The following is a 54,938-nucleotide window of genomic DNA, read 5'->3' as shown; positions in this document are numbered from 1 at the left end:
CCGGCATGGCGTGGTCGTGCTCCAGGGCCAGGCCATGCTGCCGGGCCAGCGCCTCGATGTCTTCGAAGTGGCGTATGCCGCTGCGCGCATCGCGCTCGCGCAGCCACAGGTCGAAGGCGCGGTTGCTCTCGCTGGTGTAGCCGCCGCCATAGTTGAACGGGCCGTAGAGCGCAAGGCGGCCGCCCGCGGGCAGGTGCCAGCCCGCCAGCACGAACATGCGCTGCACCAGTGGCCAGGCCACGATGTGGGCGGTGTTGCTGGAGAAGACCGCGTCGTAGGTGCCTTCGCCCTCGGCCTGCTCTTGCGGCCAGACGCTGGCCTGCAGGTCGAAGCACAGCGGCGGCCGCAGATTGGGTGCCGGGTGGGCCGCATGCCAGGCGGCGATGCCGGCATGGTTCTCCGGCAGGTCGCTGGTCTGCCAGACGAGATGCGGCAGGCGCGGCGCGAAGTACACGCTGTGCTGGCCGGTGCCCGAGCCGATCTCCAGCACATGGCGGCGGTCGGCGAAGGCGGCCTGCAGCACGGCCAGGATGGGCGCACGGTTGTTTTCGCAGGCCTGAGAGAAAGGCAGGGCCGGGGAGGTGGTTGGGCTCATCGCTTGGGTTGGTGGCCGCGTCAATTGCCTGGGGCGTACTGGTCGAAGACCTGCTGGCCCGTGAGCTTGCGGGTGTCGTTCTTGAGTTCATAGAACGCCGGCTTTTCATCGATGAAGATTTCCGTGGCGAGCTGGAACGGCTCGCCCTGGAAGATTCCCAGCGACAACACATACTCGTTGGCCGGCAGCAGATGGTAGAACAGGTGCGTGCCGCACTGGCCGCAAAAGCCGCGCTCGGCCCAGTCGGACGAGCGGTAGACGGCGGGTGCATTGCCCTTGAACTGCACGTCAGGGCCGCAGTGGACCGAAAACATCGGGCCGCCCGTCCATCGGCGGCAGGTGCTGCAGTGGCACAGGCTGGCTTGGTGCTGATCGGGCGCGGTGACTTCGATGGCGCCGCACAGGCAGATGCCTTTCATGCTGGTTTCCTCCAGGGTAGTGGCTGCATCCTACGCGCTCTGTCGGCTTTTGGGGGCTTGCGGCCAGCAGCACATGCTGAGCTGGGTGCGGAAAAAAGCAAACCGCCCGAAGGCGGCTGCTGCTTTTCAAGCCCCGGGGCTTCAGGCCGAGGCGACCTCGATCACCTTGAATTCGCCGCTGGCAATGCGCTTTTGCCATTCGGCCGGGCCGGTGATGTGGGCGCTGGTGCCGCCGGCGTCCACGGCCACGGTCACGGGCATGTCCACCACGTCGAATTCATAGATGGCTTCCATGCCCAGGTCTTCGAAGCCCACCACCTTGGCCGACTTGATGGCCTTGGAGACCAGGTAGGCGGCGCCGCCCACGGCCATCAGGTAGGCGCTCTTGTGGTTCTTGATGCTCTCGATGGCCACCGGGCCGCGCTCGGCCTTGCCGATCATGGCGATCAGGCCGGTCTGCTCCAGCATCATGTCGGTGAACTTGTCCATGCGGGTGGCGGTCGTGGGGCCTGCGGGGCCGACGGCCTCGTCCTTGACCGGGTCCACCGGGCCGACGTAGTAGATCACGCGGTTGGTGAAGTCCACCGGCAGCTGCTCGCCCTTGGCCAGCATGTCCTGGATGCGCTTGTGGGCGGCGTCGCGGCCGGTGAGCATCTTGCCATTGAGCAGCAGGGTGTCGCCGGGCTTCCAGCTGGCGACCTCTTCTTTGGTCAAGGTGTTGAGATCGACCTTCTTGGACTTGTTGTAGTCCGGCTCCCAGTCGATCTTGGGCCACAGGTCAAGCGAGGGGGCGTCCAGGTACACCGGGCCCGAGCCATCCATCACAAAGTGCGCATGGCGCGTGGCGGCGCAGTTGGGGATCATGGCCACGGGCTTGGAGGCCGCGTGCGTGGGGTACATCTTGATCTTGATGTCGAGCACGGTGGCCAGGCCGCCCAGGCCTTGCGCGCCGATGCCCAGGGCGTTGACCTTCTCGTACAGCTCCAGGCGCAACTCTTCCACCTGGTCGAGCTTTTCACCGCGCGCGGCCTTGGCCTGCAGCTCGTACATGTCCAGGTCTTCCATCAGGCTTTCCTTGGCCAGCAGCACGGCCTTCTCGGCCGTGCCGCCGATGCCGATGCCCAGCATGCCCGGCGGGCACCAGCCCGCGCCCATGGTCGGGACGGTCTTGAGCACCCAGTCCATCAGGTTGTCGCTGGGGTTCATCATGATCATCTTGGACTTGTTCTCGGAGCCGCCGCCCTTGGCGGCCACGGTCACGTCGAGCTTGTCGCCGGGCACGATCTGCACGCTGATGACGGCAGGCGTGTTGTCCTTGGTGTTCTTGCGCGCGAACTGCGGGTCGGCCACCACCGATGCGCGCAGCGTATTGTCGGGGTGGTTGTAGCCGCGGCGCACGCCTTCGTTGATCGCGTCTTCCAGGCCGCCCGTAAAGCCTTCCCACTTCACGTCCATGCCCACCTTGAGGAAGACGTTGACGATGCCGGTGTCCTGGCAGATCGGGCGGTGGCCGGTGGCGGCCATCTTGGAGTTGGTCAGGATCTGGGCCATCGCATCCTTGGCCGCCGGGCTTTGCTCGCGCTCGTAGGCGCGCGCCAGGTGCTGGATGTAGTCGGCGGGGTGGTAGTAGCTGATGTACTGCAGGGCGCCTGCGATCGAGTCGATCAGGTCCTGCTGGCGGATCGTGGTGGTCATCGTGGGTGTTGTGATAGTTGGGTTGCTAGCCCGCGGATTATCGGCGCAAGCGCCTTGGGGCGGGGGCAATAGCCGATAAGTCTTCTAGGGCCTGTTCACACAAAGCACGGGGATCGCGTTGAGTCCTCAACCCTTCGGGCAAGTGCGGCAGGGCCGCCACTGCGTCGTTGCGCTCCTTGTGCGGGTGGGCACACGCACGGCGTCGCGTGCCTAGCATTGACAGCCCTGTCGGGCTTGCGCGACCCCGTATTTGTGTGAACAGGCCCTAGAGGACTCGGGTCCTCGCGCGCGCCGAGCGCTCGCAAGGCGAACGTGGCTTTTTCCGGCAGGGTAGGATTTCGGGTTTTCATCCTGCGGCCTTGGGTAGCCAGAGCTCTTCCAGCCAACTGCGCCGCGTTGCAACCTTGAGGAGTTTCTTCCCTATGACCGCCACACGCCAGGAAAAAGACACGTTCGGCTTCATCGACGTACCCGCCGACCAGCTCTGGGGCGCGCAGACGCAGCGCTCGCTGCAAAACTTCGACATCAGCGGCGAGCAGCAGCCGCGCGAGATCATCCATGCGCTGGCGCAGGTGAAGAAGGCTTCGGCCACGGTCAACCATGCGCTGGGCCTGCTGGTCGAGACCAAGGCCCAGGCCATCGTTGCCGCCGCCGACGAGGTGATCGCCGGCAAGCATCCGAATGAGTTTCCGCTGGTGGTGTGGCAGACCGGCTCGGGCACGCAGACCAATATGAACGTCAACGAGGTGCTGGCCAACCGCGCCAGCGAAATCCTCGGCGGCGAGCGCGGCGAGGCGCGGCTGGTGCATCCGAACGACGACGTCAACAAGAGCCAGTCCAGCAACGATGTCTATCCCACCGCCATGCATGTGGCGGCGGTCAGCGCCATCGAGCAAAAGCTGCTGCCCGCGATCGCCAGGCTGCGCCAGACGCTGGAGGCCAAGAGCCAGGCCTTCGCCGATATCGTCAAGATCGGCCGCACCCATCTGCAGGACGCCACGCCGCTGACGCTGGGCCAGGAGATCTCGGGCTGGGTGGCGCAGCTCGCGCACGGCGAAGCGCATGTGCGCGCCGCGCTGGCGCATCTGTACGAGCTGGCGCTGGGCGGCACCGCCGTGGGCACGGGGCTGAATGCGCCCAAGGGCTATGCCGAGGGCGTGGCCAAGGAGCTCGCCGCGATCACCGGCTATCCCTTCGTCACCTCGCCGAACAAGTTTGAATCGCTGGCCTCCTGCGATGCGCTGGTGTTCGCGCACGGTGCGCTCAAGACCCTGGCGGCCAGCATGATGAAGATCGCCAACGACGTGCGCTGGCTGGCCAGCGGCCCGCGCAGCGGCCTGGGCGAGATCGCTATCCCCGAGAACGAGCCGGGCTCGTCCATCATGCCGGGCAAGGTCAACCCCACCCAGTCCGAGGCGGTGACCATGCTGTGCGCACAGGTGTTCGGCAATGACGTGGCGATCAATATCGGCGGCGCCTCGGGCAACTTCGAGCTCAATGTATTCCGCCCGCTGGTGGCGCACAACTTCCTGCAGAGCGTGCGCCTGCTGGCCGATGGCATGGTCAGCTTCAACGACCATTGCGCCGTGGGCATCGAGCCCAACCGCGAGCGCATCGCCGAGCTGGTCGGCCGCTCGCTGATGCTGGTGACCGCGCTGAACACCCACATCGGCTACGACAAGGCGGCCTTCATCGCCAAGAAGGCGCACAAGGAAGGCTCCAGCCTGCGCGAGGCAGCGATTGCCAGCGGCCATGTGACGGCCGAGCAGTTCGACCAGTGGGTGGTGCCAGAGCAGATGGTGGGTAATCTGTAAGTCGCGGCGACGATAATGGGCGCGCCCGCCATGGCTTTGCGGCCTGGCGGGCGCGTTCTTATAACGACAGGAAGCAAACACGATGACCGCAACAAATTGCCAGCCGGGGATTCTGGCAGGGCTGCCCACTGTCAGCCGCTATCTGTTTTGGGATGTACGGGGGGATGCCGCCGCGGTGCGCGCCGCGCTGCAGCGCCTGCGCGACTGGTGCAGCGGCGCGCAGGCCGTGGTCGCGGTGGGCGAGCCGCTCACCCGGCTGCTGGGCGCATCGGTGCCGGGGCTGCGCAGCTTTCCCGCGCTTAAGGGCCCGCAGGGCGAGCTACCGCTGACGCCGCACGCGCTGTGCCTGTGGCTGCGCGGCGGCGAGCAGGGCGATCTGCTCAAGCTGTCGCGGCAGGTGGCCGCCGTGCTGGCGCCGGCGTTTGCCAGCGCGCAGGTGGTGGACTGCTTTCGCCACGGCTGGAACGGCAAGGATGCGGTGCGCGACCTGACCGGCTTCGAGGACGGCACCGAGAACCCCCACGACGAAGCCGCGGTGCAGGCCGCGGTGGCCCGGGGGCTGGGCGAGGGCCTGGACGGCGGCAGCTACTTCGCGGTGCAGCAGTGGGTGCACGACATGGCCGCGTTCGAGCGCATGAGCACCCAGCAAAAGGACGACATGATCGGCCGGCGCCTGTCCGACAACGAAGAGCTGGAAGACGCGCCCGCCTCGGCCCACGCCAAGCGCACCGACCAGGATAGCTTCTCGTTCGACGCCCATATCCTGCGCCGCAACATGCCGTGGTGGCAGGTGCAGCCCGACGGCAGCGATGCGGTCGGCACCATGTTCGCCGGCTATGGCCATACGCTGCAAGCCTTCGAGGCCCAGATGCGGCGCATGGCGGGCGAGGAAGACGGCATCTTCGACGGCCTGTTCCAGATCTCGCGCCCGGTGACCAATGCCTACTACTGGTGCCCGCCGCTGCAAGGCGGCCGGCTCGATCTGCGCGCGCTGGGTTTTCAGTAAAAAAGAGAGCTGCTAGCGCTTGATTGCTAAGGTTTTCAGTATGAAACATATTTGAAAACGTTGTATATCAAACGCCAGTAGCTATGTTTTTTGCTATTCAACCCCACAGCGCCGGCTTGTTCACCATCAGGTAGTACACCGCCAGCATGGCGATGAAGGCCGGATAGCCCAGCCATTCCCAGTGGCGCGAGAGCCGGCGGTATTCGGCCGGCAGCGGCGCATCCTGCCCGGCCGCCGCCTGGGCCAGCCGGGCCATGCGGATCTGCAGCGCCACCACCGGCAGCCAGCACGCGCCTGCCAGCAGGTACAGGCCCACCGACAGCAGCAGCCAGGGCGTGTGCCAGGGCCAGCCGGCCAGCTGCATCATCGCCAGGCCCGACAGGGGCTGCACGATGACCGCCGGCGTGGTGAACCACCAGTCCGCGCGCACCACCAGGCGGCTGACCACGGCCTGTGCCTGCACGCTGGCGCTGCGGTTGGCAAAGAACATGTAGAAGGCCGAGCCAAAGCCGGTGCCCACCAGCAGCACGCTGCTGAGGATGTGCAGGGTCTTGATGAGCAGGTAGGCGTTCATGGTCTGGAATTTCTCATCAGCAGGAGCAGCGCGGCTGCGATCGGCAGGTTCTTGCTCAGCGGCCCCAGCGGGTGCAGCCACAGCCCGGGCAGCAGCGCGGTGGCGGCGATGGTCATGAGCGCCATGCCGGCCAGCGCCGCGCCATAGGCCAGGCGCGACGGGCGCAGCCACAGCCACAGGCCCAGCAGCAGGTCGGCGGCCGCGCCGCCGCTGATCAGCCCGCCATGCCAGGCGGGCGCCAGGCCCGCCGCCTGCAGCAGCGCGCTGCTCTGGCCATGCCACTGCTGCAGGCTGACGGCGGCGGTGGCCAGCCAGACGGCCACGAGGCTCAGCCGCAGCCAGCGCAGCTGCTCTGGCGCGGGGCGGGCGGCGGTCGCTGCGGCCGGCTTCATGCAGCCTGCATGCTGCGCAGCAGCTGGGCCGGCGCGATCGGCTCGCGCTGCAGCCAGTGGCGCAGCGCTGCCGGGTCGCAGCAGTTGTCGTGCGAGGCCAGCTCCAGCGCCGCGCTGCACCAGGGCGAGGCAGGCAGCGCATCGCCCAGCCGTGCGGTGCTGCGGCTCACCCAGTCGGGCAGGGCGCGCAGCAGCGGCGCCGGGCGCAGGCCACGCTGCTGGCGCAGGCTGACGACCAGGCCGGCCATGCTCAGGCGCTCGGGCCCGCCCAGCTCCACCAGGCCGGTGTGGCCGCACTCCAGCAGGCGCAGCATCGCATCGGCCAGGTCGGCCACCGCCAGCGGCTGGATCTGCTGGCGCAGCATGGGGCTGGGCATGAGCAGCACCGGCAGCAGCGCCAGCTGCATGAAAAGCCGGGTACTGGCGCCGCCCGTGCCCATCACCACGCTGGGGCGCACGATCACGCCGTCCAGCCGCCCCGCGGCCATCAGCGCCTGCAGGTGCTGGTCGGCCGCGCGCTTGGTGCGGGCGTAGTCGGTGCCGTTGCCATCCACCCCCAGGGCCGACAGCTGCATCACCCGCCGTATACCCTGCTCGGCGCAGGCCTCGAACAAGGCGATCGGCGCCTGGGCGTGAATGGCCGACAGCGGCGCCCGGGCGCTGCCGCGCAGGCTGCCGACGGCATTGATGACCATGTCCACGCCCTGCAGCAGCGGCCGCCAGTCGGCGGGGTCAAGCATGCGGGCGAAGTCCGCCGGCGGCTGGCTGCGGCGGCTGGCGGCGCGCACCTGGTAGCCGCGCTCGTGCAGGCGCCGCGCCAGGGCCTGGCCGACGAAGCCTTGCGCGCCGCACAGCAGCACGGTGCGGCCGGCTGAGGTGCGGCCGGCCGAGGTGTGGCTGGTGGAAGTCTGGGTGGTATCTGGCATGGTGCTCTCCTCTCCTTAGGTATGGCTGTCGTTCACATCGCAGCGCCCCTGGGCGCAGCGTTCGGCGCGGCGGGCGGCCTGCTCGGCGGCGCGGCGGGCCGCCACTTCGAAGATCCAGGCGATGGGCCACTGCGGCAGCCGGTAGCGGTTGCGCGCAACGATCGGGTACAGCCGGTGCAGCGCGGGCCGCAGCAGCGGCAGCTGGGCCAGGCGGTGCACCCAGGGCAGGCCGACGCCCTGGTAGGCGCGCGACAGGCAATCCACGCCCATGAAGACCTGCCCCTGGGCATCCACGCCGTGGATGGCGCGCATCAGCGCCTCCCGCGGCGCCGGGCCGCCGGCAAAGCCGGGCGCGGCGCAATCGACGAAGCGCAGCCGGCCCTGCGTGTTGCGCAGCATCAGGTTGCGCATCTCGGCATTGCAGAAGCGGCAGCTGGCGTCGTAGTACACGGTCAGCGGGAAATCGGTGGCAGGCATTGCTCTTCCTTTTGTTTTGTTATTTCTGTCAAAACAGAAATAACTGATTAAAAAAAGGGGCAGATTCATCCTGCCCTTGCGCTCTTCGGCTATGGGCCATGCAGCTCGGCCGGGGCTGCCACCGTGGCTGCCGCCGGCGCGCCGCGCACGAAGCGCTGCACGCTGGCGCCCAGGCTGAGGATCTTGTCCAGCGTGCCGGGCGACAGGCGCAGCATTTCGTCGGCCCAGCTGCCCAGCTTTTGCATCAGCTCCAGCGTGGAGCGGATGCGGTCCTGCGCATCGGCGCTTTCCAGCGCGAACTCGGGGCTGTGCATCAGCGCGGCCAGCATGCGGGTGGTGGGGTCGAATTCACGCTCCTTGCGCTCGCGCACGATGGTGCGAAACAGCTCCCACACATCGACGCTGGTCTCGAAGAAGTCGCGCCGGTCGCCCAGCATGTGCGTGACCCGCACCAGATTCCAGGCCTGCAGCTCCTTCAGGCTGTTGCTCACATTGGAGCGGGCCACGCCCAGGGTCTCGCTCAGCTGCTCGGCATTGAGCGGCTGGCCGTGCACGAACAGCAGCGCATGGATTTGCGCCACCGTGCGGTTCACGCCCCACAGCGAGCCCATCTCACCCCAGTGCAGAACGAATTGGCGTTGGATCGTGCTCAGTTCCATGCTGCGGATTCTATGCTGTCATTAATTTCTGTCAATACAGAAATCAATGCGGCAGATCGTTGCCCGGGGCTTGCGGCGCCACGCGGAAGAAGCCGGTGCCGCAGGTGCCGGCGCCGATCTCGGCCTCGGTGGCTTCGCGCACGCCCTCCACCCGCAGCGCCAGGCGCAGGCCGATGCCGGCCAGCGGGTGGTTGCCGTCCAGTACCACATGCTCGGGGTAGAGCTCGGTCACGGTGAACAGCGCATCGCGCGGCGCCTCGGGGTTGGTGCCCGCCGGCAGCGCATGGCCCTCGATGGTCATGCCTTCTTCCAGCTCGGCCGGGAACAGGGCGCGCGACTCGAGGAAGACCAGTTCCTCATCGTAGTCGCCGAAAGCATCTTCGGGCTCCAGGTTCAGTTGCAGGCGGTCGCCCACCGCATGGCCCTGCAGCGCTTGTTCCACGCGGGCCAGCAGGTCGTTGCCGCCCACCAGGAACTCGACCGGCTCGTCCAGCACGTCCAGTTCCTCGCCCAGGCTGTCTTTGAGCGTCCAGGTCAGCGCGACCACGCATTGTTCAGTTATTTCCATAGGAGAATTGTCGCAGTTCGGCCGTGGTTGGCCGTGGTTGACGAAAGATTTCCATGGATATTGAACAAGCTCTGCCCCTGCTTGGCGGCATCAGCCCCGCGCAATTCATGCGCAAGTACTGGCAGAAAAAGCCCTTGCTGGTGCGCGGCGCGGTCACCGACTGGAAGGCGCTGGGCCTGCCGCTGCCGCGTGCCGAGCTGTTCGCGCTGGCCGGCGAGGAGGGCGTGGAGTCGCGCCTGATCCAGAATCGGGGCGGCGAGTGGAGCGTGAAGCACGGTCCCTTCGGCCGCAAGGCGCTGCCCGCGCTCAAGACCCGTGAATGGACGCTGCTGGTGCAAGGCGTGGACCTGCACCGTGCGGCGCTGCACCAGCTGCTGCAGCGCTTTGCCTTCGTGCCCGCCGCGCGGCTCGACGACCTGATGATCAGCTACGCCGCGGACGGCGGCGGCGTGGGCCCGCATTTCGACAGCTACGATGTCTTTTTGCTGCAGGCGCATGGCCGGCGGCGCTGGCGCATCGGCAAGCAAAGGCAGCTGGCGCTGAAGGAGGGCATCGCGCTCAAGATCCTGGCCGATTTCGAGCCCGAGGAGGAATACCTGCTGGAGCCCGGCGACATGCTCTACCTGCCGCCGCGCTATGCGCACGACGGTGTGGCCGAGGGCGAGTGCATGACGTATTCGATCGGCTTTCGCGCGCCCGCGCAGCACGAGCTGGCCTGCGACCTGCTGGCGCGCCTGTCGGACGACGATGGCGCGGGCGAGCCCGGCACGCTGTACAAGGACCCGAAGCAGCCGGCGGCCGAACATGCGGGCGAAATACCCGCGGCGCTGCTGGATTTTGCGCGCCAGGCGCTGGAGAAAAAACTGGCCGAGCCGCTGGCGCTGGCCCGCGCGCTGGGCGAATCGCTGACCGAGCCCAAGTTCAACGTCTGGTTCGAGCCCGAGGATTCGCCCCGCATGCTGGAGGCGGTGGCGCTGGACCGGCGCACCCGCATGATGTACGACCAGCACCATGTGTTCATCAATGGCGAGAGCTACCGCGCGGCCGGCAGGGATTTCGCGCTGATGCGCCGCCTGGCCGACCAGCGCCGGCTGTCGCGCAGCGATGTCTCAGGTGCCAGCGACGATGCGCTGTCGCTGCTGTCGCAATGGTGCGAAGACGGCTGGGCCCATGCCGTGGTGGCGTGACAATCGCGTTGCCGCCGGCTGCGCCGCCTTGTAGGCCCAGGGCTTGCCTTGCCGCTTCTGTTGGCTTATGGCAACAATTTTTCAAACATGGTGATACTCGGAATTGACGTGCCGTCCCTATAATTTGCAGCGAGCCATATGCGGGCCTCCGGATAAAGCGAATTCACCCGGGGCCGGCACTTCGGAATCTCACCGTCACTAGGAAAAATGCAATGAAAAAGTCCCTCGTTCTCGCATCGTTGATCACCGCTGTGGCCCTGGCTGCCTGCGGCAAGAAGGAAGAAGCTGCTCCGGCACCGGCTCCCGCACCCGCAGAAGCTCCTGCGCCGGCACCGGCCGCAGATGCTGCCAAGGACGCCGCGAGCGCCGCAGCCGATGCCGCCAAGGACGCAGCCAAGGATGCAGCCGCCGCTGCTTCGAACGCCGCTGAAGCCACCAAGGACGCCGCCACCGCCGCTGTGGACGCAACCAAGGATGCCGCCAAGGACGCAGGCGCTGCCGCTGCCGACGCTGCCAAGGCCGCTGCCGATGCAGCCGCCAACGCCGCTACCGCTGCCAAGGAAGCCGCAGAGAAGAAGTAATCGAACGAGGCCGGGGCTCCCCAGCGGGGCTCCTGCATTGATCGCACAGGCCCGCGCGTTGCGCGGGCTTTTCTTTTGGGTGCGCCTGCCAGCAAGCCAGGTTCTGTCCGATCAGCGGCGCAGGTGGCCGGCGGCCGGAAAAATAGCTGCATGCTAAGATCGTGCCGCCATGCAATATCCGACACTGTTCAATGAGAAGCGCACGGCTCAGGCTGCAGCGTTCTTGCTGCATCGTGCGGGTGGCCGCTTGCCTTTGCTGAAGCTGATGAAGCTGATGTACTTGGCCGAGCGCGAATCGTTGCGGCAGTACGGGGAGCCCATAACCGGCGACAAGCTGGTGTCCATGCCGCATGGCCCGGTTCTTTCCATGACCTATGACCATATGAATGGCGCTCTGCAGAGCGTCGAGGGGGGCTGGGCGACATGGGTGGATGACCGGGCTGGCCATGATCTTGGGCTGCGCGACCCCAGTATGATCAGAACCCCTGAGGATGACCTCTTGGAGTTGAGCGATGGCGATCTCGCTGTGCTGCAGGCCATCTGGGAGCAGTTCGGGCACATGAGCAAATTTGCGCTGGTCGAGTACACGCATGGCGATGCCTGTCCCGAATGGATTGATCCGCAGGGCTCCAGTGCGCCCATCCCTTTGGACCGCCTTTTTTCTGCGCTGGGGTTTTCCAAGGACGGGATTGATTCTGCGATACGTCACTTGGCCGAGCAGGCCCAGCTGAAGGCCGCATTTTCTTGAGATGGCCTGGAGTTGCGAGCAGGGCGCTTGCTTGCTGGTTCCTTCCGGTCCGGCAGAGCACAGGCACTTGTTCACGATAGCGGTTGGCCCTGTCTGCTTGGATGGTTATGGTGGCCAGCCACACGTCATCATGGTGAGCGTGACCTCGGTGAAACCCGATTTCCCCCACGATCCAGCGTGTGTGATCAAGGCGGGAGAGCATCCGTTCATCGTGCACGACAGCTTTGTGTACTACCGCGATCCTCGGATTGAGCCGATGGCGCATGTCCAGGCCATGGTAGATCAAGCCGTCTGGCAGGCCAAAGAGCCTTGCAGTCCGGAGTTGCTGGCGCGAATCCGCGCGGGTCTGGCGACTTCCGTCCGGGTGCCCAGGTATATCAAGAAGCTGCTCGCATAGCGCTACGGGCGAGTCCCCGTGGGGGCATTCTCCTGAAAACAAAAACGCCACGCACCGGGGTGCGTGGCGCCATGGCGGGCAAGGGCTTGCCGCGGCTTACTTCATGTCATCCGCCAGCACCTTGACGATGCGCTGGGCATTCGCCGAGGTTTCGGGCTGGCCTGTTGCATTGAGCACCGACACCGTGCTGCTGTTGCCGGCGCCCTTGACCACGATGCGGTACTTGAGCGGATCCGGCGCATCGGAGCTGCGCTTGAACAGCTTGGAGAAGAAGCCCGCTTCCTTGTTGGCGGTGGTCGGGTCCACGTAGCGCACGTAGTACACGCCCTGGCTGCGGTCGCGGTCCTCGACGGTGAAGCCGGTGCGGTCCAGCGCCAGGCCCACGCGGCGCCAGGCGCGGTCGAAGGATTCGCTGATCTGCAGCACCGAGGCGCCGTTGGCCTCGCCGATGGTGGCGGTGGATACCGGCGCGATCGGTGCGGCGGCGATGGCGCGCGACTGCTCTTCGCTCACGCCGAGCTTGACCATCAGGCGGCGCAGGAATTCGGTTTCCAGCTCGGGATCGGTGGGGCGGTTCTGCCAGACCGTGCTGTCCTTTTGCTGGTTGGTGTAGACCTCCTGCATGCCGCGGTGGCTGATGTAGATCTCGGTCTTGCCGTCGGCGCGGCGCTCCAGGCGGGTGCGGAACTTGTCCTGCTCGCCGGTGGAGTAGACCGAGTCGAAGATCTTGCCGATCGAGCGACGAATGAAGTCCTGCGGCAGCTTGGCACGGTTCTCGGCCCAGTCGGTTTCCATGATGCCGACGTCGGGCTTGTCGACCACCAGGTTGAAGCCGCTTTCCTGCCAGAAATCCTTGACCGGCGTCCACAGCTCGTCCGCGGGGCGACTCACCACCAGCCAGCGCTGGTTGCCGTCGCGCTCGATGCTCACGTCGCCCAGCTTGCTGACCGCGGTATTGCTCACGCCCTTGGGCCGGTTGTCCTGCTGCACCTGGTAGGCGGCGGCCGAAACCGTGCCGCCGGGCACCACGTAGCGCGTGTCCTTGGACAGCTGGGTCAGGTCGGGCGGCACCTCCAGCGAGGGCGCCTTGCTCGCGCTCTTGTAGTCGATCTTGTCGCCTTCGAGCACGGTGCTGCTGCACGCGGCCAGGCCCAGGGTCAGGCCGAGCAGGCCCAGTTTCGCAATCGGTTTCACTTCTCTCATCCTTGTGAGGGGGATCGGTAGGCGGCGGCGCCGGCTTACAGCAGGCCCGTCTCGCGCATGGCGGCCTCGACCGCGGGGCGCAGCGCGGCGCTCAACTCGGTCATGGGCAGGCGCAGCGCCGGACCGCACAGGCCCATGCGGGCCGCAGCCCACTTGACCGGGATCGGGTTGGCCTCGAGGAACAAGGCCTTGTGCAGCGGCAGCAGCCGGTTCTGGATTTCCATCGCGCGGCGCGCGTCGCGGGCGATGGCGGCCTTGCACAGCTCGCTCATCAGGCGCGGCGCCACGTTGGCGGTGACGCTGACATTGCCATGGCCGCCGCACAGCATCAGCGCGACCGCGGTCGGGTCGTCGCCCGAGTACACGCCGAAGCCCGCGGGCACGTCGCGGATCAGCCATTGCGCGCGCTCGATGTTGCCGGTGGCCTCCTTGATGCCGACGATGCCCGGCACCTCGGCCAGGCGCAGCACGGTGTCGTGCTGCATATCGGCCACCGAGCGGCCGGGCACGTTGTACAGGTAGATGGGCAGGTCGCCCACCGCCTCGGCGATGGCCTTGAAATGCTGGTACTGCCCCTCCTGCGTGGGCTTGTTGTAGTAGGGCACCACCTGCAGCTGGCTGTCCGCGCCCACGTTCCTGGCGTACTTGGCGAGTGCAATTGCCTCGTGGGTGGAGTTGGCACCGCAGCCGGCCATGATGGGCACGCGCCTGGCCGCCTGCTCCACCGACACGCGGATGATCTCCATGTGCTCTTCCACCGTCACGGACGGCGACTCGCCGGTCGTTCCCACCACGCCGATGCAGTCGGTGCCCTCGGCGATGTGCCAGTCGATCAGTTTTCGCAGGCTGGGGTAGTCAACGCTGCCATCTGCATGGAAGGGTGTGACGAGCGCGACGATGCTGCCGGTGAGAGGAACGCTGGAAGATGTCATGTCCACGGTGGTTCTACAGAAAAGCGCATTCTAACGAGTGGCGCGCACCATGCTGCTGTTTCAAACCATGGTTGGAGTAACGGTAGGCTGCTGCATGGCAAAGTAGTGCAAGATTTCTGTCATCTTCGCCTGCTATGGTTTCCGGTTCGGTCTTCAACACGCGGGCAATGGCTTGAACACGATACTGGCGCTGAACAATGTGCATCTGGCCGGTATGGCCAATACCTTCATCAGCCTGGTCAGCGCTTTTGCGCTGGGCGGACTGATCGGGCTGGAGCGGCAGTACCGCCAGCGCACCGCCGGGCTGCGCACTAATGTGATCGTGGCGGTGGGCGCGGCGATCTTCGTGGACACCGCGCATACGCTGGCCGGGGCGGATGGCGCGGTGCGCGTGATGGCCTATGTGGTCTCGGGCATCGGCTTTCTGGGCGCCGGCGTGATCATGCGCGAGGAGGGCAATGTGCGCGGGCTGAACACCGCCGCCACGCTCTGGGGTTCGGCGGCCGTGGGGGCCACGGCCGGCGCGGACCTGATCGCCGAGGCCTTTCTGGGCGCCTTGTTCGTGCTGGCGGCGAACACGCTGCTGCGCCCGGTGGTGAATGCGCTCAACCGCCGGCCGCTCGACGTGGCCTCGGCCGAAGTCACCAACACCGTCTTCGTGGTGGCCGAAAAGCGCCACCAGAAGATGGCGCTGGCGCTGCTGGACGAGGCGCTGGAGCGCGGCGGCTACCCGCCGGGCGACATCGACATCGAGGAGTTCGGCGAGGACGAGATCAGGATCGAGGCCACGCTGGCCTCGACCTCGGTGGACGGCGCCGAGCTGGACCGGCTGGTGCGGCAGCTCTCGGCCATCGCGGCGATCCGGCATGCGTTCTGGAGCCCCAGCACCCGGGATTGAAGAGTGCGAGCGCCTACTGCTTGCCCGGCTGCGCGTGGCCGCGGCGAAACAGCTCCCATTCGTCGACCGCCGTGCCATCGGGCAAATGGCAGATGCCGCGCTCGCCGGCGGCTTCCTTCACGATCACCAGCTTGCCGCCCATTTCCTGGCAGTACACCGATGCGGGGTTGGCCATGCCTACCCCGGGAGCCGGGGGCGGGTCCGAGGGCTGCAGCGCGCAGGCGGCGAGGGGAAGGGATGCCATGGCAATCACGAATTTGCAGAGGCTCATGGGCGGCTATTTTGCAACAAGCTGTGCAGCAATCCTTTGCACCATGCGCTGCGGCGACGGCAGCTGGCCATGCTCGTAGGCCGCCACCTGCCAGCCGGCCGCCGCCGGGCAGTGCTCCAGCAGCTCGCCGGGGCGCAGCAGGAAGTCGGCGCGCGATGGCTTGCCAAAGCGCTCGTTGCCCTGGGCGAAGGTCTCGTACAGCAGCCAGCCTCCCGGCGCCACCGCCGCGAGCACCTGGGGCAGCAGCGGGCGCCACAGGTAGTTGGTGACCACGACCGCATCGAAGCGCTCGCCGGCAAAGGGCCAGGGGCCGTTTTCGATGTCGGCGCAGATGAAGCGGCCCGGCAGGCGCGCCTGCAGCGCGGCTATCGCGGCCGCATCGCGGTCCACCGCGCTGATGCGGTGGCCCAGGCCGTGCAGGTAGGCCGCATGGCGGCCGCTGCCGCAGGCCAGGTCCAGCACCTGGCAGCCGGGTGCCAGCCGGCCTGCAAAGCGGGTGATCCAGGGCGAGGCTGGCGCGAGGGCTAGGGAGTGCATGGGGACAGGGCTGCGCGGCCGATCAGAAACAGGCCCAGACATGGTCGGCCATGCGCAGCATGAATTCGGGCCGGGTATAGAGCATGAAGACGCCTGCCAGCACCAGCGCGACGAGCGCGACGAGCGCGACGAGCGTGCCGGTGGCGGCGCGGCGCCAGCGTCTGCGCGGGGCGGGAGTCGTGTTCATGGTCGCATCATGCCGCTGCCGGCAGGCGTTGTACAGGCGCCTCCTTGACCGGCAGGTTCACCAGGCCGGCGAACACGCCCAGCGCGATCGCCACATACCAGACCGACTGGTAGCTGCCGCTGTGGTCGTACAGGTAGCCGCCGAGCCAGATGCCCAGGAAGCTGCCGATCTGGTGGCTGAAGAACACCATGCCGCTGAGCATGGACAGGTGCTGGATGCCGAAGACCTGGGCGATGATGCCGTTGGTCAGCGGCACGGTGGACAGCCACAGGAAGCCCATCACCGCCGCGAACACGTAGACCGACCAGGGCGACAGCGGCGCCAGCAGGAACAGCACGATGGCCACGGCGCGTATGAAATAGATGGCCGACAGCAGATAGCGCTTGGCCAGGCGCTGGCCCAGCGAGCCGGCCAGGTAGGTGCCGAAGATGTTGAACAGCCCGATCAGCGCCAGCGAGTAGCTGGCCACTTGCGGCGGCAGGCCGCAGTCCTTGAGGTAGCTGGGCATGTGCACGCCGATGAACATCACCTGGAAGCCGCAGACGAAGTAGCCCGCGGTCAGCAGCAGAAAGCTCGGCGTGCGCAGGGCCTCGGCAAAGGCATGGCCGATCGACTGGCGCGGGCCGGATGCGGCGGCCCGGCGCGCGCTGGCCAGCCCGGGCTCGCGCAGCGCGAGCGCCAGGGGCACGATGGCCAGCACGATCACCGCGCAGACCAGCAGTGCGTTGTGCCAGCCCAGGCCGGCGATCAGCTGCCCCTCCACCGGCACCATGAAGAACTGGCCGAAGGAGCCGGCCGCCGCGGTCACCCCCATGGCCCAGGAGCGCCGGTCGGCCGGAATCTGCCGCCCGATCACGCCGTAGATCACCGCGTAGGTGGTGCCCGTTTGCGCGATACCGATCAACAGCCCCGCGGTGAGCGAGAACACCAGCGTGTTGGGCGACCAGGCCATGCCCGCCAGCCCCAGCGCATAGCACAGCGCGCCGGCCAGCAGGATGCGGGTGGCGCCGAAGCGGTCGGCCAGCATGCCGGTGAAGATGCCGATCAGGCCCCAGGACAGGTTCTGGATGGCCAGCGCCAGCGCAAAGGATTCGCGCGTCCAGCCCATCTCCTGGGTGATGGGCTGCAGCCATAGCCCGAAGCCGTGGCGTATGCCCATCGAGAGCGTGACCACCGCGCCGCCGCACAGCAGTACGCGGGCCAGGGAGAGTTGTTGTGCTTGCTTGTGCATGTCCATCGGGCGGGAAGCGAATCCGCCGATTGTTGCGGGTTCCGGGCGGCTGTGCTGTCGCCGGGGCATTCGCTTGGAAATTGTTAACTGGTTTTTCATACAGCTTTTTGCCAAGGAAGCCACTACAATGCCGCCCCATGGCAACCAAGACAACGCAGACCAGTGACTACGCGGAAGCCTCGATCCGCGTGCTGAAGGGGCTGGAGCCCGTCAAGCAGCGGCCGGGCATGTACACCCGCACCGACAACCCGCTGCACATCATCCAGGAGGTGATAGACAACGCCGCCGACGAGGCGCTGGCCGGCTTCGGCAAGAAGATCCGCGTCTGCCTGCACACGGACGGCTCGGTGAGCGTGGAGGATGACGGCCGGGGCATTCCCTTCGGCCTGCATCCCGAGGAAAAGGCGCCGGTGGTGGAGCTGGTGTTCACCCGGCTGCACGCGGGCGGCAAGTTCGACAAGGGGCAGGGCGGCGCCTACAGCTTCTCGGGCGGCCTGCACGGTGTGGGCGTGTCGGTCACCAACGCGCTGGCCACGCGGCTCGAAGTGGCCAGCTACCGCGAGGGGCAGGCGGCTGCTCTCGCGTTCTCGGGCGGTGACGTAATCGAGCCGCTCAAGAAGCGCGCCCAGGCCGCGGGAGACCGCAAGCAGGGCACGACGGTGCGCGTCTGGCCCGATGCGAAGTATTTCGAATCCGCCCACCTGCCCATGGGCGAGCTGGTGCACCTGCTGCGCAGCAAGGCGGTGCTGATGCCCGGCGTGAGCGTCTCGCTCACCAATGAGAAGACGCGTGATACCCAGACCTGGCAGTACAAGGGCGGCCTCAAGGACTATCTGCTGCAAACCTTGCCCGCCGATCCGGTGATCCCGCTGTTCGAGGGCGAGGAGTTTGCCGGCAAGAACGACGACAACTTCGCCGAGGGCGAGGGCGCGGCGTGGTGCGTGGCCTTCACCGAGGAAGGCCAGCCGGTGCGTGAGAGCTACGTCAACCTGATCCCGACCAGCGCCGGCGGCACGCACGAGAGCGGGCTGCGCGACGGGCTGTTCCAGGCGGTCAAGAGCTTCATCGAGCTGCATTCGCTGCTGCCCAAGGGCGTCAAGCTCATGCCCGAGGACGTGTTCGCCCGCGCCAGCTACGTGCTGTCGGCCAAGGTGCTGGATCCGCAGTTCCAGGGCCAGATCAAGGAGCGGCTGAACTCGCGCGACGCGGTGCGCCTGGTCAGCGGCTTCGTGCGCCCGGCGCTGGAGCTGTGGCTGAACCAGCATGTGGACTATGGCAAGAAGCTCGCCGAGATCGCCATCAAGGCCGCGCAGACACGCCAGAAGGCCGGCCAGAAGGTGGAAAAGCGCAAAGGCAGCGGCGTGGCCGTGCTTCCCGGCAAGCTCACCGACTGCGAGAGCCGCGACACCGCCTACAACGAGGTCTTCCTGGTGGAGGGCGACTCGGCCGGCGGCAGCGCCAAGATGGGCCGCGACAAGGAAACCCAGGCCGTGCTGCCGTTGCGCGGCAAGGTGCTCAACACCTGGGAGGTGGATCGCGACCGCCTGTTCGCCAACAACGAAATCCACGACATCTCGGTGGCCATAGGCGTCGATCCGCACGGCCCGCAGGACGAGCCTGATTTTTCGGGCCTGCGCTACGGCAAGATCTGCATCCTGTCGGATGCCGACGTGGATGGCTCGCACATCCAGGTGCTGCTGCTGACGCTGTTCTTCAGGCATTTCCCCAAGCTCATCGATGCCGGCAATGTCTACGTGGCGCGGCCGCCGCTGTTTCGCGTGGACCTGCCCGCGCGCGGCAAGAAACCCGCCGCCAAGTTCTACGCGCTCGATGACGGCGAGCTGGTCGCCATCCTCGACAAGGCCGAGAAGGACGGCGTGGCGCGCGAGAAATGCCAGATCAGCCGCTTCAAGGGGCTGGGCGAGATGAACGCCGAGCAGCTGTGGGAGACCACGCTGAACCCCGACACGCGGCGCCTGCTGCCGATCACGCTCGGCGCCACCGACCTGGTGCAGACCCAGCTCGTCATGACCCAGCTCATGGGCAAGGGCGAGGCCGCGGCACGCCGGGAGCTGATGGAGCTGCATGGCGACGATGTGGAAATCGACGTCTGAGCCCCATTCGGCGGAATTTGAATAAAAAACCACGCTGGCGCAAGCACAGTCAGTACAGCAAGCGCAATCAGCTATCAAATTATGAGTGATCAAAACACCTTGGACCTGGCCGCGCCGGCGGCGCCCGACGACGGCGACCGCCTGGACCTGGGGCAATACGCCCAGCGCGCCTACCTCGAATACGCCCTGTCCGTCGTCAAGGGCCGGGCGCTGCCCGACGTCTGCGATGGCTTGAAGCCCGTGCAGCGCCGCATCCTGTTCGCGATGAACCAGATGGGCCTGGGCTACAGCGGCCCCAACCGCAACACCGCGGCCAAGCCGGTCAAGAGCGCGCGCGTGGTGGGTGACGTGCTCGGCCGCTTTCACCCGCATGGCGACCAGTCGGCCTACGACGCGCTGGTGCGCATGGCGCAGGACTTCAACCAGCGCTATCCGCTGATCGACGGCCAGGGCAACTTCGGCAGCCGCGACGGCGACGGCGCCGCCGCGATGCGCTACACCGAGGCCCGGCTGTCGCGCATCACCAGCCTGCTGCTCGACGAGATCGGCATGGGCACGGTGGATTTCGTGCCCAACTACGACGGCTCCACCGACGAGCCGCGCCAGCTGCCGGCGCGGCTGCCGTTCGCGCTGCTCAACGGCGCCAGCGGCATCGCGGTGGGCCTGGCCACCGAAATCCCCAGCCACAACCTGCGCGAGGTGGCCGATGCCTGCGTGGCGCTGATCAAGCGGCCCCAGCTCGGCGACGAAGAGCTGCTGGCCATCATGCCCGGCCCGGACTACCCGGGCGGCGGCCAGATCATCTCGGCTGCCGGCGACATCGCCGACGCATACCGCAGCGGCCGTGGCTCGATCAAGGTGCGCGCGCGCTGGAGCATCGAGGAGCTGGCGCGCGGCCAGTGGCAGATGGTGGTCGACGAGCTGCCGCCGGGCGTGTCGGCGCAAAAGGTGCTCGAAGAGATCGAGGACCTGACCAACCCCAAGGTCAAGACCGGCAAGAAGGCGCTGACGCAGGAGCAGAACCAGCTCAAGGCCACGCTGCTGTCGGTGCTGGACGGCGTGCGCGACGAGTCCAGCAAGGACGCGCCGGTGCGCATCGTGTTCGAGCCCAAGACCGGCAAGACGCCGCAATCCGAGCTCATCACCTGCCTGCTGGCCCACACCAGCCTGGAGACCTCGTCGCCGATCAACCTGACCATGGTCGGCCTGGACGGCAAGCCCACGCAGAAGTCGCTGCGCCAGATGCTGGAGGAATGGATCGCCTTCCGCCAGGCCACGGTCACGCGGCGCTCGCAGCACCGCCTGGCCAAGGTGCTGGACCGCATCCACATCCTCGAAGGGCGCCAGCTCATCCTGCTGAACATCGACGAGGTGATCGCCATCATCCGCGCCAGCGACGAGCCGGGGCCCGCGCTGATGGCGCGCTTTGACCTGAGCGAGCGCCAGGCCGAGGACATTCTTGAAATCCGCCTGCGCCAGCTGGCGCGGCTCGAGGCCATCAAGATCGAGCAGGAGCTCTCGGAGTTGCGCAAGGAGCAAGGCCAGCTCGAGGATATCCTGGGCAACCCGAGCTCGCTCAAGCGCCTGATGGTCAAGGAGATCGAGGCCGACGCCAAGACCTTTGCCGACGCGCGCCGCACGCTGATCCAGGAGGAGAAGAAGGCGGTCGCCGAAGTCAAGGTGGTGGACGAGCCCGTCACCGTCGTCGTCTCGCAAAAGGGCTGGGTGCGCGCGCGCACCGGCCACGGCCATGCGCCCGACAGCTTCGGCTTCAAGTCGGGCGACGCGCTGTACGGCACCTTCGAGTGCCGCACGGTCGACCAGCTGCTGGTGTTCGGCAGCAACGGCCGCGTGTACTCCATCGCGGTGGCGCAGCTGCCCGGCGGGCGCGGCGACGGCCAGCCCGTCACCACGCTGCTGGAGCTGGAAGCCGGCACGCGCATCCTCTACTACTTTGCCGGGCCGCTGTCGGCCAGCCTGCTGCTGTCGTCCAGCGGCGGCTACGGCTTCATCGCGCTGGTGGAGAACATGGTCTCGCGCCAGAAGGGCGGCAAGGCCTTCGTCACGCTGGCCGACGGCGACGAGCTGTGCCGGCCCTCGCACGTGGGCGGCACCAACGGCAGCGTGGAGCTGCCCGATGCCACCCATGTGGCCTGCGCCTCGGTGGGTGGCCGCATCCTGACCTTCGACATCGCCGAGCTCAACCACATGGCCAACGGCGGCAAGGGCCTGAAGCTGATCGACCTGGAGGACAAGGACCGCCTCGCCGGTGCCGCCGCCTACACGCGCAGCATCCGCATCGAAGGCCTGGGCCGGGGCGGCAAGGAGCGCGAGGAGACGCTGGAGATCCGCAGCCTGAACAATGCCAAGACCAGCCGCGCCAAGAAGGGCAAGGCGGCTGATCTGGGCTTCAAGCCGAACGGGGTGTTCCGGGTGGAGTGAGGGCGGCTGGCCCGTGCGTCAATCCTGGCTGGATGCGGGGCTGACGAAGGCAATGGCGTGCTCCACCGTATCCCAGATGAAGCGGCCGGACGGATCGCTTTGCTCCTCGACGATGTGCGCTACCAGCCCCGCTGCGCGGGAGATCACGGCAAAGCCGCGCATGACCTGGGTTGGCACGCCGATCTCACCCAGCAGCGCGGCGACCGCGCCCGTGGCATTGAGGGTGATGGGCCGGTCGGCCACCTGGTCGACCGCCCGCGAGAGGGTTTGCAGCGCGCGGATGTGATCGCCCTTGAGCTCCGGCTCGGCCTGGCCCAGCTCCAGCAGCTTGTAGGCGCGTGGATCGACCGGCTTGTGCAGATGGTGGCCGAAGCCCGGTACCGGCGAGCGCAATTCCTTGTAGTGCCGGGCGATCTGGAGCGCCTCGGCGGCGGGGTCCTCGGCGGCCAGGATGCGGTCCAGCAATCCTGAGCAATTCTCCATGGTTCCCACGAACGAGCTGCCCACGGCCAGCAGCCCGGCCGCGACCGCGCCCTGCAGGTTCTCTGGCGCGCTCATGTAGATGAGCCGGGTGGCGATGGCGCTGGGGGTGAGGCCATGCTCCATCAGAACGATCAGCACCACGTCGGTGACGCGCAGATCCACCGGGCGTGGCGGGCGCCCCAGGATCTGCATCAGCATCACCTCGGTGAAGGTTTTCTTGCCCATCAGGTCTTCCACCAGGTTGGCATTGCCGTAGTGCAGGCTGGTGAGGGTGTGGGTGCACAGGCTGGTGGTGGGGGCGGGCTTGGAAGGGCTTGGCTTGCTCATGTTCAGTACTCCAGGGAAGGTTTCAGGCGGCGGCGGCCAGGGCCTGCTCGCGCACCCTGGTTTTCAGGACCTTGCCCACGGGGGAGCGGGGCAGGTTGGCGTGGAAGAAGATGCGCTTGGGCGTTTGCACCGGGCCCAGGCGCTGGCGCACGAAGGCGATCAGTTCCGCCTCGGTGGCGTGGAGGCCGGCACGCAATTGAACGGCAGCCTGTACAGCCTCTCCCCATTTGTCGTCGGGCACGCCGAATACGGCGCACTCATGCACGGCCGGGTGCTGGCCCAGGGTGTTTTCCACATCCACCGGGTAGACGTTGAAGCCGCCGGTGATCACCATGTCCTTGAGGCGATCCTTCAGGTACAGGAAGCCGCGCTCGTCGAAGAGGCCCCGGTCGCCGGTATGCAGCCAGCCGTCCACCAGCGTTTCGGCGGTCTGCTCCGGAAGCTGCCAGTAGCCGCTCATCAGCAGGTCGCCGCGGGCCACGACCTCGCCCACCTCTCCCGTGGGCAGCAGCTGCCCCTGGGGCCCCATGATGGCGACATCGCTGAACCACGCGGCTCGGCCGACGGAAGCCAGGTTGCGTTCGTCCTCGAAGTCCTCGGGGCGCAGCACCGTCAGGATCTGCGGGGCTTCGGTCTGGCCGTAGGTGGTGCCCAGCACCGGGCCGAAGAAGCTGCGTACTTCCTTTATTTTCTCTACCGGCATGGGCGCGCCGCCATAGATCAGCCGGCGCAGCTGGGGGTAGTCGGCGCGGCTGGCGCCCGGCAGGGCCATCAGCATGTAGACCAGGGTGGGCGGCATGAAGCAGATGGTGCCGGCCCGGTCGCGGAACGTGGCGCGCACGGCCTCGGCACCCGAGCCGGCCATGATCACCAGGCAGCCGCCCTGGGCGAGCACGGGCAGCAGGTAGGTCGAGGTGCCGTGGGTGATCGGGGCCGCAACCACGTAGCGGTCGTGCGCATCCAGCTCCCAGGCATGGATCTGGTTGGCGATATTGGCCATCCAGGCGCGGTAGGGCTGCTGCACGCCCTTGGGCAGGCCGGTGGTGCCGCCAGTGAATTTGATGGCCTGGGTGGCGGTCTCGGGTAGCGTGAACACCGCGGGCGTGGCGCCCTGGTGCCGGGCGGTGAGCGTTGCCAGCAGCATCCCCGGGCTGCCGGCTGGCGCTGCCTGGCCGGTGTAGACCAGGGTGGTTGCGGCGCAGCCATGCAGGTGCTCCAGCAACGGGGCGCAGGCCGCATCCACGATCACGATCGAGGGCGTGGTTGCGTCGGTGATGCGGCGGATTTCGGGCGCGGTGCTCTTGGGATTGAGCGGCACCCATATCTTGCCGCAGGCCAGCGTGGCCAGCAGCGCCACGATGTGCTCCACGCTGTTGCCGGCGCAGATGCCCACGCGGCTTTGCGGCTGCGGGTCTATGGCTTGCAGGGCCGCGGCCAGCGCCGTCACCTGCGATGCGAGGGCGCCATAGGTCCAGGATGCCTGCGGCGCGTCTATCGCCATGCGCTCGGGCCAGCGCTGCGCGGCCCGCCAGAAGAAATCAATGGGGTACATGCGGAGAACTCCTTATCGAAAGCCGCTTATTCCACGCGGGCTCCGGATTGCTGGATCACCTGCTGCCAGCGCTTGACCTCTTCGGCGATAAAGGCCTTCTGCTGCGCGGGCGTGTTGGTCTCCGGGCTCGCGCCCAGTTCGCTGAAGCGCTGGCGCACGTCGGGCAGGGCCATGGTTTTGGCCAGCTCGGTGTTCAGCTTGGCGATCACCGCTGCCGGGGTGCCTGCCGGCGCGGCCAGCGAGAACCACGCGGACACCACCAGCCCGGGGTAGCCCGATTCCTTGAAGGTGGGAACGTCGGGCAACTGCGGAATGCGCTGCGCGGTGGTCACGGCCAGCGGGCGCAGCGAGCCGGCCTTGATGTGCGGGGCGACCGAGGGCAGGTTGTCGAACATCGACTGCACCTGGCCGCCGAGCAGGTCGTTCACGGCCGGTGCGCTGCCTTTGTAGGGCACGTGGATCATGTTGGCCTTGGCGTACATCTTGAACATTTCGCCGGACAGGTGGATCGACGAGCCGCTGCCCGACGACGCAAAGGTGACGCCGTCCTTTGCGTCGTTGGCGAACTTCACGTACTCCGCCACGGTATGCACCGGCACCTTCGGGTTGACGACCAGGACGTTGGGAATGCGGGCGTAGATGCCGATGGGGGCGAAGTCCTTCGTGACGTCGTAGCCTGGCTTGGCGTAGAGCGTCATGTTGGTGGCGTTGGCATTGGTCAGCACGTACAGCGTGTAGCCGTCCGGCGCCGCGCGCACGACCTGTTCCGCCCCCACATTGCTGTTGGCGCCGGCGCGGTTGTCCACCACGACGGACTGGCCCAATTGCTGGCCGAGCTTGCTGGCCACGAGGCGCGCCAGCACATCGGTGGCGCCACCGGCGGCATAGCCGACCACGAGGCGGATGGGCTTGCCGGGCCACGGGGGCTCGTCTGCGTGGGCTGCCGCCGCCAGCACGGCGCTGGCCAGCAAGGCGCCTGTGCGGGCGAGCCAATGCCGGCGGTTCAACGGGTGGTGTTGCATGGCTGGTGTCTCCTTGGGTAGGTGTTGTGATGACCGATTCATTATTGGGATGGAGGCGAGCCGGGCGCGAATTAAAACGTCCGTACAGCGGACGTTTTAAAATCGCCTGCACGGTGGCCGGTACGCAACGGCAGGCCATCGACCAGGAGGCAAAGCCATGGCCGGGCGAACGAAAACCAAGGTGCAAGACATAACAGCGGACATGCAGCCGGGAACGGATGCGGGTGCGCGCACGCTGCGCCGGGGCCTGCAATTGCTGGACGCATTGCGGGCAGCCGGGTGGGAGGGGTTGCGGGTGATCGACATGTGCCAGGCCACCGGGCTGGAGCGGGCTCCGGTCTATCGCTTGCTGCACACCCTGGTCGATATGGGCTATGTGCAAAAGCTCGGGCGCTTTCAATACGCGCTAAGCACCCGGGTCAGCCTGCCTGCCAGCAAGCTGGGCAGCCATGTGATCGGCATGCGCTTGCAGCCGGTGCTGGAGCAGGTGAGCGCGCAGCTGGGAGATGCGGCATTCGCCGTGGTGCGCGAGGCGCATATCTCGCATTGCATTGCACGCCAGCTGGGGGCGCATCCGGTGCAGGTGCTGCCCATAGAAATCGGCAACCGGCAGCCGTTGGGCGTGGGCGCCGCAGGTCTGGCGCTGCTGGCGGCGCTACCCGATGACGAGGTTGGCCGCGTGATCGAGCAAAGCCAGCCCGAGCTGTACCGCTATGGCGGCATGACCACCGAGCGGCTGCGCATTCTGGTGCGCACTACCCGCGAGCGGGGCTGGTCGGTGGTGGCCAACCATGCCACTTACGGCGTGCTTGGCGTGGGCGTGGCCGTGCGCTCCAGGCGCGGCCTGCCGCTGGCGGCAGTGAGTGTCGCCACCATGCTGGAGCGCATGCCGAAAGCGCGGCAAAAGCTGGTCGCCGATACCGTGCACAAGGTGCTGGACACGGTGTTGCCGCAGGGCTTGTGAAGACGGCGCCCGAACCTGCGCCATGGCCTTGCGGCCGTGCGCAAGATGCGGCAATCCCACCCCAGGCCTATGGCCTGATCAAGGCCTCGTCGGTCATGATCGGCGTGGACGATTGATTCAGGTCTTATGAAAAAAGGAGCATTTCTCGATTGTGTGGCAATGTTTTCAATATGAAATATATTCGAAACGTATATGAAACAAGCGCGAGATGCTCTTCTTTTTGAACTCACCGCATGCGATCGCCCGAGACCGCAGAGGGCAGGCGCTGCAGGCCCTGGCCGAACCAGCCTATGCGCTCGGTGGCGCGTACGTCCAGCCGGGGCACATAGGGCTTGATGTCGAGCACCGGCGTGCCGTCGAGCATGTCGTTGCCCTGAAAACGTAGCACCCGGCCTTGCACCTGCAGCAGTCGCACGATGGACAGGCCAATTCGGTTGGGCCGCGCCGGCGCGCGCGTGGCGAACACGCCGTGGCTCACCGTGTCCATGAACGGCACCACTTCCAGCTTTTCCGTGGCTTGGTGCAGGTGGGTGAGCACGATCAGGTACTCGAAGCCCTCGATGTCGCGCAGCCCCGCGGCAAATTCCTCAAACACTTCCAGCTCGCCTTCCACGTCGGCTGCGGCCACGGTCTGGATCGGCATGCCCTGCGTGCTGTGGAAAGGGCTGCGGATGGCGCCGATGGGGCGCAGGGTGATGGTGTCGTGCATGTCGGTCAGGGGCGTGCCGCCTTGGCGGCAAAGGGATCGGAGAACTGCGGATGGTTCACGAAGGTGTGGTCGGTCAGCGTTTTCAGGAAAGCCACCAGATCGGCCTTGTCCTGCGCATCGAGGCGGATCTGCGAGATCAGCGGATCCTTGTAGGGATTGAGCCGGCCGTCGCCCGCATACAGGCCGTTGCCCACGTTGCGGCCGCCGTCGGCGTAGAAGTCGAGCACGGCCTCCAGTGTGCCGATGCTGCCGTCGTGCATATAGGGCGCGGTCAGCTCGACATTGCGCAGGCTTGCCGCGCGAAAACGCCCCATGTCGCCGATCTGCCGGGTGAGTTCGTAGACGCCGCGGTTGGGCTCGGGGTAGGCGCCGCTGCCGCCGATGTTGAACAGGCCGGTGTTGTGGAAGCTGGCCGTGCCGGCCGCCGCGGCGGTGCTGAACTGGTCGTTGAAGTCGGGGCTGCCGTGGCAGCGCGAGCATAGCGCCCGCTCGCCGAAGAACAGGCGCATGCCGCGGGTTTCGGCATCCGTCAGCGTCTCCTGCCCGGCCTGGTGGCGGTCGTAGCGGCTGCCGGCCGAGATCAGCGTGCGCTCGAAGGCCGCGATGGCCTTGATGGTGTGGTCCCAGCTCAAGGGCTCGGCCGCGCCGGCAAACGCAGCGGCAAAGCGCGGCGGATAGTCCGGGTCCTGGCGCAGCCGCTGCAGCACCTCGGCGCGGTTGCCGTCGTTGACGCCCAGCTCCACCGGACTGGCGTTGAACAGCGGCGCCTGCATCTGCTGCTCCAGCGTGGTGACGCTGGGGTCGGCCCAGTTGAGCGTGGTGTGGTAGGCCACGTTGGCCAGCGGCTGGGCATTGCGCGGGTGTACCTCGCCGGTGGAGCCGCGCGCCAGCGCCCGGTTGTCGGTGAAGGCGCTGGCCTGCGCATGGCAGCTGGCGCAGGACTGGGTGCCGTTGCCCGACAGCCGCACGTCGTAGAACAGGCGCCGGCCCAGCTCCACCTTGGCGGCGTTCATGGGGTTGTCGGCCGGCACCGGCGGCGGGCTCCAGCCGGGCGGCAGATTCCAGCTCCAGGGGGCGGCGGTCGGCGGCTCCACGGGCGTGGGCGCCTCGGCGCCATCGCCTCCGCCACAGCCCGCGATGGCCGCCGCCAGCGTTGGCAGGCACGCCTGCCAGAGCCATCGCAGGCGGGATGGGCGCGACGCGCGCCGGTGTTTGGGATGGACGGTATCATGGGGCAACATCGCTATTCCAAAATATAATAACGATGGGATTTTATTAACCTGATTCAGATTCGTGAGGAGACTATGACATTCATTTCCACATGGCGTTCCCCATCCGCGCTGCGCCGCTGGCTGCTGGCCGGCATGGCTTCAAGCTTCGTGGCGCTGTCGGCCTGCGGTGGCGGGGGCAGCAGCGTGGACCGGGGCCCCACCACGCTGGCGGTGGCGGCCAAGCTCAACGGCCTGTACTGGGACCAGTCCGAATCGAAGCTGTACCTGACCGACGACAGCTCCAACAGCATCCGCATGTGGGATGGCGACAAGTCCTTCCCGTCCTATGCGGCCCTGCCTGCCGCGCCCGCCAGCGGCGCCACCCTGGGGCAGCTGACGCGCAGCTCCGACGGCACCTTCTACGTGACGCGCTTTGGCTTCGGCACCGATGGCGCGGTGGTGGCGGTGCCCAAGAGCGGCAATGCCTTCAACCTCTCGGGCACCGACCCGCTGCGCCGCCGCATCGGCATCACCACCGCGCCCGATGGCGCCTTGCTCGATGGCTGGTTCATCAAGGGCGGCAGCGGCGCGGTGAGCCAGCTGAGCCTGAACGGCACGCAGGCGAGCGAGCGCGAGCTGGTCACCGGCCTGGGCAAGCCCGTGGGCCTGGCGGCGGTGGGCGATACGCTCTTCGTCAGCGACCAGAACAGCGGCAATGTGCTGTCCTACGCCTTGAGCAAGGTGCGCGCCCAGCCCGCCGGCCTGGCCGATGGCAAGCTCGTGGCCACCTTCACCACGCTGGACGGGATCGATTTGATGACCGCCGCTTCGGACGGCACGCTGTTCTTCGGCGGCTCGGGCGGCAAGCTGTTCCAGGTCAGCCCCAAGGGCGAGACCAGCGTGCTGGTGAGCGGCTGGCCCAAGATCATCGGCGTGGCCTACGACGAGATCCACCGCCGGCTGTTCGCGGCCGTGGCGGCGCCGGATGCGAGCGGCTCGGCCAGCGTGAGGATCGTGCCGGTTCCATAGCCGCCGGCTCTGGAAAGCCAGCCTTCACCTGGCTGGCAGCAGCGCCCGCAGATGTTCCAGGAACGCCCGCACGCCCTGCGGCAGCGTGCGGCCGGTGAGGGTCTGCAGCTCGATCGCGCGGCCGTGCACGCTGCGCGCGCGGATGGCGGCCGCGTGCAGCTGCCCGCGGCGCACGTATTCGCGCACCGTCACCTCGCCGCCCAGCGAGAGGCCGCCGCCCTGCAGCACGAAATGGATCAGCGCCTCGAACTGGCTGCTCTCCAGCGCCGGCTCGAAGCCCAGGCCGCATTGCCCGCTGGCGATATCGAAGAGCTGGCGCGCGGTGTTGTCGCCATCGGGCAGCGCAATCGGGAAGGGATGCATCTGCGCCAGCGTCAGGCTGGCAAAGCGCGCCAGCGGGTGGTCCGGGCGCATGATGGCCATCACCGGCGAGACCTGGCGGTGCTGTACCTCGATATCGCGTTCGGCCGCGCGGCTGTAGGTCAGGCCGATGTCGGCATCGCCGTTTTGCACCGCCAGCGTCACCCCGGCTGGCGTGGCGACCTTGAGGTGGAACTGCATGCCCGGATGATCCGCGCGAAACAGCGCGATGGCGCGCGGCAGGAACTCGATGGCAAAGCCGGCCGAGCTGCAGATGCGGATATGCCCGCGGCGCAGGCCCTGCAGCGCCTGGATGTCGGAGACCACCCGCTCGGCCTCGAGCGCGCCGCGCCTGGCGTGCGCCGCCAGCAGCTCGCCGGCCGCGCTGGGCAGCATGCCGCGCGGGCGGCGCTCGAACAGCGGCACCTGCAGCAGCTCTTCCAGCGCCGCCACCTGGCGGCTCACGGCCGAGGCCGAAACGTTCAGCCGCACGGCGGCTTCGCTGACCGAGCCGCTGCGCACCACTTCCAGAAAGTAGCGCAGCGCGGTGTCCTGCAGGCGGTAGGGAATCATGGGCGGTCTGTGCTTTGCGAAAAACGCAAAGATAAATCAAGAAAAAGTCGATTGCCGAAAACCGGCCGTCTGCGTATTCTGGCTGCCTTGCATCTTTTCGGACGGGGAATCTCCATGGATCTGGGCTCCACTGACGCAGCGCCGGCTGCGGCCAAGCAGGCATCGGGCGGCATTGTCGAATTGTCGGCGACCGAGCTGTCGCGCGCCATCCACGCGCGCCAGCTGTCCTGCGCCGAGGTGTTGGAGGCCTACTGGGCGCAGATCGACCGGCTCAACCCGCGCGTCAACGCGCTGGTCGCGCCCATGGAGCGCGAGCCGCTGCGCGCCCAGGCACGCCAGCTCGACGGCGAGCTGGCGTGCGGCGCCAGCCGGGGCCCCATGCATGGCTTTCCGCAGGCACCCAAGGATATTTCGCCGGCAGCCGGCATGGTCACCACCAGGGGCTCGCCGATTTTCCAGGGCCAGGTGACACAGGCCGACGCGGTGATCTTCGAGCGCATGCGCGCCGGCGGCGCGCTGTTCGTGGCGCGCAGCAACTCGCCCGAGTTCGGGCTTGGCGGCCATACTTACAACCCGGTCTATGGCACCACGCGCAACGCCTTCGATCCTGCGCGCTCGGCCGGCGGCAGCAGCGGCGGCGCGGGCGTGGCGGTGGCGCTGCACATGCTGCCGGTGGCCGATGGCTCGGACATGATGGGCTCGCTGCGCACGCCTGCGGCCTTCAACAACGTCTATGGCCTGCGCACCTCGGTGGGCTGCGTGCCGCATGGGCCGGGCGACGAGGTGTTCTTCCAACAGTTCAGCGTGGCGGGGCCGATGGCGCGCAATATCCCCGACCTGGCGCTGCTGCTGTCGGTGCAGGCCGGCTTCGATGCGCGCCTGCCGCTCACCCGGCGCGGCGAGGCCCCCCGCGACTGGAGCCAGGGCCTGGAGCGCGATTTCCGCGGCGCGCGCATTGGCTGGCTGGGCGACCTGGGCGGGCACTTGCCGACCGAGCCCGGCCTGCTGGACACCTGCCGCGCGGCGCTCAAGGCATTCACCGACATCGGCTGCACGGTGCACGAAGTGCTGCCGCCGTTCGATCTGGAGCAGCTGTGGCGGGCCTGGCTCGATCTGCGCAGCTTCAGCGTGGCCGGCGCCAATACGGCGCTGTACGACGATCCGGCCAGGCGCGCCATGCTCAAGCCCGAGGCGGTCTGGGAGATGGAACGCGGCCGCGCGCTGTCGGCCATGGATATCTATGCCGCCGCGCGCGTGCGCACCGCCTGGTACGAGGCGCTGCGCAAGCTGTTCGAAACCCATGACTTCCTGGTGCTGCCGGCTGCCCAGGTGTTTCCCTTCGAGGCGGAGCTGGATTGGCCCAAGACCGTGGGCGGGCGCGCCATGGACACCTACCACCGCTGGATGCAGGCGGTGGTGCCGGCCACCATGGCCGGCCTGCCGGCGCTGGCCGCGCCCGCGGGCTTTGGCGCGCAGGGCCTGCCGGCGGGGCTGCAGATCATCGGCCCGGCGCAGGCCGATCTGGCGGTGCTGCAGATCGGCCATGCCTACGACCAGGCCAGCGGCCATGCGCGCGTGGCCAGCCCGCTGCTGGGCTGAAGGAAAAATATCCCCCACGCTGGCTCACGGCGTGTAGCCGCTGCCCCGAGAGGGCCGCTTTTTGTTAGGAGAGTTTCACCATGGCCCTGTCCCGTGCCCGATTCCTTGCCTGCCTGGCAGCCGGCGCCGCCGCGCTGGCGCTGCCGCCGGCGTTCGCGCAGAGCTATCCCGAGCATGCGATCAAGCTGGTCGTGCCGTTCGCACCGGGCGGCGCCACCGACATCCTGGGGCGGCTGCTGGCCACGGCGCTGGGCGACAAGCTGGGCCAGCCGGTGATCGTGGACAACCGCCCCGGCGCCGGCACCGCGGTGGCGGGCGGCCTGGTGGCCAAGGCGCCGCCCGATGGCTATACGCTGTTTCTCGGCGCCAGCTCTACGCTGGCGATGAACCCGGTGATCCGCAAGTCGCTGCCCTACGATCCGCTGCGCAGCTTCACCATGCTGGGGCTGGTGGCCGACATGGGCCTGGTGCTGGTGGCCAACAACGAGGTGAAGGCGAACACGCTGCAGGAGCTGGTCGCCCAGGCCAAGGCCGCGCCGGACAAGTTCTCGTACGGTTCCTTCGGCACGGCGTCGTCAGTGCATTTTGCGGGCGAGATGCTCAAGGCTGCCACAGGCCTGAGCATGCTGCACGTGCCCTTCAATGGCAGCTCGCCCAGCCTGACCGCGCTGATGGGAGGGCAGGTGCAACTGGCGGTGGATACGGTGGTGGCGACCACGCCGCTGGTCAAGTCTGGCAAGATCCGCCCGATCGCGGCGCTGGGCGCCAAGCGCCTGGCCTTGCTGCCGCAGGTGGCGACGGTGGCCGAGAGCGGCTACCCGGGCTTCGACATGAGCACCTGGTTCGCATTTCTGGCACCAGCCGGCCTGCCGGCGCCGGTGCACAAGAAGCTGGAACAGGCCCTGGCCGATGTGATGGCTGCGCCCGAGATGCAGCGCAAGCTGGTGGACATCGGCCTGACGCCCGCCTGGGGCCCGGGCAGCGCGCTGCGCGAGCGCGTGGAGCGCGAGCTGCCGCTGATGCGCGAGGTGGCGCAGCGCGCGCACATCCAGGCGGAGTGAGCGCCCGGGGCCGGGTGGGATCGGTGTGATTGGCGGTGGGGCTCAGGCCACCTGGGCGTGGAAGGCCTTGTTGGCGATCTTCCAGCCTTGCTCGGTCTTGAGCAGCACGAAGTAGTCGGTGAAGGTGATGTTGCCGTGCACCAGCGTGATCTTGGCGCTGGCGGCGGTGCCGGCGATGTCCAGCGCATCGATGGTGCGCAGCCGGGTGGCCTCGTCGGCCGCCGGGGTGTTCTTGAAGCGCTGGCAGTAGGTGTCCAGGTCCCACGAGGTCAGCGGGCCTTCGCGCACACTCTCCAGCCGCGCGCTGGGCATGAAGGCGGCGCGCATGTGCTCGGCGCTGTCTTCGGCATGGCCGCGCATGTACAGCTCCAGCGGCACGCGCACGGCGGCTTCTTCGGGGTGGCTGGTGAGGCGCTCGGGGGTGTTGCTCATGGCGGTATCTCCTGGATGGATCGCAATTGACGGATATCGGCCGATGTTAGCCAGCGATGGCGCGGCGATTAGCGCCATCGAGGTCATGATTGCTTAACGCAGCTACTTAGTGCAGCTACTTAGTGCAGCTACTTAGTGCAGGTCTTTCCACCACAGCGCATTGCTGCGTGGCTGGCCCACGGTCATCAGCTCGCCGATCTCCGGCGTGGCGAGGGCGATGCCGCGCTGCCGCGCCAGGTCGGCCAGGCGGTCCAGCGGCTCGCGCCAGGCGTGGAAGGCCAGCGCGAAGGTGCTGTTGTGCACGCTGTACAGCACCTGGCCGCGCAGGTCCTCGAAGGCGCGCACGGTCTCCTCGGGCGTCATGTGCACCGAGGGCCACCAGGCATCGTAGGCGCCGTTTTCCATCAAGGCCAGATCGAAGGGGCCGAGGCGCCGGCCGATCTCGGCAAAGCCCTGGAAGTAGCCCGAGTCGCCGCTGTAGAAGATGCGCTGGCCGCCGGCCTGCAGGGCACACGAGGCCCAGAGCGTGCTGTCGCGGTCGTTCAGGCTGCGGCCCGAGAAGTGCTGCGACGGCGTGGCGGTGAGCCGCACGCCGGCATGCTCGGCCTCCTGCCACCAGTCGAGCTCGGTGATGCGCGCGGGCTCCACGCCCATCTCGCGCAGGCGCGCGCCCACGGCCAGCGGCACGAAGTAGCGCTCCACCTTGCCGCGCAGGTACTCGATGGTGGGGCGGTCCAGGTGGTCGTAGTGGTCGTGCGACAGCACCAGGCCGGTGATCGGCGGCAGCTCGGCCAGCGCGATCGGCGGCGCGTGGAAGCGCTTGGGGCCCATGAAGCTGAACGGCGACACGCGCTCGCCGAACACCGGGTCGATCAGCCAGTAGCCGCCCTGCAGCTTGAGGATGTGCGAGGAGTGGCCCAGCCGCGCGATGTGGTTGGCGCCGGCGGGCAGGGCATCGAGCTGCGCCCGGGCCAGCGGGCGCACCGTGATCGCGTCGATGGGCACGGTGCCGCTCTTGTCGCCGAACAGAAAGCGCCACCAGATGCGCGCGCCGCCCTGGGTGGGGCGGGCATCCGGATTGGGCAGGTTGTGAAAGCGCTGGTCCTGCGCGGAGTACTGGGCCGAGGCCTGGTAGCGGGCCTGGTCGTCCTCGCCGGCGGGGGCGGCGCAGCTGGCGATGGCGCAGGTGGAGGCAACCATCCAGCCGCTGCGCAGGCGTTTGAAAGAGGGTGGCATAGCCGGGCAGTATAGGGTTTGCTGGCAGACCCCAACCCCCGGCCAATGCCATTCCCGCGTCAGGCTCTTGGCTGCCGCCCCACGCTGCGGATCAGCTCGGCGATGCGCTTGTGCTGCAGCTCGTAGTTCTGGTCGGCTTGCTGCTGCGTGGCGATCGGGCTGGCCACGTTGCGGCCTTCGAGCTCGAGCTTGGCGCGGATCTCGGGGTTGGCCAGGGCTTCGCCGATGGCCTGGCGCAGCACCGCGATGCGCTCGGGTGGCGTGCCCTTCTTCACGAAGTAGCCGCCGCCGATGCTGTACTCGAAATCGGGCACGAGCCTGCTCTGCGAGATCAGCGGAATATGCTTGATCGGCGCGGGCAGGGTCTTGGCGAAGCTGCTCAGCACGCGCAGCCGGCCCTGCTGCTGCATGGCGTCGAAGCTGGCCTGGTAGGGGAGGATGGCGAAATCGACCTGGCCGCCCGCCAGGTCCTGCAGCGCCGGCGCCGCGCCCTTGTAGGGCACATGCAGGAAGGGCAGCTTCAGCCGCTGGGCCAGCGAGTCGCCCATCAGGTGGTAGAACGAGTCTATGCCCACGGTGGCGTAGGTCAGCGGCTCGCCCTTGCGCGTCTTGGCGAATTCGAGGAACTCGTCCAGGGTCTTGGCCTCGATGCCGCTGCGCACCAGCAGCACGATGTTGGCCTCGCTGATCGGTGCGGCTTGCACGAAGTCCTGCGGCTTGTAGCGCGCCGCGGGATTGAGCATGGGCGTGAGCAGCACGTCGCCGGCGCCGGCATGAAAGAAGGTGTAGCCGTCGGCCGGCGCGCTCAGCACCTTGCCGGCACCGATCAGGCCGGTGCCGCCGCCGTAGTTCTCGACGATGACCTGCTGGCGCAGGCTCTTGCCTATGGACTCGGCGAAGATGCGCGCCGACACATCGCTGGCGCCGCCAGCGGGGTAGGGCACGACCAGCGCCAGCGGCTTGGTGGGAAAGGCATCGGCGGCGCGTGCGGGTCGGCTCGCAACAGTGGCGGCGGCTGCGGCGCAGCCGAATTGCAGCAGGTGGCGGCGGTTCAGGGTAGGCATCACAAGGAAAGGCAATGGAAGGAAATCAGGCGCTCAGGTAGCTCTGCGCCAGGTGCACCCAGAATGCGGCGCCAAGGGGCAGGGCCTTGTCGTTGAAGTCGTACAGCGGGTTGTGCACCATGCAGCCGCCGTCCTCGCCCACGCCGTTGCCCAGGCGGATATAGGCGCCGGGGCGGTGCTCCAGCATGTAGGCGAAATCCTCGCTGCCCATGGTGGGCTGGCGCTCCAGCACATGCGCCTCGCCCACCAGGCGGATCGCTGCCTGGCGCGCATATTCGGTCTGCGCCGGGTGGTTGACCAGCACCGGGTACTTGCGCTCGTAGGCGATCTCGGCCTGCAGCTGGTAGCTCTGGGCCTGCGCCGCGACGAAGTCGCGGATGCGCTTTTCCACCTGGGTGCGGGTCTGCGGGTCGAGCGTGCGCACGCCGATCTTGAGCACCGCGCTTTCGGGCACGATGTTGTAGACCTCGCCCGCCTGCACCGAGCCCACGGTGATGACCGCGCTCTTGAGCGCATCGATCTCGCGGCTGACGATGGACTGCAGGCCCAGCACGATGCTGGCCGCGCACTGCATGGAGTCGACGCCATGGTGCGGCATGGCGCCATGGGCGCTCCTGCCGCGCAGCGTGACGGTCACCTTGTCGAACGAGGCCATCGCGGGGCCGGGGCTGATGGCCAGCTTGCCCACCGGCAGGCCGGGCGCATTGTGCAGCGCATAGACCTCGTCGCAGGGGAACTGCTCGAACAGGCCTTCGTCGACCATGCGCAGCGCGCCGCCTTCGTTCTCTTCGGCGGGCTGGAAGATCAGGTTCAGCGTGCCGTTGAAATCGGCCTGCGCCAGGTACTTGGCGGCGCACAGCAGGATGGCGGTATGCCCGTCATGGCCGCAGGCGTGCATCTTGCCGCTGATGGTGCTGGCATAGCCCAGGCCGGTCTTCTCGTGGATGGGCAGCGCATCCATGTCGGCGCGTATGCCCAGCGCCTTGGCGCCGCTGCCTTTCTTCAGCGTGCCGACCACGCCGGTCACGCCCAGGCCGCGGTGCACTTCGTAGCCCCAGGCGGCCAGCCGCTCGGCGACCAGGTCGCTGGTCTGGCGCTCTTCGAAGGCGAGTTCGGGATGGGCGTGGATCTTGTGGCGGATGTCGACGCATTCGGGCGCGATGGCGCGTACGGCATCCAGCAGTGCTTGGAGGGGGGAATGGCTCATGGATCGGGGTGATAACGGTTCGGAGCCATTCTAGAAATCGCCGAATCGGCGGCTTGTCCCTGCCGGGACAGAAGCCAGCCTGGGTGCGGGTTTACGCCAGCTCGGCGACCAGGTCGATCTCCACGCAGGCGCCCAGCGGCACCTGGGCCACGCCGAAGGCGCTGCGGGCGTGCGCGCCGCTTTCGCCAAAGACCTCGGCCAGCAGCTCGCTGCAGCCATTGGTGACCAGGTGCTGTTCGGTGAAGTCCGCGGTGCTGTTGACCAGGCTCATCACCTTGACGATGCGGCGGATGCGGTCGAGGTTGCCGCCGGTGGCGTGCTCCAGCGTGCCCAGCAGGTCGATGGCGATGGCGCGCGCGGCCTGCTTGCCTTCGTCGGTGCTGATGTCGCGGCCCAGTTGCCCGGCCCAGACCTTGCCGTCCTTCTTGGCGATGTGGCCGCTCAGGAACAGCAGCTTGCCGGTCTGCACATAGGGTACATAGGCGGCGGCGGGAATGGCGACCGGAGGCAGGGTGATGTTCAGGGCTTGGAGTCGGTGGTAAACGCTCATGGCTGTCTCTAGGTGGATGGGTTGGAAAAACTGCTTGCCGAGTGTGGCACAAAAGTGCGGCGGCACCAGGCGCTAGCATGTACGCACAAAAGGACGAGGGAGAGAGGGATGAGCAGGAGCATGGTGCCGCCCCCTGTGGCGGGACGCCGGCGCCTGGCCGCGGCCCTGTGGGGCGTGCTGCTGGGGGCCTTGCTGCAGGTGACGCAGCCGCAGCTGTCGGCCGCGGGCGGCTATGCGGCAGCGCTGGCCCTGGGCGGCGCGCTGGCGGCCCTGGCGGCCAGCGGCCGCTGGATGGCTGGCCGCTGGTGCGCGCCGGCCTGGCTGCTGGCGGCCGCCGCGCTGGTCTGGGGGCTTTCGGGCCTGCGGGCCCTGGCGCAGTGGGAGCAGCGGCTGGCGCCGGCGCTCGAGGGCGTGGACATCGAATTGCAGGGCCTGGTGGTGCAGATGCCGGTGGCCACGCCGCAGGGGCTGCGCCTGCGGCTGCAGGTGGAGTCGGCGCGCCTGCCGCCCGCGGGGCCTGCCGTGGTGCTGCCGCCGCTGCTCGATCTGGCCTGGTACCGCGCAGCGGCCTGGTCGGGCGGGGCGGCCGCCGCGCCGCTGCCCGGGCTGCGCGCCGGGCAGCGCTGGCGCATGGTGGTGCGGCTCAAGGCGCCGCACGGCAACCTCAACCCGCATGGCTTCGACTACGAGCGCTGGCTGTGGGAGCAGGGCGTGCAGGCCGTGGGCTATGTGCGCGCGGCCGCAAACACCGCGCCGCCGCAGCTGCTGGGCGACAGCGGCGCCTATCCGGTGGAGCGGCTGCGCCAGCGGGTGCGCGATGCGATGGTGGCGCGGCTGGCGCCAGAGGGGCCGGCCACGGCATCCACACCGGCGTTGCAGGAGCGCGAGCGTATCGCCGGCGTGCTAGTGGCCCTGGTCACCGGCGAGCAGCGCGCCATCGACCGCGAGGACTGGCGGCTGTTTCGCACCACCGGCGTGGCGCACCTGATGGCGATCTCGGGCCTGCACATCACCTTGTTTGCCTGGGTGGCCACGCTGGGCATAGGCGCGCTGTGGCGGCGCAGCAGCTGGCTGTGCCTGCGCTGGCCGGCGCCCTATGCGGCCATGGCCGGCGGCGTGCTGGCCGCTTTCGCCTATGCGCTGTTCAGCGGCTGGGGCGTGCCGGCGCAGCGCACGGTGCTGATGCTGGCCGTGGTGGTGCTGCTGCGGCTGGCCGGGCGGCAATGGCCCTGGCACGCGACCTGGCTGCTGGCTTGCGCCGCGGTGGTGGCGGCCCAGCCGCTGGCGCTGCTACAGGCGGGGTTCTGGCTGAGCTTTGTGGCGGTGGGGATATTGTTTGCCTCCAATTCAGTGGCGGTAGGCAAAGGCATGCCAGGAGCCGGAGGCCATCTGTACCGGATATTCAAGGAGCAGTGGGTGGCCACGGTGGCCTTGACGCCGCTGTCGCTGCTGCTGTTTGGCCAGGTGTCGGTGGTGGGGCTGCTGGCCAACCTGCTGGCGATCGCCTGGGTGACCTGGGTGGTCACGCCGCTGGCCTTGCTGGGCGTGCTGGCGCCGCCGCTGTGGGAGCTGGCGGCCTGGTGCATGCAGCCGCTGATGGCGTGGCTGCACTGGCTGGCGCGCTGGCCGCATGCGGCGGTGTGGCTGCCGGCCGCGCGGTGGTGGGGGGCGGCCGCCGCGGTGGCGGGCGGCCTGTGGCTGGTGCTGCCGCTGCCCGCGGGCCTGCGCAGCCTGGGCCTGCCGCTGCTGGTGCCGGCGCTGTGCTGGCAGCCGCCGCGGCCGGCCGAGGGGCAGTTTCGCGTGCTGGCGCTCGATGTGGGCCAGGGCCAGGCCATCTTGGTGCAGACCGCGCGCCACCAGCTGCTCTATGACGCCGGGCCCCGGTATGGCGTGGACAGCAATGCCGGCGACCGGCTGGTGGTGCCCACGCTGCGGGCGCTGGGCGGCAGGCTCGATGCGCTGCTGCTCAGCCATGAAGACAGCGACCATACCGGCGGCGCCGAGGCGGTCATCACGCAGCTCGCGCCGGCGCAGGTGATCGGCTCGCTGCCACCCGAGTGGCACTTGCGCTATGAGGCGCTGCTGCCAGCGGGCGGGGTGTACCGCGCCTGCGTGCAGGGCATGGCCTGGGACTGGGATGGCGTGCGGTTTTCCATTCTCCATCCCTTCGGCGCCGGCGCCGCGAGCGCGGCGGCGCGGCCGGGCCGGCGCGAAAGCCCCAACGCCCGCAGCTGCGTGCTGCGGGTGCAGGCGGGCAGCGGCGGGGCGGTGGCCCTGCTGGCCGGCGACCTGGAAAAACCCCAGGAGCTGCAGCTGGTGCGGCGCAGCCCCGGGGAGCTGGCCGCCGACTTGCTGGCAGTGCCGCACCACGGCAGCAAGACTTCGTCGAGCGCGGCTTTCCTGCAGGCCGTGTCGCCGCGGCTGGCGGTGGCGCAGGCGGGGTACCGCAATCGCTTCGGCCATCCCGCCCCCGAGGTGGCCGCGCGCTACCGGGCGATCGGCATACCGCTGGCGGTGAGCGATGCCTGCGGCGCACTGGCCTGGGAATCCACCGCGCCTGCCCCATGGCGGTGCGAGCGTGCATCGAGCCGGCACTTCTGGCGGCATGAGGTGCACCGCAATGGGGCAGGGGCCGATGGCGGCGGGCCGGCGCAACTACGGGATTCTCGGTAGGCGCGAAAGCCGAGGCCGGGCCTGGAACTTGCTATCCTGATTTGGCGAGAAAGGACGCATCCATGGCGAAATACGATGAGATGTACGAAACGCTGCCGATCGAGGGCAGCACTGTGCGGCCCCATTACCAGCAGTATGCGCAATGGCTGGCGCAGCAGCCGCTAGAGACCATGCAGGCGCGCCGCGCCGAGGCCGAGCTGATTTTTCGCCGCGTGGGCATCACCTTCGCGGTGTATGGCGAAAAGGACGAGGATGGCTCGGGCACCGAGCGGCTGATCCCGTTCGACCTGATCCCCCGCATCATCTCTGCACCAGAATGGGCGCGCATGCAGCAGGGCCTGGTGCAGCGGGTCACGGCGCTCAACCGCTTCATCCATGACGTCTACCACGGGCAGGAGATCCTGAAGGCCGGCATCGTGCCGCGCGACCTGGTGCTGGACAACAGCCAGTACCGGCCCGAGATGCAGGGCGTGAACGTGCCGCTCGATGTGTATGCGCACATCGCCGGCATCGACATCGTGCGCGCCGCGAACAGCGACGGCAGCGGCGAATACTATGTGCTCGAGGACAATCTGCGCGTGCCTTCCGGCGTGTCGTACATGCTGGAGAACCGCCGCATGATGATGCGCCTGTTTCCCGGCCTGTTCGGCAGCCATGCGGTGGCGCCGGTGGCGCACTATCCCGATCTGCTGCTCGATACGCTGCGTGCCAGCGCTCCGGCGCACACGGCGGCCAACCCGACGGTGGTGGTGCTCACGCCCGGCATGTACAACAGCGCCTATTTCGAGCATGCCTTCCTGGCGCAGCAGATGGGCGTGGAACTGGTGGAAGGGCAGGACTTGGTGATGAAGGGCGACATGATCTACATGCGCACCACCCAGGGCCTGCAGCGCGTGGACGTGATCTACCGCCGCGTGGACGACGACTTCCTCGATCCGCAGGTGTTCCGCCCCGGCTCCACGCTGGGCTGCGCGGGGCTGATGCAGGCCTACCGCGCGGGCAACGTCGCCATCTGCAACGCGGTGGGCACCGGCGTTGCGGACGACAAATCGGTCTACCCCTATGTGCCGGACATGATCCGCTTCTACCTGGGCGAGGAAGCGATCCTCAAGAACGTGCCCACCTGGATCTGCCGCAAGCCCGATGACCTTGCCTATGTGCTCGCGCACCTCGACGAGCTGGTGGTCAAGGAAGTGCATGGCGCGGGCGGCTACGGCATGCTGATCGGGCCGGCCTCGACGCGGGAGCAGATAGAGGAGTTCCGCGCCGCGCTGCTGGCCAACCCGTCCGGCTACATCGCGCAGCCCACGCTCAGCCTCTCCAGCAGCCCCACGTACGTGGACAGCGGGATTGCGCCGCGCCATATCGACCTGCGTCCCTTCGTGCTCAGTGGCAAGACGGTGCAGATGGTCTCGGGCGGGCTCACGCGCGTGGCGCTCAAGGAGGGCTCGCTGGTGGTGAACTCATCGCAGGGCGGTGGCACCAAGGACACCTGGGTGCTGCGCGCAGCGGACGACCCGGTGCCGGCGGGCGCCGTGGACCAGTGATTGGAGAGGGAGGATTTTTATGCTGAGCCGTACCGCAGACCATTTGTTCTGGATGTCACGTTACACGGAAAGAGCGGAGAACACCGCCCGCATGCTCAATGTGAGCTACGAGACCTCGATGCTGCCCCAGTCGCAGGATGCGGCCACCAAGGCGTGGCAGAGCGTGCTGTCCATCAGCGAGCTGCTGCCCGCCTACTACCAGCGCCATGCGCAGATCAGCCGCGATGGCGTGCTGCACTTCATGGTGCGCGACGAGACCAACTCCTCTTCCATCGTCTGCTGCCTGCAGGCCGCGCGTGAAAACGCGCGCGCGGTGCGCGGCGCGCTCACCACCGAGGCCTGGGAGACCCAGAACCAGACCTGGCTGGAGATGGTGCGCCAACTGCGCGAAAGGCGCTTCGAGGCAGATCCAGGGCAGTTCTTCGAGTGGGTCAAGTACCGCTCGCACCTGTCGCGCGGCGTGACGCTGGGCACCATGCTGCAGGACCATGCCTTCAACTTCATGCGGCTGGGCACCTTCCTGGAGCGGGCCGACAACACCGCGCGCCTGCTGGACGTGCGCTTTCATGCGGTTGCCAGCGAATACCACGGCCACCACCAGGTATTGCCCACCGGGCGCAACGCGGCCCCGTTCGACTACTACCACTGGAGCGCGATCCTGCGCAGCGTCTCGGCCTTCGAGGTCTACCGCAAGGTCTACCGCAACGTGATCACGCCGGCGCGCGTGGCCGAGATGCTGATCCTGCGGCGCGACATGCCGCGCTCGCTGCATGCCTGCATGGCCGAGGTGGTGGAGAACCTGGAGCTGGTCGCCAACAACCATTCGGCGGAGACGCAGCGCCAGGCGGGCCTGCTGCTGTCCGAGCTGAAGTACGGCCGCATCGATGAGATCCTGGAGACCGGGCTGCACGCGTTCCTCACGCGCTTCCTGGACAGGGTGAACAGCCTCGGCGCGGGCATCAGCCGCGACTTCCTGGCGCTGGCCGACGACTGAACCTATGCAGCGTGCTGCGGCGGCAGCTCCAGCAGCACGCCGCTGCCGTCGCCTATGGGCAGCACATCGCAGTTGTTGCCGGGGCCGCCGCGGTCGACGACGAGAAAGCGCGTCGGCGCCTGCAACGCGATCAATGAGTGGTGCCACACGCCGCGGCGGTAGTTGACACCCTGGCGGCCGTCGGTGATGAAGGCGCGCAGCTCGCCCGGCCGCACGCATTCGCCCACGGGCGCCACCACCACGATGAAGGGCTGCGGCTGCAGCGGCACGAAGGCCTGGCTGCCCAGCGGGTGGCGCTCCATTTCCGTGAGCAGCAGCGGCAGCTCGTAGGGCAGGGCGTGGAACAGGTTGATCAGCGCATGGCCGTCGGCGCCGCCGGTGTCCACGCGCGCCAGCGCGTGGTAGCGCTCGGTCATGCCGTTGTTGATCGGCAGCGGCACATGGCCGGCACTGTCGATCACCTCGCCGAAGTCGGCAAAGGCCTGGGCGGTCAGGGGCTGCACCTGCAGGCGCTGCGGGTGCTGTGCCGCATGGTCGGCGGCGGGGGCTGTCAGGGTGGTGTTCATGCAAATGATTGGAATGGTTTTACCTGTCTGGTATTACCAGTATGTTTTGTGCTTGCAGGCTTGTCAAATAGGTAATGTACTAGGGTAAATGCGAGTGCGTGGCAGCGCATTCTGGATCATTATTCGTCACCTTAATTCATACCGGTCATACCAGTTGAGGAATTCGTTCTCAATTCCTTCTGCCCAGCCAACCCTCTAGCCAAGGACTTCCGATGCCATCCCTTTCCACCACTCCCGAGCTGGCCGCGCCGGCCGCAACGCTGGCTGGCGAAACCGCCGCCGAGGCCGCCGTCTACCGCAAGGTGGCCTGGCGCCTGCTGCCCTTCATCATGGCCTGCTATGTCGCGGCCTACCTGGACCGCGTGAACGTCGGCTTCGCCAAGCTGCACATGCTGGCCGACCTGCAGTTCAGCGAGGCCATGTACGGCCTGGGCGCGGGGCTGTTCTTCATCGGCTATTTCTTCTTCGAGGTGCCCAGCAACATGCTGATGCACCGCATCGGCGCCAAGGCCACGATCTCGCGCATCATGATCATGTGGAGCCTGATCTCGGCGGCCATGATGTTCGTGAGCACGCCCACGCAGTTCTACGTGCTGCGCTTTCTGCTGGGCGCGGCCGAGGCGGGCTTCTACCCCGGCATGATCCTGTACATGACCTACTGGTTTCCGTCGTACCGGCGCGCGCGCATGGTGGCGCTGTTCATGTGCGCCATCCCGGTCTCGGGCATCATCGGCGGGCCGCTGTCGGGCGGCATCATGGACCTGATGCAGGGCGTGGCCGGCCTGCGCGGCTGGCAGTGGCTGTTCCTGATCGAGGCCGTGCCTTCGCTGCTGCTGGGCCTGGCCGTGCTCTGGTACCTGGACAACAACATCCGCAGCGCGCGCTGGCTGAGCGAGGCTGAAAAGAGCCTGCTGGAGCGCAACATCGCCCGCGAGAACGCAAGCAAGAGCGACAGCCACATGACGCTGCGCGCGCTGTTCTCCGATCCGCGCATCATCAAGATGGCCCTGATCTGCTTTTGCACCGTCATGGGCCAGTACGGCCTGACCTTCTGGCTGCCCTCGCTGATCCGCCAGTCGGGCGTGGAAGGCGCCTTCCACATCGGCCTGCTGACGGCCGTGCCGTTCACCGTGGCCGTGATCTCCATGAACCTGGTCAGCCGCAGCTCGGACCGCATGCGCGAGCGCCGCTGGCACCTGATCGTGCCGTTCTGCGTGGGTGCGCTGGGGCTGACGCTGTCGGCCGTCTTCAGCGGCAATGTCTATCTGTCGCTGGCCGCGCTGGCCCTGGCCGCGGGCGGCAGCCTGGCGACCTCGCCGCTGTTCTGGAGCCTGCCCACGGCCATCCTGTCGAGCGCCGGCGCGGCGGCCGGCATTGCGCTGATCAACTCCTTTGCCAACCTGGCTGGCTTCATCAGCCCCTACATGATCGGCCTCATCAAGGATGCGACCCAGAGCACCAATGCCGCCATGTACACGCTGGCCTGCGTGCTGCTGTTCGGCGCCTTCCTGACCTACACGGTGCCGGCGAAACTGGTCAACAAGTAGTGCGTGGGGCTGCGGTATTGGCGGGCAGGGCGCTGCGCAGTCGTTAAGATGGCGCGCATCGCTCCTTCCACATTGACCGCCCTGCCGCATGGAATCCTCCGCCACCTCGAATGTCGCCGTTGCCAGCCATGCGGCCCGCCTGATCCGGGAGTGGATCGAGACCGGGGTGTATCCGGTGGGCGCGCTGCTGCCGTCGCAGCGCGACCTGTCGGAGCGCCTGGGCATCAGCAGGACTTCATTGCGCGAGGCCTTGTCCACGCTGCAGGGGCTGGGGCTGGTGGTGGCGCGCCCGGGCAAGGGCGTGTATGTGACCGAGGCGCCCGAGGCGCCGGCGAGCGAGGCCTGGCGCTTTGCCGATTCGCATGCGCTCACCGATGTCTACCAGCTGCGCTATGTGCTGGAAGGCTTTGCGACGCGGCTGGCGGCCCTGGTGGTGCAGCCCGAGGACCTGGCGGCGCTGCAGGCCAACCTACAGGCCCTGCAGCGGTGCATAGAGGCGGCGGATTTCCTGCAGGCCAGTCGCCTGGATTTCGACTTCCACCTGCAGATCGCCACGATCTCGGGCAACCACGCGATTGCCGACGTGCTGCGCGGCAGCGGCGAAGTCATGCAGGAGAGCCAGCGCCTGCCGTTCTACAAGCGCGGCGCGCGCCATGCCACCTGCGAGGAGCATGCGGCCATCATCGCCGCGCTGGCCGAGGGCCGGCCCGAGCTGGCGCAGCAGGCCATGGCCGCGCACATCGTGCAGGCGGCCCAGCGCGCCGGCGTGCACTTTCCCACGGGGGCATAGGCGCCAACGAAAAAACGGGCCGAGGCCCGTTTTCTCCGAAGCGCAGGGCCGGGCTCAGTCGGCTTCGCCCATCTGCGACTGCAGGTAGTTCTGCACCCCGACCTTGTCGAGCAGGTCGATCTGGGTTTCGAGGAAGTCGATGTGCTCCTCGGTGTCGTCCAGGATCTTTTGCAGCAGATCGCGCGAGACATAGTCGCGCACGCTCTCGCAATAGGCCATGCCTTCCTTGATGGTCTGCTGCGCGCCCTGCTCGGCGCGCAGGTCGCAGGCCAGGATCTCCGGCACGTCCTCGCCGACCTGCAGCTTGGCCAGGTCCTGCAGGTTGGGCAGGCCGTCGAGCATGAAGATGCGGTCCATCAGCCAGTCGGCATGCTTCATCTCGCCGATGGATTCCTTGTATTCCTTCTTGGCCAGCTTGTCGAAGCCCCAGTGCTTGAGCATGCGGTAGTGCAGGAAGTACTGGTTGATCGCGGTGAGCTCGTTCTTGAGCTGGGCCTGCAGGTAGCTGATGACTTTGGGGTCGCCTTGCATGGTGGGGTCCTTCCTTCTTCTCTCTGTCCGTTGAATCCGGGCATTGTGCAGCCAATGCCTTGATTCAACAAACGGACATGCGGGGAGCCCCCAGGCCAGCGTTCTGGCTGCGTTTAAGGTTGAGATGGATTCGCAGTCAGCCGGTGGCCGGCATTGCGCGGCCCTAGAAACGGTAGGTGCCCGTCAGCGAGAAGGTGCGGCGCTGGCCGTAGAAGCAGTCGCCGCGCGCCAGGCACTGGGTGATCTGCACCTTGTCGGCGAGATTGGCCACGTTGAAGGCCAGGCGCCAGTCGCCGGCGTCGTAGGCGGCCATCGCATCGAGCAGCGTGGCGGCCGGCGTGTCGATCAGCGGCGAGCCGCTCCACTGCGAGCCGGTGTAGCGCAGGCCGGCGCCGATGCTCCAGCCGCCGCGGCCGCTGCTGGCGAAGCGGTGGCTGAGCCAGGCCGACGCGGTGTGGCGCGGCACGCTGGCCACGCGCTGGCCTTCGTCGCCCGCATTGCTGCGCGAGATGAAGGCATCGGTGTAGGCATAGGCGAGCGTGGCGTCCCACTGGCGGGCCAGGCTGGCGCTGAGCTCGGCCTCGAAGCCGTTAACCTTCACCTCGCCGAGCTGCAGGCTGTTGAGCGGGTTGGCCGGGTCGTTGGTCTTGCGGTTTTTCTCGCGCAGCGTGTAGACGGCGGCGAAGGCCGAGATGCCGCCGCCCGGCGGCTGCCACTTGATGCCGGCCTCCCACTGCTGGCCGCGCTGGGGCTTGAACGGGGTGCCGTAGGCATCCACGCCGCCCAGCGGCTGGAACGATTCCGAGTAGCCCGCATAGGGCGCCCAGCCGCCATCCATCTGGTAGGCTACGCCGGCGCGCTTGGTCCAGGCGCTGTCGTCCGCGGCGGCGGCGGGCCGGCCCTCGGTGTCGGTCTTGGCGCTGTCGTGGCGCAGGCCCAGCGTGGCGGTCCAGCGGCCCCACTTGAGCTGGTCCTGTGCGTAGAGGCCAAGCTGGCGCTGCTCCACATTGGGCAGGCGCGCCAGCTGCGCCGCGGTGGGCGGTGTGAAATTGCCGTACACCGGGTGGTAGACATCGATGGCCGGGGCCACTGCGCGCCAGCTCGACTGGCTGGTCTGGTTGCGCTGCAGGTCCAGGCCGGCGAGCAGGGTGTGCTCGGCGCCCGCCGCCTGGATACGGCCTTCGAGCTGGGTGTCCACCAGCAGCATGCGCCCGCCGTTGAGCTGCCAGACCGCATCGCGCAGCAGCGTGCGGTTGTCGGCATTGAAGACCGGGCGCGCCGGGCGGCCCAGCGCTGCATTGGCGGTGAAGCTGGTGTAGAGGGTGCGGTAGTCCACGCTGCTGATGGTGCGGCGCAGGTTCTGGCGCAGTGTCCAGTCGGCGTTCAGCCGGTGGCTGAACAGATAGCCCCAGGAGCGGTTCTCGGTGTCGTAGGCGTCCCATCCCGGCTCGCTGATGAAGGTGCTGGTGGGGATTGGCCCATAGGGGCTGGCCAGCCGCGTGGCCTGCCACGGGAAGAAGCCGATCAGCGAGCCGCTTTTGTCTTTCTGGTAGAGCGCCTGCAGCGTCAGCGAGGTATCGGCGCTGGGCTTCCAGGTGAGCGAAGGCGCGAATACCCGGCGGTCGTCGTTCACATGGTCGACCTGGGTGTTGCTGTCGCGGCCCACGGCCACCAGGCGGTAGAGCCACTGGCCGTCCTGCGTGAGCGGGCCGCTCAGGTCGGCCGCTATCTGCTTGCGCGCATGGCTGCCCAGCTGCACTTGTATCTCGCGCAGCGGCTCGGCCTGCGGGCGCTTGCTGGTGAGGTTGAGCACGCCGCCCACGCTGCCCTGGCCATAGAGCACCGACGAGGGGCCGCGCAGGAACTCGACGCGCTCCAGCGTATATGGATCGGGCCGCGAGGTGTTGTAGGTGCCGTAGCTGCGCAGCAGCCCGTCCTGGTACTGCGAGACGCTGCCGCCGCGGGCGGCGAAGCTGTCGACGCGGCTGTCGAAGTAGTTCGATACCACGCCAGCGGTATAGGCCGTGGTTTGGCGCAGGGTTTGCACGCCCTGGGCCTCCATCTGGTCGCGGGTGACGACGCTGATGGCCTGGGGTGTTTCGATGAGCGGCGTGTCGGTCTTGGTGGCCGAGGTGGCGCGCTTGGCGGTGAAGCCGATGACCGGGCCGGTGGGGTCTTCGGCATAGGCATCGGCATTGACCGTGACGGGCGCGAGCGTGGCCTCGCCGGCCGTGGCCGCCGGCGCTACGGCACTCTGGGCCTGGGCGGCGCCGCACAGCGCCAGCAGGGCAGCCTGCGCAATGGCGCCGAGGTACAGGGGGGGATGGGACATGGTGCTGTTTCGGTGCGGGTATATCCAGGCGGCTCAGTGGCCGGCGTGCGGCGCGGGCAGCGCAGGCGAGGCCATGCCGTCCGCCTGCACGAAGCTCAGCGTGGTGATGTAGCTGGCCTCGCCATAGGCCTTGCCCTGCGCCTGGCCTGCGTTCTTGTCGCTGTGCTTGACCTCGGCCACGTACTGGCCCTTCCAGGGCAGCGCGAAGGTGACGGTGCCGTCGTCCTGGCTGTGGGCCTGCCGCGTCCAGCCCGAAGGGGCGGCCATCTGCACCTCGGCCTTGGCCAGCGGCGCGCCGTTGAAGCTCACCCTGAACTGCCCCGGCTTGCCGGTGGGCACCAGATCCAGTGCCTGGGCATTGGGCTGCACCGCCTGGCCGGCGCTGGCCACCCAGCGCGCAGCGGGCACCCACAGCAACGCGGGCAGGCTGTGCTTGCTGCGGTCGATCAGCGGATAGCTGGCGCTGGCAAACAGGGTTTGCGCATCGGGCTGGGTGGCGTAGGCGAAGGCGCTGGCCCCGAGCTTGCCTTGCAGCACCTGGGTGCCTGCGGCGCTGCGCTGCTGCAGCGCGGGCACGCCGGCGAACTTGTCCAGCGCGCCGGGCGAGGATTCGCGCAGGTTGTCGTTGAACTCACCGAAGTGCAGGCGGGCCTGGCCGTCGGTGTTTTCGAGCCAGACCTGGTGGGCCTGGGCGCAGCTGCCGGCCAGCAGCAGTGTGGCGAGAAGATGGTGGCGCATGGTGGTTCCTTGGTTGCTGTGAAAAAAAAGCTGCCGGCGCTCCCGTGCGGAGCGCCGCAGGTGGATTCGGTACCGGGGCGCGTGGCCCGCGGGCTCAGTAGCGCGCTTTTAGCGCGAGCACCGCGCTGCGTGGCGCGCCATAGAAGTTCTGGCGGCCGGGAGACGAGACTTTTTCGTAGTAGCGCTTGTCGAACAGGTTGTCCACGTTGAGGCTCACGCCCAGGTGGTCGTTGATCTGGTAGGCCACCTGGGCGCTGGCCAGCGTGTAGTTGCCGGACATCAGGCGCAGCGTGCCGCTTTGCGCAAAGAATTCGCTGCGGTAGGTCAGGCCGCCGCCTACGCTCCAGCCCTGAAGCGCGGGCGCGCGGAAGGCATAGCGGGTGAAGAGGTTCACGCTGTGGCGCGGCGTGACGGGGCTGAATACCTGGCCCTGCTGCGCCACGGGCGCTTCGAGGTATTTGGTGGCGGTGTAGGCATAGCCCGCCACCAGGTCCCAGCCGGGGCGGGGCTGGCCACTGACTTCCATCTCGAAACCCTGGGCGCGCACCTTGCCGCCGGCAATGGATGCCGTGGGCACGCTGGGATCGGCCATGGCGCGGTTCTCGTCGAGGATGCGGAACAGCGCCGCGCTGGCCTGCAGGCGCTTGTGCAGGAATTCCCCTTTTGCGCCCAGCTCCACTTGCTTGCCGGTGCGCGGGGGCAGCAGCCTGCCGGCGGCGTTCAGGGCCGACTGCACCACGAAGGTTTCGGCGTAGCTGAGGTAGGCGGTGGTGTTCGCGCTCAGGTCGTACAGCGCGGCGACCGAGGGAATGAACTGGCGACCCGGGTCGGCGTCAGCGGTGGCCTGGCCGTCGCTCAGGCGTCGGGTCTCCACCCGTGCCCACGACAGGCGCCCACCCAGCAGCAGCCGGGCGCGGTCGGCCAGGCTCAGCTGCGCCTGGCCATAGAGCGCCTGTTCGGTGCGCACGGTGCGGGCGTTGTAGCCGGGCAGCGTGATGCGGGGGTAGGGCAGCTGGTAGTCGGGCCGGAAGATATTGGCCGTGAACCTGGGGCCGTAGGCATAGTTGCCGTCCAGGCTGCGGGCGCGGCTGTGGCTGGCGCCCAGCAGCAGGCGGTGGCTGCGGCCCAGCCACTGCAGCGGCGTGGCGAGGTACAGGTCGAGATTGCGGTTGGCGTTGTCCTGCAGGAAGTCCACCGTCTCCATGGTGTAGTCGCCGTTCGCGTTGGCGGCCGAGTAGGCGCGCGCAGAGCTGTAGAAACCATCGCGCTGCATCTGCCGCGCCGCGAACTTGAGCAGGCCGCCGTTGTCCAGGTGGTGTTCCAGTTCGGCGAAGGTGTCGGTGGTGTCCAGGTCCTGTTGGTTGCGCGCCAGGCCGGCAAAGCTGGAGCGTGGCAGCTCGATCAGGCGGCCGTCGGCATAGGCCGGCAGGCCCTGGTCCACGGTGGCGCGGATGCGCTGGTGCGTACGGCCCACGGATAGCGTGGTGCCGGACGCGATGTCCAGCTCCAGCGTGCCATAGCCGGCGCTCTTGTCGTTGCGCAGCGTGGCCACGTAGCTGTCGCGGTCGTCTTTCACCAGCACCAGCCGGCCGCGCAGGCTGCCGCTGCTGTTGAGGGGGCCGGTGAGATCCAGGTCGGCGCGGCGCTGCTGCCACGAACCCAGCGACAGATTGGCCGCCAGGCCCAGCTGGCTGCGGGCGCGCTTGCGCACCAGATTGATGGTTCCGCCCGGTTCGCTGGCGCCTTGCAGCAGGCCCGAGGGGCCGCGCAGCACCTCGATGCGGTCGTAGATGGCAGTGTCCAGCGCGGTGGCGAAGTTGGCGCCCTGCGGGAACGCCATGCCGTCATACTGGATGGCGCCGATGTCGAAGCCGCGCGACTGGATGGTGTTGTAGTTGCCCGCGCCGTCAAAGCGCGTGACGGTCACGCCCGTGGTCAGCTTGGCCGCATCCTCCAGCTTGGTGATGTTGCGCTCGTCGAGCTGTTGGCGCGTGATGACGCTCAGGGACTGCGGTATCTCGCGCGGCGATTGCATGAGCTTGCCCGCGCTGAGCTCGTGGGCCGTATAGAGGCCCGTGCCTTCGGTGGGCTGGCCTTCGGCATCGGCAGAAACCTGTACCTCCGGCAGCAGCGCGCCGTCGGCCTGGGCCTGTGCTTGAGCCTGTGCGGCTGGCATGGTGAACGCTGCCAGGGCGCCCGCGGCAAGTGCCCATGGCGAGAGGGAGTACGGCATGGCGGGCTTTCCTTCAGTGTCCGGTGCAGGCATGGCGCCGGCCGGCCGTGGATGGAAAGCGGGCGCGGCCGGGCCGCGCAGCAAGACAGGAAGGGAATGGCACGCCGAAAGCCCCCGGATCGTGGTGGATGTGAACGATTGGTGGCTGGCTGCGGCAAAAGCCGATGGGGCTGGCGAATAGCCTGTTATTTTAAATTAATAAATGCGAATTATTATTGTTCAATGTGGGCGTTTGTTGCCAAAATGCCACCGGTTGCGCCGGCGGTTGGCCCTAGCCCATGGGCCACAGCGGCACCGCCAGGGCCAGCGCCAGCAAGGCCAGCAGCGGCATGCGGCGCGGCAGCCAGGTGGCGGCGGCCGTGGCGGCCAGCGCGGCCAGCGACCAGGCGGTGAACCACCAGGCCAGGCTGATCGGCACGGTCAGCGTGCCGGGCCGGCCCAGGGCGAGTATCAGCGACAGCACCAGCAGCGCGGCGCCCGCACGGCGCAGCAGCCGCAGGCGCTGCACGCTGCCGGCGCGGGCCCAGGCATCCTCATGGTGCCGGTCCATGCCCAGCGCCATGCCGCACCAGCCGGTAAAACAAAGCAGCAGCTCGAACATCGCGCTCAGGCCTCCTTGGGCTGATTGGCCACCGGGCGGGCAGCCGCCGCACGCGGCGCCGGGCGGGCCGCACGCGCTGGCTGGCCCGGCCGCATGCGCCAGGCCAGCGCGCCCAGCATGGCCCCGGCAGCCAGGAACGACAGGTCCATGCCCGCCCAGGCCCATTCGCCCGCGGGCAGCGTGATGCCCAGGTGCGCGCCGGTGGTGAGGGCATTGACGGCGGGCAGCGATGCAAAGGCCGCGGCCGCCAGCGCGAGCAGCAGCGTCCAGCCGCGGCGCCCGGGCAGCAGTGCGGCAATGGCCAGGGCCAGGCCCCAGGCCGCGAAGAAGCAGTTCAGTTCGGCGTCGGCGCGCGCCTGCATCTGCAGCGGCAGCAGCCGGTTGGCCGCAAGGTAGCAGGCCACGGCCAGCGGCAGGCCGGCAAGCGCGGCGAGGTTCAGCGTTTCCACCAGCCGCTCGCCCCGCGCCGGCACGGCGCCGGCGGCCTTGCGCTGCGATTGGGCACGGCGCTTGACGAGCCACAGCACCAGGCCGGTGGCGATCATCAGGCTGCCCAGCACGCCGAAGCCGAACAGCGCCCAGCGCATGCCGGGGCCGGCAAAGCGGGCCAGGTGCAGGCCATAGAGCACGCCATAGGTCCGCACGGCGGGGCTTTGCACATCGGCCATGCCCAGGCGCTTGCCGCTCACGCCGTCGAAGCGCAGGTGGGCAGGGCGGTACTGCAGGCGGTCGCCATCGTGGCGCGACACCTCCAGCACCACGGTGTCGCCATCGCGGCGGGCATGGAGGCTGGCAATGCGGCCGCCGTGCCATTCGGTGCGCACGGCGTCCAGGATGGGGTCTAGGCCGATCAGCGGCAGCGGGGGCGAGGCGTTGGCGCCGCTGCGGTTCGCCCGGTTGGGCGGGTCTCCGAGCAGATCTGCGAAATAGGCTTGCGAGTCCGCGCCCTTGGGGCCGGGGTAGGCGGCCGCGATGCCCGCGGGCATGTAGAGGGTGTGGAAGATCATCAGGCCGCTGAAGGTGATCATCAGGTAGAACGGCAGCGCCAGCACGCCGCTGACGTTGTGCGCGTCCAGCCAGGCGCGCTGCCCGCCCTTGGCCGGCCGGAAAGTGAAGAAGTCCTTGAAGATGCGCCGGTGCGTGACCACGCCGGTGAGCAGCGCGATGAACATCAGCATGGTGGCTGCGCCGACGATCCAGCGGCCCTGGATCACCCAGCGGCCATTCTTGGCGGTGCGCAGCTCGAAGTGGAAGCGGTAGAAGAATTCGCCGCCCATGGTTTCGCGTGGATGCAGCGCCTGCCCGGTTTCGGGGTCCATGCGCAGGGTCTGGAAGCGCCCATTGGCCTGGTCGCGCCAGAGCACGGAAACCCAGGGCTGGCGTTCGTCGGGCAGCCGCATGATCCATTGGCTGACGCCGGGCGCCTCGCGGTGCAGGGCCTGCTGCGCGCGCTGCGCCACATCCTGGCTGGCCGGCGACAGGCCGTGCAGCTCGGGCTGCATCCACAGGTTGAACTCGGTCTTGAAGTACGACAGCGTGCCGGTCAGGAAGATGGCGAACAGCAGCCAGCCCAGCACCAGCCCCGACCAGGTGTGCAGCCAGGACATGGCCTGGCGAAAGCCTTCGCGCGGCGCTTGCGCGGCGCCTTTCATTGCCAGGCCTCCAGCCAGCGGGGCGCCAGCACGACCAGCGCCAGCGCCATCGCGGGCAGGCCGATGCCGGTCCAGGCCGACCAGGCGCTGCGCGCCCAGAAGGCCCAGCCCGCGGCCAGCGCGTACAGCGGCCAGGCCAGCATCGTGGCCCAGAGCACGGCCTCCACACGCGGCAGGCTGTGGGCCAGCAGCAGGGTCAGCACGGCGGTGCCTGCGGCGGCCAAGGCATAGCCGCCCAAGGCGGCCGCCAGCGCCCGCGACGCAATGGCGGCCCGGTAGTGTCCATCGACGCGGGCGGTTTTCATCGGGGCGCCCCCTGCGATGGGCGAGGCGAAGGCGGCAGGAGAGCGGTGCGGCAGTGCATGCGGTTTTCGGTGGGCGGGGACAGGTCTGGCAGACCCAGGAAACCGGGGCGCTGGCTGCAGGAGGAGGAAGTTCGAATCAAGCGGTCATTCTATCTTTAAACACGAATGGTTCTCAATAACTTTAATGAATGGCTATGCCGCCGGGCATTCTGCTGCGGCTTGCAAACCGGCCTGTCGCCAATACATGCTAAGGTGCGCAACGGCGGCGAGCGCTGGGTAGTTATTGATAGTTATTGAATATCAATATTATTAAATCAATTTACTTCATTAATTGGTGCGTATCCCCTACACTTGCTGCTATCGAATGTTTTTCATCAACCAGAGGAAAGAGCAATGTCCCTGATCAACACGCAAGTCCAACCCTTCAAGACCACTGCTTTCGTCGCCCGCAACGGCGGCAAGGGCGCCAAGGGCGAGTTCATCGAAGTGACCGAAGCCGACCTCAAGGGCAAGTGGTCCGTGGTGATCTTCATGCCGGCAGCCTTCACCTTCAACTGCCCGACCGAGATCGAAGACGCCGCCAACAACTACGCCGAGTTCCAGAAGGCCGGCGCCGAGGTGTACATCGTCACCACCGACACGCACTTCTCGCACAAGGTGTGGCACGAAACCTCCGATGCGGTGGGCAAGGCCCAGTTCCCGCTGGTGGGCGACCCCACGCACCAGCTGACCAACGCCTTTGGCGTGCACATCCCCGAAGAAGGCCTGGCGCTGCGCGGCACCTTCGTGATCAACCCCGATGGCGTGATCAAGACCATGGAAATCCATTCCAACGAGATCGCCCGCGACGTGTCGGAAACCCTGCGTAAGCTCAAGGCCGCCCAGTACACCGCCGCTCACCCCGGTGAAGTCTGCCCGGCCAAGTGGAAGGAAGGCGAGAAGACCCTGGCTCCTTCGCTGGACCTGGTCGGCAAGATCTAAGCCTTTTCGGCCTCACACACTGCTTGTAATGCACTGAAGACGCCCGGGTGCCGGTGGCGCCCGGGCTTTCTTTTGCCCCAACTGAAAGGAATCGCCATGCTCGACAACAACCTCAAGGCCCAGCTGAAAGCCTACCTGGAGCGACTGACCCGGCCAGTCGAGCTGGTGGCGACCCTGGATGGCGGTGAGAAATCGCAGGAAGTGCGCGAACTGCTG

General features: G+C 67.8%; 54 protein-coding genes (2 of these 54 only partly in view). 20 read left to right on the top strand and 34 right to left on the bottom strand.

Annotated features, from left to right (window positions below; translation table 11 throughout):
* From ACODRX_RS08415 to ACODRX_RS08405, 3 genes are all read right to left on the bottom strand, one after another.
* Positions 1-595 carry the 5' portion of a DUF938 domain-containing protein gene (locus ACODRX_RS08415; RefSeq protein ID WP_488870893.1) on the bottom strand. 44 nt of this gene lie to the left of the window's left edge, so the window shows 595 of its 639 coding nt (coding positions 1-595); the start codon lies at positions 593-595; its stop codon lies off the left edge, out of view.
* Between the two features lie 20 nt (positions 596-615).
* A complete protein-coding gene (locus tag ACODRX_RS08410) occupies positions 616-1,014 on the bottom strand; it encodes a GFA family protein (RefSeq protein WP_488870892.1) in 399 nt (132 codons plus the stop codon).
* Between the two features lie 141 nt (positions 1,015-1,155).
* Positions 1,156-2,709, bottom strand: coding sequence for a fumarate hydratase (locus ACODRX_RS08405; protein WP_488870890.1), 1,554 nt, complete (start codon positions 2,707-2,709; stop codon positions 1,156-1,158).
* Positions 2,710-3,131: 422 nt separating this feature from the next.
* On the opposite strand from ACODRX_RS08405, the gene fumC reads away from it, so the two are divergent.
* Together fumC and ACODRX_RS08395 are read left to right on the top strand one after the other, a co-directional pair.
* Entirely contained in the window at positions 3,132-4,523 is a 1,392-nt protein-coding gene (gene fumC / locus ACODRX_RS08400; RefSeq protein ID WP_488870889.1) for a class II fumarate hydratase, read from the top strand.
* An 82-nt stretch (positions 4,524-4,605) separates the two neighbouring features.
* Complete coding sequence (locus ACODRX_RS08395; protein WP_488870888.1) at positions 4,606-5,529, top strand: Dyp-type peroxidase; 924 nt, start codon at positions 4,606-4,608, stop codon at positions 5,527-5,529.
* A gap of 97 nt (positions 5,530-5,626) precedes the next feature.
* Here the strand turns inward: ACODRX_RS08395 and ACODRX_RS08390 are convergent, their stop codons facing one another.
* From ACODRX_RS08390 to ACODRX_RS08365, 6 genes are all read right to left on the bottom strand, one after another.
* Positions 5,627-6,103 (bottom strand): DUF2269 family protein, encoded by a 477-nt coding sequence (locus tag ACODRX_RS08390; RefSeq protein ID WP_488870887.1) that lies wholly within the window; start codon positions 6,101-6,103, stop codon positions 5,627-5,629.
* Positions 6,100-6,495 carry a DoxX-like family protein gene (locus ACODRX_RS08385; RefSeq protein ID WP_488870886.1) on the bottom strand — a complete coding sequence of 132 codons (396 nt, stop codon included), beginning with the start codon at positions 6,493-6,495 and terminating at the stop codon, positions 6,100-6,102. Before ACODRX_RS08385 ends, ACODRX_RS08390 begins: the two co-directional genes overlap by 4 nt.
* The gene (locus ACODRX_RS08380) at positions 6,492-7,421 is read right to left on the bottom strand and encodes an NAD-dependent epimerase/dehydratase family protein (RefSeq protein ID WP_488870884.1); all 930 of its coding nucleotides are present in this window, start codon (positions 7,419-7,421) and stop codon (positions 6,492-6,494) included. Before ACODRX_RS08380 ends, ACODRX_RS08385 begins: the two co-directional genes overlap by 4 nt.
* A 15-nt stretch (positions 7,422-7,436) precedes the next feature.
* Positions 7,437-7,898, bottom strand: a complete 462-nt coding sequence (locus ACODRX_RS08375) for a thiol-disulfide oxidoreductase DCC family protein (RefSeq protein ID WP_488870882.1) — start codon at positions 7,896-7,898, stop codon at positions 7,437-7,439.
* Between the two features lie 89 nt (positions 7,899-7,987).
* A complete protein-coding gene (locus tag ACODRX_RS08370) occupies positions 7,988-8,557 on the bottom strand; it encodes a GbsR/MarR family transcriptional regulator (protein ID WP_488870880.1) in 570 nt (189 codons plus the stop codon).
* Positions 8,558-8,600: 43 nt separating this feature from the next.
* Positions 8,601-9,125 carry an FKBP-type peptidyl-prolyl cis-trans isomerase gene (locus ACODRX_RS08365; RefSeq protein WP_488870879.1) on the bottom strand — a complete coding sequence of 175 codons (525 nt, stop codon included), beginning with the start codon at positions 9,123-9,125 and terminating at the stop codon, positions 8,601-8,603.
* Between the two features lie 53 nt (positions 9,126-9,178).
* Here ACODRX_RS08365 and ACODRX_RS08360 point away from each other — a divergent pair, with 53 nt between their 5' ends.
* The 4 genes from ACODRX_RS08360 to ACODRX_RS08345 all read left to right on the top strand — a co-directional run bounded on the left by ACODRX_RS08360 (position 9,179) and on the right by ACODRX_RS08345 (position 12,038).
* The gene (locus ACODRX_RS08360; RefSeq protein ID WP_488870877.1) at positions 9,179-10,312 is read left to right on the top strand and encodes a JmjC domain-containing protein; all 1,134 of its coding nucleotides are present in this window, start codon (positions 9,179-9,181) and stop codon (positions 10,310-10,312) included.
* A 212-nt stretch (positions 10,313-10,524) separates the two neighbouring features.
* Positions 10,525-10,893 carry a hypothetical protein gene (locus ACODRX_RS08355; RefSeq protein WP_488870875.1) on the top strand — a complete coding sequence of 123 codons (369 nt, stop codon included), beginning with the start codon at positions 10,525-10,527 and terminating at the stop codon, positions 10,891-10,893.
* Between the two features lie 169 nt (positions 10,894-11,062).
* Complete coding sequence (locus tag ACODRX_RS08350) at positions 11,063-11,641, top strand: Panacea domain-containing protein (protein WP_488870874.1); 579 nt, start codon at positions 11,063-11,065, stop codon at positions 11,639-11,641.
* A gap of 130 nt (positions 11,642-11,771) precedes the next feature.
* Complete coding sequence (locus ACODRX_RS08345) at positions 11,772-12,038, top strand: hypothetical protein (RefSeq protein ID WP_488870873.1); 267 nt, start codon at positions 11,772-11,774, stop codon at positions 12,036-12,038.
* A 96-nt stretch (positions 12,039-12,134) separates the two neighbouring features.
* On the opposite strand, the gene bamC is transcribed toward ACODRX_RS08345, so the two are convergent.
* Both bamC and dapA read right to left on the bottom strand, forming a co-directional pair.
* Positions 12,135-13,241 (bottom strand): NlpB/DapX family lipoprotein, encoded by a 1,107-nt coding sequence (gene bamC / locus ACODRX_RS08340; protein WP_488870871.1) that lies wholly within the window; start codon positions 13,239-13,241, stop codon positions 12,135-12,137.
* Positions 13,242-13,276: 35 nt separating this feature from the next.
* Positions 13,277-14,173, bottom strand: coding sequence for a 4-hydroxy-tetrahydrodipicolinate synthase (gene dapA, locus ACODRX_RS08335; RefSeq protein WP_488870870.1), 897 nt, complete (start codon positions 14,171-14,173; stop codon positions 13,277-13,279).
* 181 nt (positions 14,174-14,354) lie between these two features.
* On the opposite strand from dapA, the gene ACODRX_RS08330 reads away from it, so the two are divergent.
* A complete protein-coding gene (locus ACODRX_RS08330; protein WP_488870940.1) occupies positions 14,355-15,071 on the top strand; it encodes an MgtC/SapB family protein in 717 nt (238 codons plus the stop codon).
* Between the two features lie 13 nt (positions 15,072-15,084).
* Here the strand turns inward: ACODRX_RS08330 and ACODRX_RS08325 are convergent, their stop codons facing one another.
* Genes ACODRX_RS08325 through ACODRX_RS08310 form a run of 4 tightly spaced genes read right to left on the bottom strand, consistent with a single transcriptional unit; the run spans position 15,085 to position 17,297 of the window.
* The gene (locus ACODRX_RS08325; RefSeq protein WP_488870869.1) at positions 15,085-15,315 is read right to left on the bottom strand and encodes a putative hemolysin; all 231 of its coding nucleotides are present in this window, start codon (positions 15,313-15,315) and stop codon (positions 15,085-15,087) included.
* A gap of 33 nt (positions 15,316-15,348) precedes the next feature.
* Positions 15,349-15,879 carry a class I SAM-dependent methyltransferase gene (locus ACODRX_RS08320; RefSeq protein ID WP_488870867.1) on the bottom strand — a complete coding sequence of 177 codons (531 nt, stop codon included), beginning with the start codon at positions 15,877-15,879 and terminating at the stop codon, positions 15,349-15,351.
* A gap of 22 nt (positions 15,880-15,901) precedes the next feature.
* A complete protein-coding gene (locus tag ACODRX_RS08315; RefSeq protein ID WP_488870865.1) occupies positions 15,902-16,066 on the bottom strand; it encodes a hypothetical protein in 165 nt (54 codons plus the stop codon).
* A 7-nt stretch (positions 16,067-16,073) separates the two neighbouring features.
* Positions 16,074-17,297 (bottom strand): MFS transporter, encoded by a 1,224-nt coding sequence (locus ACODRX_RS08310; protein ID WP_488870938.1) that lies wholly within the window; start codon positions 17,295-17,297, stop codon positions 16,074-16,076.
* Positions 17,298-17,434: 137 nt separating this feature from the next.
* On the opposite strand from ACODRX_RS08310, the gene ACODRX_RS08305 reads away from it, so the two are divergent.
* Both ACODRX_RS08305 and parC read left to right on the top strand, forming a co-directional pair.
* Positions 17,435-19,411, top strand: coding sequence for a DNA topoisomerase IV subunit B (locus ACODRX_RS08305; RefSeq protein ID WP_488870864.1), 1,977 nt, complete (start codon positions 17,435-17,437; stop codon positions 19,409-19,411).
* Positions 19,412-19,492: 81 nt separating this feature from the next.
* Positions 19,493-21,853, top strand: coding sequence for a DNA topoisomerase IV subunit A (gene parC, locus ACODRX_RS08300; RefSeq protein ID WP_488870862.1), 2,361 nt, complete (start codon positions 19,493-19,495; stop codon positions 21,851-21,853).
* A gap of 18 nt (positions 21,854-21,871) precedes the next feature.
* Here parC and ACODRX_RS08295 read toward each other — a convergent pair whose 3' ends face one another.
* Genes ACODRX_RS08295 through ACODRX_RS08285 form a run of 3 tightly spaced genes read right to left on the bottom strand, consistent with a single transcriptional unit; the run spans position 21,872 to position 25,237 of the window.
* Positions 21,872-22,663: a citryl-CoA lyase gene (locus tag ACODRX_RS08295; protein WP_488870860.1), complete on the bottom strand. Its 792-nt coding sequence runs from the start codon at positions 22,661-22,663 to the stop codon at positions 21,872-21,874.
* A 22-nt stretch (positions 22,664-22,685) separates the two neighbouring features.
* Positions 22,686-24,215, bottom strand: coding sequence for a class I adenylate-forming enzyme family protein (locus tag ACODRX_RS08290; RefSeq protein ID WP_488870859.1), 1,530 nt, complete (start codon positions 24,213-24,215; stop codon positions 22,686-22,688).
* A 26-nt stretch (positions 24,216-24,241) separates the two neighbouring features.
* Positions 24,242-25,237 carry a tripartite tricarboxylate transporter substrate binding protein gene (locus ACODRX_RS08285; RefSeq protein ID WP_488870857.1) on the bottom strand — a complete coding sequence of 332 codons (996 nt, stop codon included), beginning with the start codon at positions 25,235-25,237 and terminating at the stop codon, positions 24,242-24,244.
* Positions 25,238-25,394: 157 nt separating this feature from the next.
* Between ACODRX_RS08285 and ACODRX_RS08280 the strand changes: the two genes are divergently transcribed.
* Positions 25,395-26,201 carry an IclR family transcriptional regulator gene (locus ACODRX_RS08280; protein WP_488870855.1) on the top strand — a complete coding sequence of 269 codons (807 nt, stop codon included), beginning with the start codon at positions 25,395-25,397 and terminating at the stop codon, positions 26,199-26,201.
* Positions 26,202-26,427: 226 nt separating this feature from the next.
* Here ACODRX_RS08280 and tsaA read toward each other — a convergent pair whose 3' ends face one another.
* Positions 26,428-26,910, bottom strand: a complete 483-nt coding sequence (tsaA, locus tag ACODRX_RS08275; protein WP_488870853.1) for a tRNA (N6-threonylcarbamoyladenosine(37)-N6)-methyltransferase TrmO — start codon at positions 26,908-26,910, stop codon at positions 26,428-26,430.
* Between the two features lie 5 nt (positions 26,911-26,915).
* The gene (locus ACODRX_RS08270) at positions 26,916-28,004 is read right to left on the bottom strand and encodes an MbnH family di-heme enzyme (RefSeq protein ID WP_488870851.1); all 1,089 of its coding nucleotides are present in this window, start codon (positions 28,002-28,004) and stop codon (positions 26,916-26,918) included.
* Between the two features lie 210 nt (positions 28,005-28,214).
* On the opposite strand from ACODRX_RS08270, the gene ACODRX_RS08265 reads away from it, so the two are divergent.
* Positions 28,215-29,150 (top strand): SMP-30/gluconolactonase/LRE family protein, encoded by a 936-nt coding sequence (locus ACODRX_RS08265; RefSeq protein ID WP_488870850.1) that lies wholly within the window; start codon positions 28,215-28,217, stop codon positions 29,148-29,150.
* 24 nt (positions 29,151-29,174) lie between these two features.
* Here the strand turns inward: ACODRX_RS08265 and ACODRX_RS08260 are convergent, their stop codons facing one another.
* On the bottom strand, positions 29,175-30,083 hold the full coding sequence (locus ACODRX_RS08260; protein WP_488870848.1) for a LysR substrate-binding domain-containing protein: 909 nt from the start codon (positions 30,081-30,083) through the stop codon (positions 29,175-29,177).
* A 114-nt stretch (positions 30,084-30,197) separates the two neighbouring features.
* Between ACODRX_RS08260 and ACODRX_RS08255 the strand changes: the two genes are divergently transcribed.
* Positions 30,198-31,682 (top strand): amidase, encoded by a 1,485-nt coding sequence (locus tag ACODRX_RS08255; protein WP_488870847.1) that lies wholly within the window; start codon positions 30,198-30,200, stop codon positions 31,680-31,682.
* A gap of 80 nt (positions 31,683-31,762) precedes the next feature.
* The gene (locus tag ACODRX_RS08250) at positions 31,763-32,743 is read left to right on the top strand and encodes a Bug family tripartite tricarboxylate transporter substrate binding protein (RefSeq protein WP_488870846.1); all 981 of its coding nucleotides are present in this window, start codon (positions 31,763-31,765) and stop codon (positions 32,741-32,743) included.
* A gap of 42 nt (positions 32,744-32,785) precedes the next feature.
* Here the strand turns inward: ACODRX_RS08250 and ACODRX_RS08245 are convergent, their stop codons facing one another.
* The 5 genes from ACODRX_RS08245 to ACODRX_RS08225 form a co-directional block, all read right to left on the bottom strand.
* Positions 32,786-33,175, bottom strand: coding sequence for a nuclear transport factor 2 family protein (locus tag ACODRX_RS08245; protein ID WP_488870845.1), 390 nt, complete (start codon positions 33,173-33,175; stop codon positions 32,786-32,788).
* Positions 33,176-33,307: 132 nt separating this feature from the next.
* Entirely contained in the window at positions 33,308-34,375 is a 1,068-nt protein-coding gene (locus ACODRX_RS08240; RefSeq protein ID WP_488870843.1) for an MBL fold metallo-hydrolase, read from the bottom strand.
* 95 nt (positions 34,376-34,470) lie between these two features.
* Positions 34,471-35,475, bottom strand: coding sequence for a tripartite tricarboxylate transporter substrate binding protein (locus ACODRX_RS08235; RefSeq protein ID WP_488870842.1), 1,005 nt, complete (start codon positions 35,473-35,475; stop codon positions 34,471-34,473).
* 25 nt (positions 35,476-35,500) lie between these two features.
* On the bottom strand, positions 35,501-36,682 hold the full coding sequence (locus tag ACODRX_RS08230) for a M20 aminoacylase family protein (RefSeq protein ID WP_488870841.1): 1,182 nt from the start codon (positions 36,680-36,682) through the stop codon (positions 35,501-35,503).
* Between the two features lie 91 nt (positions 36,683-36,773).
* Entirely contained in the window at positions 36,774-37,232 is a 459-nt protein-coding gene (locus tag ACODRX_RS08225; RefSeq protein WP_488870840.1) for a RidA family protein, read from the bottom strand.
* Positions 37,233-37,352: 120 nt separating this feature from the next.
* Between ACODRX_RS08225 and ACODRX_RS08220 the strand changes: the two genes are divergently transcribed.
* The 3 genes from ACODRX_RS08220 (at position 37,353) to ACODRX_RS08210 (ending at position 42,446) form a co-directional block, all read left to right on the top strand.
* Positions 37,353-39,905, top strand: coding sequence for a DNA internalization-related competence protein ComEC/Rec2 (locus ACODRX_RS08220; RefSeq protein WP_488870839.1), 2,553 nt, complete (start codon positions 37,353-37,355; stop codon positions 39,903-39,905).
* A 62-nt stretch (positions 39,906-39,967) separates the two neighbouring features.
* A complete protein-coding gene (locus ACODRX_RS08215; RefSeq protein WP_488870838.1) occupies positions 39,968-41,452 on the top strand; it encodes a circularly permuted type 2 ATP-grasp protein in 1,485 nt (494 codons plus the stop codon).
* A gap of 19 nt (positions 41,453-41,471) precedes the next feature.
* Positions 41,472-42,446 (top strand): alpha-E domain-containing protein, encoded by a 975-nt coding sequence (locus ACODRX_RS08210; RefSeq protein WP_488870837.1) that lies wholly within the window; start codon positions 41,472-41,474, stop codon positions 42,444-42,446.
* Positions 42,447-42,448: 2 nt separating this feature from the next.
* Here ACODRX_RS08210 and ACODRX_RS08205 read toward each other — a convergent pair whose 3' ends face one another.
* Positions 42,449-43,012 (bottom strand): ureidoglycolate lyase, encoded by a 564-nt coding sequence (locus ACODRX_RS08205; protein WP_488870836.1) that lies wholly within the window; start codon positions 43,010-43,012, stop codon positions 42,449-42,451.
* A 212-nt stretch (positions 43,013-43,224) separates the two neighbouring features.
* Between ACODRX_RS08205 and ACODRX_RS08200 the strand changes: the two genes are divergently transcribed.
* Positions 43,225-44,559 carry an MFS transporter gene (locus ACODRX_RS08200; RefSeq protein WP_488870835.1) on the top strand — a complete coding sequence of 445 codons (1,335 nt, stop codon included), beginning with the start codon at positions 43,225-43,227 and terminating at the stop codon, positions 44,557-44,559.
* Between the two features lie 88 nt (positions 44,560-44,647).
* Positions 44,648-45,349, top strand: coding sequence for a FadR/GntR family transcriptional regulator (locus tag ACODRX_RS08195; RefSeq protein ID WP_488870834.1), 702 nt, complete (start codon positions 44,648-44,650; stop codon positions 45,347-45,349).
* 54 nt (positions 45,350-45,403) lie between these two features.
* Here ACODRX_RS08195 and bfr read toward each other — a convergent pair whose 3' ends face one another.
* The 7 genes from bfr to ACODRX_RS08160 all read right to left on the bottom strand — a co-directional run bounded on the left by bfr (position 45,404) and on the right by ACODRX_RS08160 (position 53,741).
* The gene (bfr, locus tag ACODRX_RS08190; RefSeq protein WP_488870832.1) at positions 45,404-45,880 is read right to left on the bottom strand and encodes a bacterioferritin; all 477 of its coding nucleotides are present in this window, start codon (positions 45,878-45,880) and stop codon (positions 45,404-45,406) included.
* Positions 45,881-46,043: 163 nt separating this feature from the next.
* Positions 46,044-48,212 carry a TonB-dependent siderophore receptor gene (locus ACODRX_RS08185; RefSeq protein WP_488870831.1) on the bottom strand — a complete coding sequence of 723 codons (2,169 nt, stop codon included), beginning with the start codon at positions 48,210-48,212 and terminating at the stop codon, positions 46,044-46,046.
* A gap of 33 nt (positions 48,213-48,245) precedes the next feature.
* Positions 48,246-48,950, bottom strand: coding sequence for a DUF4198 domain-containing protein (locus tag ACODRX_RS08180; protein ID WP_488870830.1), 705 nt, complete (start codon positions 48,948-48,950; stop codon positions 48,246-48,248).
* A gap of 94 nt (positions 48,951-49,044) precedes the next feature.
* The gene (locus tag ACODRX_RS08175; protein ID WP_488870828.1) at positions 49,045-51,183 is read right to left on the bottom strand and encodes a TonB-dependent siderophore receptor; all 2,139 of its coding nucleotides are present in this window, start codon (positions 51,181-51,183) and stop codon (positions 49,045-49,047) included.
* 271 nt (positions 51,184-51,454) lie between these two features.
* Entirely contained in the window at positions 51,455-51,784 is a 330-nt protein-coding gene (locus tag ACODRX_RS08170) for a DUF3325 domain-containing protein (protein ID WP_488870827.1), read from the bottom strand.
* Positions 51,785-51,789: 5 nt separating this feature from the next.
* Positions 51,790-53,436, bottom strand: coding sequence for a PepSY-associated TM helix domain-containing protein (locus ACODRX_RS08165; protein WP_488870825.1), 1,647 nt, complete (start codon positions 53,434-53,436; stop codon positions 51,790-51,792).
* Positions 53,433-53,741, bottom strand: coding sequence for a DUF3649 domain-containing protein (locus tag ACODRX_RS08160; protein WP_488870823.1), 309 nt, complete (start codon positions 53,739-53,741; stop codon positions 53,433-53,435). The genes ACODRX_RS08165 and ACODRX_RS08160 overlap by 4 nt, the downstream gene beginning before the upstream one ends.
* Before the next feature lie 393 nt (positions 53,742-54,134).
* On the opposite strand from ACODRX_RS08160, the gene ahpC reads away from it, so the two are divergent.
* On the top strand, positions 54,135-54,722 hold the full coding sequence (ahpC, locus tag ACODRX_RS08155; RefSeq protein ID WP_488870822.1) for an alkyl hydroperoxide reductase subunit C: 588 nt from the start codon (positions 54,135-54,137) through the stop codon (positions 54,720-54,722).
* 96 nt (positions 54,723-54,818) lie between these two features.
* Positions 54,819-54,938, top strand: the 5' end (the start) of a protein-coding gene (gene ahpF / locus ACODRX_RS08150; RefSeq protein ID WP_488870821.1) for an alkyl hydroperoxide reductase subunit F. Its footprint extends 1,452 nt past the window's final position; 120 of the gene's 1,572 nt are visible here — the first part of the coding sequence; the start codon lies at positions 54,819-54,821; the stop codon falls past the right edge of the window.

The organism is Comamonas sp. FG99 (genome assembly GCF_057808605.1).
This window is presented reverse-complemented; position numbering and strand designations above follow the sequence as displayed.

Coding starts and splice junctions, on each gene's coding strand:
- ACODRX_RS08390 (WP_488870887.1), bottom strand. CDS start 6,103: ATGAACGCCTACCTGCTCATCAAGACCCTGCACATCCTCAGCAGCGTG.
- ACODRX_RS08230 (WP_488870841.1), bottom strand. CDS start 36,682: ATGAGCCATTCCCCCCTCCAAGCACTGCTGGATGCCGTACGCGCCATC.
- ACODRX_RS08360 (WP_488870877.1), top strand. CDS start 9,179: ATGGATATTGAACAAGCTCTGCCCCTGCTTGGCGGCATCAGCCCCGCG.
- ACODRX_RS08280 (WP_488870855.1), top strand. CDS start 25,395: ATGGCCGGGCGAACGAAAACCAAGGTGCAAGACATAACAGCGGACATG.
- ACODRX_RS08265 (WP_488870850.1), top strand. CDS start 28,215: ATGACATTCATTTCCACATGGCGTTCCCCATCCGCGCTGCGCCGCTGG.
- ACODRX_RS08405 (WP_488870890.1), bottom strand. CDS start 2,709: ATGACCACCACGATCCGCCAGCAGGACCTGATCGACTCGATCGCAGGC.
- ACODRX_RS08225 (WP_488870840.1), bottom strand. CDS start 37,232: ATGAGCGTTTACCACCGACTCCAAGCCCTGAACATCACCCTGCCTCCG.
- ACODRX_RS08295 (WP_488870860.1), bottom strand. CDS start 22,663: ATGAGCAAGCCAAGCCCTTCCAAGCCCGCCCCCACCACCAGCCTGTGC.
- ACODRX_RS08205 (WP_488870836.1), bottom strand. CDS start 43,012: ATGAACACCACCCTGACAGCCCCCGCCGCCGACCATGCGGCACAGCAC.
- ACODRX_RS08210 (WP_488870837.1), top strand. CDS start 41,472: ATGCTGAGCCGTACCGCAGACCATTTGTTCTGGATGTCACGTTACACG.
- tsaA (WP_488870853.1), bottom strand. CDS start 26,910: ATGCACGACACCATCACCCTGCGCCCCATCGGCGCCATCCGCAGCCCT.
- dapA (WP_488870870.1), bottom strand. CDS start 14,173: ATGACATCTTCCAGCGTTCCTCTCACCGGCAGCATCGTCGCGCTCGTC.
- ahpC (WP_488870822.1), top strand. CDS start 54,135: ATGTCCCTGATCAACACGCAAGTCCAACCCTTCAAGACCACTGCTTTC.
- ACODRX_RS08410 (WP_488870892.1), bottom strand. CDS start 1,014: ATGAAAGGCATCTGCCTGTGCGGCGCCATCGAAGTCACCGCGCCCGAT.
- ACODRX_RS08255 (WP_488870847.1), top strand. CDS start 30,198: ATGGATCTGGGCTCCACTGACGCAGCGCCGGCTGCGGCCAAGCAGGCA.
- ACODRX_RS08315 (WP_488870865.1), bottom strand. CDS start 16,066: ATGAACACGACTCCCGCCCCGCGCAGACGCTGGCGCCGCGCCGCCACC.
- bamC (WP_488870871.1), bottom strand. CDS start 13,241: ATGAGAGAAGTGAAACCGATTGCGAAACTGGGCCTGCTCGGCCTGACC.
- ACODRX_RS08370 (WP_488870880.1), bottom strand. CDS start 8,557: ATGGAACTGAGCACGATCCAACGCCAATTCGTTCTGCACTGGGGTGAG.
- ACODRX_RS08220 (WP_488870839.1), top strand. CDS start 37,353: ATGGTGCCGCCCCCTGTGGCGGGACGCCGGCGCCTGGCCGCGGCCCTG.
- bfr (WP_488870832.1), bottom strand. CDS start 45,880: ATGCAAGGCGACCCCAAAGTCATCAGCTACCTGCAGGCCCAGCTCAAG.
- ACODRX_RS08380 (WP_488870884.1), bottom strand. CDS start 7,421: ATGCCAGATACCACCCAGACTTCCACCAGCCACACCTCGGCCGGCCGC.
- ACODRX_RS08215 (WP_488870838.1), top strand. CDS start 39,968: ATGGCGAAATACGATGAGATGTACGAAACGCTGCCGATCGAGGGCAGC.
- ACODRX_RS08170 (WP_488870827.1), bottom strand. CDS start 51,784: ATGTTCGAGCTGCTGCTTTGTTTTACCGGCTGGTGCGGCATGGCGCTG.
- ACODRX_RS08350 (WP_488870874.1), top strand. CDS start 11,063: ATGCAATATCCGACACTGTTCAATGAGAAGCGCACGGCTCAGGCTGCA.
- ACODRX_RS08320 (WP_488870867.1), bottom strand. CDS start 15,879: ATGCACTCCCTAGCCCTCGCGCCAGCCTCGCCCTGGATCACCCGCTTT.
- ACODRX_RS08165 (WP_488870825.1), bottom strand. CDS start 53,436: ATGAAAGGCGCCGCGCAAGCGCCGCGCGAAGGCTTTCGCCAGGCCATG.
- ACODRX_RS08180 (WP_488870830.1), bottom strand. CDS start 48,950: ATGCGCCACCATCTTCTCGCCACACTGCTGCTGGCCGGCAGCTGCGCC.
- ACODRX_RS08355 (WP_488870875.1), top strand. CDS start 10,525: ATGAAAAAGTCCCTCGTTCTCGCATCGTTGATCACCGCTGTGGCCCTG.
- fumC (WP_488870889.1), top strand. CDS start 3,132: ATGACCGCCACACGCCAGGAAAAAGACACGTTCGGCTTCATCGACGTA.
- ACODRX_RS08345 (WP_488870873.1), top strand. CDS start 11,772: ATGGTGAGCGTGACCTCGGTGAAACCCGATTTCCCCCACGATCCAGCG.
- ACODRX_RS08385 (WP_488870886.1), bottom strand. CDS start 6,495: ATGAAGCCGGCCGCAGCGACCGCCGCCCGCCCCGCGCCAGAGCAGCTG.
- ACODRX_RS08245 (WP_488870845.1), bottom strand. CDS start 33,175: ATGAGCAACACCCCCGAGCGCCTCACCAGCCACCCCGAAGAAGCCGCC.
- ACODRX_RS08290 (WP_488870859.1), bottom strand. CDS start 24,215: ATGTACCCCATTGATTTCTTCTGGCGGGCCGCGCAGCGCTGGCCCGAG.
- ACODRX_RS08200 (WP_488870835.1), top strand. CDS start 43,225: ATGCCATCCCTTTCCACCACTCCCGAGCTGGCCGCGCCGGCCGCAACG.
- ACODRX_RS08160 (WP_488870823.1), bottom strand. CDS start 53,741: ATGAAAACCGCCCGCGTCGATGGACACTACCGGGCCGCCATTGCGTCG.
- ACODRX_RS08395 (WP_488870888.1), top strand. CDS start 4,606: ATGACCGCAACAAATTGCCAGCCGGGGATTCTGGCAGGGCTGCCCACT.
- ACODRX_RS08365 (WP_488870879.1), bottom strand. CDS start 9,125: ATGGAAATAACTGAACAATGCGTGGTCGCGCTGACCTGGACGCTCAAA.
- ACODRX_RS08310 (WP_488870938.1), bottom strand. CDS start 17,297: ATGCACAAGCAAGCACAACAACTCTCCCTGGCCCGCGTACTGCTGTGC.
- ACODRX_RS08195 (WP_488870834.1), top strand. CDS start 44,648: ATGGAATCCTCCGCCACCTCGAATGTCGCCGTTGCCAGCCATGCGGCC.
- ACODRX_RS08175 (WP_488870828.1), bottom strand. CDS start 51,183: ATGCCGTACTCCCTCTCGCCATGGGCACTTGCCGCGGGCGCCCTGGCA.
- ACODRX_RS08235 (WP_488870842.1), bottom strand. CDS start 35,475: ATGCCTACCCTGAACCGCCGCCACCTGCTGCAATTCGGCTGCGCCGCA.
- ACODRX_RS08250 (WP_488870846.1), top strand. CDS start 31,763: ATGGCCCTGTCCCGTGCCCGATTCCTTGCCTGCCTGGCAGCCGGCGCC.
- ACODRX_RS08240 (WP_488870843.1), bottom strand. CDS start 34,375: ATGGTTGCCTCCACCTGCGCCATCGCCAGCTGCGCCGCCCCCGCCGGC.
- ACODRX_RS08185 (WP_488870831.1), bottom strand. CDS start 48,212: ATGTCCCATCCCCCCCTGTACCTCGGCGCCATTGCGCAGGCTGCCCTG.
- ACODRX_RS08305 (WP_488870864.1), top strand. CDS start 17,435: ATGGCAACCAAGACAACGCAGACCAGTGACTACGCGGAAGCCTCGATC.
- ACODRX_RS08260 (WP_488870848.1), bottom strand. CDS start 30,083: ATGATTCCCTACCGCCTGCAGGACACCGCGCTGCGCTACTTTCTGGAA.
- ACODRX_RS08285 (WP_488870857.1), bottom strand. CDS start 25,237: ATGCAACACCACCCGTTGAACCGCCGGCATTGGCTCGCCCGCACAGGC.
- parC (WP_488870862.1), top strand. CDS start 19,493: ATGAGTGATCAAAACACCTTGGACCTGGCCGCGCCGGCGGCGCCCGAC.
- ACODRX_RS08375 (WP_488870882.1), bottom strand. CDS start 7,898: ATGCCTGCCACCGATTTCCCGCTGACCGTGTACTACGACGCCAGCTGC.
- ACODRX_RS08325 (WP_488870869.1), bottom strand. CDS start 15,315: ATGGCATCCCTTCCCCTCGCCGCCTGCGCGCTGCAGCCCTCGGACCCG.